General features: G+C 68.0%; 45 protein-coding genes, 1 pseudogene and 1 riboswitch (1 of these 47 cut by a window edge). Of the genes and pseudogenes, 16 read left to right on the top strand and 30 right to left on the bottom strand.

Annotated elements, in window-relative coordinates; translation table 11 throughout:
* The 6 genes and pseudogenes from AC1DKQ_RS16150 to fabF all read left to right on the top strand — a co-directional run.
* Nucleotides 1–292, top strand: a pseudogene (locus AC1DKQ_RS16150) (pyruvate dehydrogenase (acetyl-transferring), homodimeric type); the annotation flags it as partial.
* Between the two features lie 219 nt (nucleotides 293–511).
* A complete protein-coding gene (locus AC1DKQ_RS16145) occupies nucleotides 512–1756 on the top strand; it encodes a PucR family transcriptional regulator (protein WP_090578659.1) in 1245 nt (414 codons plus the stop codon).
* 87 nt (nucleotides 1757–1843) lie between these two features.
* Entirely contained in the window at nucleotides 1844–2773 is a 930-nt protein-coding gene (locus AC1DKQ_RS16140) for an ACP S-malonyltransferase (protein WP_476884821.1), read from the top strand.
* Nucleotides 2770–3831 carry a beta-ketoacyl-ACP synthase III gene (locus AC1DKQ_RS16135; RefSeq protein WP_476884820.1) on the top strand — a complete coding sequence of 354 codons (1062 nt, stop codon included), beginning with the start codon at nucleotides 2770–2772 and terminating at the stop codon, nucleotides 3829–3831. The genes AC1DKQ_RS16140 and AC1DKQ_RS16135 overlap by 4 nt, the downstream gene beginning before the upstream one ends.
* Before the next feature lie 200 nt (nucleotides 3832–4031).
* The gene (locus AC1DKQ_RS16130; RefSeq protein ID WP_018773434.1) at nucleotides 4032–4277 is read left to right on the top strand and encodes an acyl carrier protein; all 246 of its coding nucleotides are present in this window, start codon (nucleotides 4032–4034) and stop codon (nucleotides 4275–4277) included.
* A 168-nt stretch (nucleotides 4278–4445) separates the two neighbouring features.
* On the top strand, nucleotides 4446–5681 hold the full coding sequence (gene fabF, locus AC1DKQ_RS16125) for a beta-ketoacyl-ACP synthase II (RefSeq protein ID WP_476884819.1): 1236 nt from the start codon (nucleotides 4446–4448) through the stop codon (nucleotides 5679–5681).
* A 121-nt stretch (nucleotides 5682–5802) separates the two neighbouring features.
* Here the strand turns inward: fabF and AC1DKQ_RS16120 are convergent, their stop codons facing one another.
* From AC1DKQ_RS16120 to AC1DKQ_RS16100, 5 genes are all read right to left on the bottom strand, one after another.
* Nucleotides 5803–6306, bottom strand: a complete 504-nt coding sequence (locus AC1DKQ_RS16120) for a DUF3145 domain-containing protein (RefSeq protein WP_026266435.1) — start codon at nucleotides 6304–6306, stop codon at nucleotides 5803–5805.
* Between the two features lie 304 nt (nucleotides 6307–6610).
* Nucleotides 6611–7510, bottom strand: a complete 900-nt coding sequence (locus AC1DKQ_RS16115; protein ID WP_476884828.1) for a tyrosine recombinase XerC — start codon at nucleotides 7508–7510, stop codon at nucleotides 6611–6613.
* Nucleotides 7511–7627: 117 nt separating this feature from the next.
* A complete protein-coding gene (dprA, locus tag AC1DKQ_RS16110; RefSeq protein WP_476884818.1) occupies nucleotides 7628–8815 on the bottom strand; it encodes a DNA-processing protein DprA in 1188 nt (395 codons plus the stop codon).
* A gap of 48 nt (nucleotides 8816–8863) precedes the next feature.
* Nucleotides 8864–10411, bottom strand: coding sequence for a YifB family Mg chelatase-like AAA ATPase (locus AC1DKQ_RS16105; RefSeq protein WP_476884817.1), 1548 nt, complete (start codon nucleotides 10409–10411; stop codon nucleotides 8864–8866).
* Nucleotides 10412–10768, bottom strand: coding sequence for a YraN family protein (locus tag AC1DKQ_RS16100; RefSeq protein WP_476884816.1), 357 nt, complete (start codon nucleotides 10766–10768; stop codon nucleotides 10412–10414).
* A 267-nt stretch (nucleotides 10769–11035) separates the two neighbouring features.
* On the opposite strand from AC1DKQ_RS16100, the gene AC1DKQ_RS16095 reads away from it, so the two are divergent.
* Nucleotides 11036–11476, top strand: coding sequence for an HAD domain-containing protein (locus AC1DKQ_RS16095; protein WP_476884815.1), 441 nt, complete (start codon nucleotides 11036–11038; stop codon nucleotides 11474–11476).
* 14 nt (nucleotides 11477–11490) lie between these two features.
* Here AC1DKQ_RS16095 and AC1DKQ_RS16090 read toward each other — a convergent pair whose 3' ends face one another.
* Nucleotides 11491–13617, bottom strand: a complete 2127-nt coding sequence (locus tag AC1DKQ_RS16090; protein WP_476884814.1) for an acyltransferase family protein — start codon at nucleotides 13615–13617, stop codon at nucleotides 11491–11493.
* A 539-nt stretch (nucleotides 13618–14156) separates the two neighbouring features.
* On the opposite strand from AC1DKQ_RS16090, the gene AC1DKQ_RS16085 reads away from it, so the two are divergent.
* Nucleotides 14157–15017, top strand: a complete 861-nt coding sequence (locus AC1DKQ_RS16085; RefSeq protein WP_476884813.1) for a transglycosylase domain-containing protein — start codon at nucleotides 14157–14159, stop codon at nucleotides 15015–15017.
* Nucleotides 15018–15057: 40 nt separating this feature from the next.
* Here AC1DKQ_RS16085 and AC1DKQ_RS16080 read toward each other — a convergent pair whose 3' ends face one another.
* From AC1DKQ_RS16080 to AC1DKQ_RS16020, 13 genes are all read right to left on the bottom strand, one after another.
* Nucleotides 15058–15384, bottom strand: a complete 327-nt coding sequence (locus tag AC1DKQ_RS16080; RefSeq protein ID WP_018773443.1) for a DUF2469 domain-containing protein — start codon at nucleotides 15382–15384, stop codon at nucleotides 15058–15060.
* Nucleotides 15385–15474: 90 nt separating this feature from the next.
* Nucleotides 15475–16140 carry a ribonuclease HII gene (locus tag AC1DKQ_RS16075; protein ID WP_476884812.1) on the bottom strand — a complete coding sequence of 222 codons (666 nt, stop codon included), beginning with the start codon at nucleotides 16138–16140 and terminating at the stop codon, nucleotides 15475–15477.
* Between the two features lie 10 nt (nucleotides 16141–16150).
* Complete coding sequence (gene lepB, locus AC1DKQ_RS16070; protein WP_476919570.1) at nucleotides 16151–17035, bottom strand: signal peptidase I; 885 nt, start codon at nucleotides 17033–17035, stop codon at nucleotides 16151–16153.
* Between the two features lie 126 nt (nucleotides 17036–17161).
* Nucleotides 17162–17842 carry a signal peptidase I gene (gene lepB / locus AC1DKQ_RS16065; protein ID WP_476919569.1) on the bottom strand — a complete coding sequence of 227 codons (681 nt, stop codon included), beginning with the start codon at nucleotides 17840–17842 and terminating at the stop codon, nucleotides 17162–17164.
* Between the two features lie 131 nt (nucleotides 17843–17973).
* On the bottom strand, nucleotides 17974–18333 hold the full coding sequence (gene rplS / locus AC1DKQ_RS16060) for a 50S ribosomal protein L19 (protein WP_476884809.1): 360 nt from the start codon (nucleotides 18331–18333) through the stop codon (nucleotides 17974–17976).
* A gap of 235 nt (nucleotides 18334–18568) precedes the next feature.
* Nucleotides 18569–19408 (bottom strand): tRNA (guanosine(37)-N1)-methyltransferase TrmD, encoded by an 840-nt coding sequence (trmD, locus tag AC1DKQ_RS16055; RefSeq protein WP_476884808.1) that lies wholly within the window; start codon nucleotides 19406–19408, stop codon nucleotides 18569–18571.
* Nucleotides 19409–19981, bottom strand: coding sequence for a ribosome maturation factor RimM (rimM, locus tag AC1DKQ_RS16050; protein ID WP_476884807.1), 573 nt, complete (start codon nucleotides 19979–19981; stop codon nucleotides 19409–19411).
* A gap of 123 nt (nucleotides 19982–20104) precedes the next feature.
* On the bottom strand, nucleotides 20105–20347 hold the full coding sequence (locus tag AC1DKQ_RS16045) for an RNA-binding protein (RefSeq protein WP_018773450.1): 243 nt from the start codon (nucleotides 20345–20347) through the stop codon (nucleotides 20105–20107).
* Between the two features lies 1 nt (nucleotide 20348).
* Nucleotides 20349–20774 carry a 30S ribosomal protein S16 gene (gene rpsP, locus AC1DKQ_RS16040; RefSeq protein WP_026266438.1) on the bottom strand — a complete coding sequence of 142 codons (426 nt, stop codon included), beginning with the start codon at nucleotides 20772–20774 and terminating at the stop codon, nucleotides 20349–20351.
* Between the two features lie 230 nt (nucleotides 20775–21004).
* Nucleotides 21005–21442, bottom strand: coding sequence for a hypothetical protein (locus tag AC1DKQ_RS16035; protein WP_277523468.1), 438 nt, complete (start codon nucleotides 21440–21442; stop codon nucleotides 21005–21007).
* A 403-nt stretch (nucleotides 21443–21845) separates the two neighbouring features.
* Entirely contained in the window at nucleotides 21846–22721 is an 876-nt protein-coding gene (locus AC1DKQ_RS16030; RefSeq protein WP_476884806.1) for a VOC family protein, read from the bottom strand.
* Nucleotides 22722–22791: 70 nt separating this feature from the next.
* A complete protein-coding gene (locus AC1DKQ_RS16025; RefSeq protein WP_476919568.1) occupies nucleotides 22792–23904 on the bottom strand; it encodes an amidohydrolase family protein in 1113 nt (370 codons plus the stop codon).
* Between the two features lie 3 nt (nucleotides 23905–23907).
* On the bottom strand, nucleotides 23908–24408 hold the full coding sequence (locus AC1DKQ_RS16020) for a GNAT family N-acetyltransferase (protein WP_476919567.1): 501 nt from the start codon (nucleotides 24406–24408) through the stop codon (nucleotides 23908–23910).
* Between the two features lie 74 nt (nucleotides 24409–24482).
* Nucleotides 24483–24590, top strand: a riboswitch (TPP riboswitch).
* Between AC1DKQ_RS16020 and thiC the strand changes: the two genes are divergently transcribed.
* Nucleotides 24586–26406 carry a phosphomethylpyrimidine synthase ThiC gene (gene thiC, locus AC1DKQ_RS16015; protein WP_476884803.1) on the top strand — a complete coding sequence of 607 codons (1821 nt, stop codon included), beginning with the start codon at nucleotides 24586–24588 and terminating at the stop codon, nucleotides 26404–26406. It overlaps the preceding riboswitch by 5 nt.
* 9 nt (nucleotides 26407–26415) lie before the next feature.
* Here thiC and AC1DKQ_RS16010 read toward each other — a convergent pair whose 3' ends face one another.
* Both AC1DKQ_RS16010 and ffh read right to left on the bottom strand, forming a co-directional pair.
* Nucleotides 26416–27150, bottom strand: a complete 735-nt coding sequence (locus tag AC1DKQ_RS16010; protein WP_476919566.1) for an alpha/beta fold hydrolase — start codon at nucleotides 27148–27150, stop codon at nucleotides 26416–26418.
* 71 nt (nucleotides 27151–27221) lie between these two features.
* Nucleotides 27222–28811: a signal recognition particle protein gene (gene ffh, locus AC1DKQ_RS16005; RefSeq protein WP_277523459.1), complete on the bottom strand. Its 1590-nt coding sequence runs from the start codon at nucleotides 28809–28811 to the stop codon at nucleotides 27222–27224.
* Between the two features lie 152 nt (nucleotides 28812–28963).
* Between ffh and AC1DKQ_RS16000 the strand changes: the two genes are divergently transcribed.
* Nucleotides 28964–30352 (top strand): glucose-6-phosphate dehydrogenase, encoded by a 1389-nt coding sequence (locus AC1DKQ_RS16000; protein ID WP_476884801.1) that lies wholly within the window; start codon nucleotides 28964–28966, stop codon nucleotides 30350–30352.
* Between the two features lie 187 nt (nucleotides 30353–30539).
* Here the strand turns inward: AC1DKQ_RS16000 and AC1DKQ_RS15995 are convergent, their stop codons facing one another.
* Nucleotides 30540–30878: a P-II family nitrogen regulator gene (locus tag AC1DKQ_RS15995; protein WP_028276847.1), complete on the bottom strand. Its 339-nt coding sequence runs from the start codon at nucleotides 30876–30878 to the stop codon at nucleotides 30540–30542.
* Complete coding sequence (locus AC1DKQ_RS15990; RefSeq protein ID WP_476919565.1) at nucleotides 30875–32242, bottom strand: ammonium transporter; 1368 nt, start codon at nucleotides 32240–32242, stop codon at nucleotides 30875–30877. Before AC1DKQ_RS15990 ends, AC1DKQ_RS15995 begins: the two co-directional genes overlap by 4 nt.
* A 248-nt stretch (nucleotides 32243–32490) precedes the next feature.
* Here AC1DKQ_RS15990 and AC1DKQ_RS15985 point away from each other — a divergent pair, with 248 nt between their 5' ends.
* Nucleotides 32491–33741, top strand: a complete 1251-nt coding sequence (locus AC1DKQ_RS15985; RefSeq protein WP_476919564.1) for an MFS transporter — start codon at nucleotides 32491–32493, stop codon at nucleotides 33739–33741.
* 174 nt (nucleotides 33742–33915) lie between these two features.
* Nucleotides 33916–35667 (top strand): hypothetical protein, encoded by a 1752-nt coding sequence (locus AC1DKQ_RS15980; RefSeq protein WP_476919563.1) that lies wholly within the window; start codon nucleotides 33916–33918, stop codon nucleotides 35665–35667.
* Between the two features lie 96 nt (nucleotides 35668–35763).
* Here the strand turns inward: AC1DKQ_RS15980 and ftsY are convergent, their stop codons facing one another.
* Together ftsY and smc are read right to left on the bottom strand one after the other, a co-directional pair.
* Nucleotides 35764–36972, bottom strand: a complete 1209-nt coding sequence (gene ftsY, locus AC1DKQ_RS15975) for a signal recognition particle-docking protein FtsY (RefSeq protein ID WP_476919562.1) — start codon at nucleotides 36970–36972, stop codon at nucleotides 35764–35766.
* Nucleotides 36973–37075: 103 nt separating this feature from the next.
* Nucleotides 37076–40696 carry a chromosome segregation protein SMC gene (smc, locus tag AC1DKQ_RS15970; protein WP_476884827.1) on the bottom strand — a complete coding sequence of 1207 codons (3621 nt, stop codon included), beginning with the start codon at nucleotides 40694–40696 and terminating at the stop codon, nucleotides 37076–37078.
* Between the two features lie 268 nt (nucleotides 40697–40964).
* Here smc and AC1DKQ_RS15965 point away from each other — a divergent pair, with 268 nt between their 5' ends.
* The 3 genes from AC1DKQ_RS15965 to AC1DKQ_RS15955 are packed head-to-tail and all read left to right on the top strand — an operon-like array spanning nucleotide 40965 to nucleotide 45762.
* The gene (locus AC1DKQ_RS15965; protein ID WP_476884796.1) at nucleotides 40965–41987 is read left to right on the top strand and encodes a 3-oxoacyl-ACP synthase III; all 1023 of its coding nucleotides are present in this window, start codon (nucleotides 40965–40967) and stop codon (nucleotides 41985–41987) included.
* Nucleotides 41981–44728, top strand: a complete 2748-nt coding sequence (locus AC1DKQ_RS15960) for an alpha/beta fold hydrolase (RefSeq protein WP_476919561.1) — start codon at nucleotides 41981–41983, stop codon at nucleotides 44726–44728. The genes AC1DKQ_RS15965 and AC1DKQ_RS15960 overlap by 7 nt, the downstream gene beginning before the upstream one ends.
* Entirely contained in the window at nucleotides 44725–45762 is a 1038-nt protein-coding gene (locus AC1DKQ_RS15955) for an NAD-dependent epimerase/dehydratase family protein (protein WP_476919560.1), read from the top strand. Before AC1DKQ_RS15960 ends, AC1DKQ_RS15955 begins: the two co-directional genes overlap by 4 nt.
* On the opposite strand, the gene mutM is transcribed toward AC1DKQ_RS15955, so the two are convergent.
* The 5 genes from mutM to coaD form a co-directional block, all read right to left on the bottom strand.
* Nucleotides 45698–46705 (bottom strand): bifunctional DNA-formamidopyrimidine glycosylase/DNA-(apurinic or apyrimidinic site) lyase, encoded by a 1008-nt coding sequence (gene mutM, locus AC1DKQ_RS15950; protein ID WP_476919559.1) that lies wholly within the window; start codon nucleotides 46703–46705, stop codon nucleotides 45698–45700. The two genes, AC1DKQ_RS15955 and mutM, sit on opposite strands and share 65 nt — an antisense overlap.
* Before the next feature lie 9 nt (nucleotides 46706–46714).
* The gene (rnc, locus tag AC1DKQ_RS15945) at nucleotides 46715–47437 is read right to left on the bottom strand and encodes a ribonuclease III (protein WP_476919558.1); all 723 of its coding nucleotides are present in this window, start codon (nucleotides 47435–47437) and stop codon (nucleotides 46715–46717) included.
* 21 nt (nucleotides 47438–47458) lie between these two features.
* A complete protein-coding gene (rpmF, locus tag AC1DKQ_RS15940; protein ID WP_056738282.1) occupies nucleotides 47459–47662 on the bottom strand; it encodes a 50S ribosomal protein L32 in 204 nt (67 codons plus the stop codon).
* A 36-nt stretch (nucleotides 47663–47698) separates the two neighbouring features.
* The gene (locus AC1DKQ_RS15935) at nucleotides 47699–48223 is read right to left on the bottom strand and encodes a YceD family protein (RefSeq protein WP_476919557.1); all 525 of its coding nucleotides are present in this window, start codon (nucleotides 48221–48223) and stop codon (nucleotides 47699–47701) included.
* Between the two features lie 175 nt (nucleotides 48224–48398).
* Nucleotides 48399–48899: a pantetheine-phosphate adenylyltransferase gene (gene coaD / locus AC1DKQ_RS15930; protein WP_277523428.1), complete on the bottom strand. Its 501-nt coding sequence runs from the start codon at nucleotides 48897–48899 to the stop codon at nucleotides 48399–48401.
* A 48-nt stretch (nucleotides 48900–48947) separates the two neighbouring features.
* Between coaD and AC1DKQ_RS15925 the strand changes: the two genes are divergently transcribed.
* On the top strand, nucleotides 48948–49005 hold the 5' end (the start) of the coding sequence (locus AC1DKQ_RS15925; RefSeq protein WP_476919556.1) for an aminotransferase class I/II-fold pyridoxal phosphate-dependent enzyme. The gene runs 1154 nt beyond the window's last position; only the first 58 of its 1212 coding nucleotides appear in the window; the start codon lies at nucleotides 48948–48950; its stop codon lies off the right edge, out of view.

Raw genomic sequence — 49005 nt, 5'->3', positions numbered from 1 at the left:
CGGCCCGATCGTGGCAGTCACGGACTACATGAAGGCCGTGCCGGACCAGATCCGCCAGTTCCTGCCGAACGAGTTTGCCTCGCTCGGCGCCGACGGCTTCGGCTTCTCGGACACCCGCGCCGCGGCACGCCGCTTCTTCAAGAACGACATCCACTCGGTTGTGGTCCGTTCCCTGGAGATGCTGGCCCGCCGGGGCGAAGTGGATGCCCAGGCGCCTGCCCAGGCCATCGAGAAGTACCGCCTGCACAATGTCAATGCCGGCACCACCGGCAACGCGGGCGGCGACTCCTAACCGCGCTCCAGCGCAAAAGCGAACGTTCGACGGCGGTCCACACCTGTTGGTGGGGGCCGCCGTCGGGCGTTTAACGGCTCCGAGTCCCGGCGCGTTCCCGCCGCCTCCCTCCGCTGCCTCCCTCCGGGGGGCGGGCCGGCGGCGCTGTGACCCAAGGCAAAGCGAGTTGTAGCCTTCGCACAAATGGAGCTTGGACGGCGCGCCCCGTATGCTCAATGCATGGCAGAGCCGATCACCACTCCCGAAAAACGCAAGCCGGCCTCGAGGGCGATGACTCCGGAAAAAGCCGAGACCCTCAAGAAGCTCCGGGCCAGCGTGGGCCAGCTGTCGACGACGACGCTGCGCCAGCTGGAGAAGTCCCTGCCGTGGTACGGCCGGCTGAACTCGGATGAACGGTCCGCCCTGGGCATGGTGGCCCAGAACGGCATCGCAGCCTTCGTCACCTGGTACGAGCGGCCGAGCTCGCCGTCGTGGATCCTCTCCGACGTCTTCGGCACCGCGCCCACCGAGCTGACCCGCTCCATCAGCCTCCAGAAGGCGCTCCAGCTGATCCGGATCGTCGTGGAAGTCGTGGAGGACCAGGTCCCGGTGATCGCACCCGAGGCGGACCAAGGGGCCCTCCGGGAAGCCGTACTGCGCTACTCGCGGGAGGTCGCGTTCGCGGCCGCCGACGTCTACGCGCGCGCCGCGGAATCCCGCGGCTCCTGGGACACCCGCCTGGAGGCCCTGATTGTCGATGCTATCCTCCGTGGCGAAAACACCGACGCGCTGCGGTCCAGGATCGCGGCCCTGGGCTGGAAAGCACAGGAACGCTTCACCGTGATGGTGGGAAATTCCCCGTCGGAACCCAGCGCCAGCTACGTCAGCGAACTGCGGCGCACCGCGGGGCGCTTCGCCGAGGACGCCCTCGTGGGGATCCAGGGCGACCGTCTCATCCTGATCCTCGGCGGGGTCCATGACCGGGAGACCGCGTACCTGAAGCTCAGCGAACTCTTTGCCCCCGGCCCGGTGGTCTACGGCCCGGAGGCCGGTTCCCTCCTCGAAGCCAGCGGCTCCGCCCAGTCAGCCTTTGCCGGCCTCACCGCGGCCCGGGCGTGGCCTTCCGCGCCGCGGCCGGTGGCGGCCGATGACCTGCTCCCCGAGCGTGTGATCTCCGGCGACGACGCCGCCCGCCGCTCGCTGGTCAAGAACATCTACCGCCCGTTGCTGGCCGCCTCCAACGGCCTGGTGGAGACCCTGGGCACGTACCTCGAGCTGGGCCATTCACTCGAGGCGACGGCGCGCGAACTCTTCGTCCACGCCAACACGGTGCGCTACCGGCTCAAGCGCGTGTGCGACGTCACAGGCTGGGATCCGCTGCTGCCACGGGAGGCATTCGTGCTCCAGACCGCCCTTGTGGTGGGCCGGCTTTCGGCCCCGCCGAAGGCCCCCACGGAGCGGCAGCCTCCCCGCAACGGCTCCTGAACCGTTGTAGACTTCCTACAAACTGACCCAGTGAGCTTGGTGCATGAAAACACGAATGTTCACGCGGTAATTTGGAAAGCTGGTTACGTGCTTGCAATCGTTTGCCCTGGACAGGGCTCCCAGACCCCTGGTTTTCTGGCCCCCTGGCTGGAACTACCACCCGTCGCAGGCCTCCTGGCCTCCCTCAGCGAAATAGCAGGCATCGATCTCACCGCCCACGGCACCACCTCCGATGAGGAGACCATCAAGGACACTGCGGTAGCGCAGCCCCTGATCGTCGCCGCGGGCCTGGTGACCGCGAGCTCACTCTTCGACGTCGAACTCAGCACGCTGCCGGTCATCCTCGCCGGCCACTCCGTCGGCGAAATCACCGCGGCCTCGCTCGCCGGTGTGCTGACGGAAACCGAAGCCATGACGTTTGTCCGCGAACGCGCCAACAGCATGGCCGCCGCGGCTGCCGCCACCCCCACCGGCATGAGCGCCGTCGTGGGCGGCGACCCCGCGGACGTCCTGGCAGCCATTGGGGCGGCCGGAGCCACCGCCGCCAACGTCAACGGGGGCGGCCAGACCGTCGCCGCCGGCACCATGGAGCAGCTCAAGGCCCTGGCCGAGAACCCGCCGGCCAAGGCCCGGGTCATTCCGCTGAAGGTCGCGGGCGCGTTCCACACCGCGCACATGGCCCCCGCCGGCGCGGCCCTGCAGGCCCTGCGCCCGTCACTGCACCCCCAGAACCCGCTGGTTCCGCTGCTGTCCAACTTCGACGGCGCGGAAGTCACCGACGGTGCTGCCGCCGTCGACAGCCTGATCGCCCAGGTGTCCCGTCCGGTCCGCTGGGACCTCTGCATGGAGACGATGGTGCAGCGCGGGGTAACCGGCGTGATCGAACTGGCTCCCGCCGGAACACTGGCCGGCCTGGCCAAGCGCGGCATGCCCGGCGTCAAGACCGTCACCGTCAAGACCCCGGACGACCTCTCCGCGGCCCTGGCCCTATTTGCAGAACTGGAGGGAGGGGCATGAGCGTTCCCACTTTGAAGCAGGCGCCCGTCCAGGAAAACACCCGCATCATGGGTGTCGGCGCGTACCGGCCCAGCGTGATCGTGACTAACGATGACGTGTGCCAGTGGATCGATTCCTCGGATGAGTGGATCCGCCAGCGGACGGGCATCGTCACCCGGCACCGCGCGCCCGCCGATGTCAGCGTGATTGACATGGCCGAGGGCGCCGCACGTGAGGCACTGCAAAAGGCCGGCATCGAGGCCTCCCAGCTCGGCGCCGTGATCGTTTCCACGGTCACCCACCCGTACGCGACCCCCTCTGCTGCCGCGAGCCTCGCCGACCGCCTCGGCGCGACGCCGGCCCCGGCCTTCGACATCTCCGCGGCGTGCGCCGGTTACTGCTACGGCATCGCCCAGGGCGACGCCCTGGTGCGCTCCGGCGCGGCCGCCTACGTCCTGGTGGTCGGTGCCGAGAAGCTCTCCGACGTCATCGACAACACGGAACGGACCATCTCCTTCCTGCTCGGCGACGGCGCGGGCGCCGTCGTGATCGGCCCCTCCGACACGCCGGGCATCGGCCCGTCAGTGTGGGGATCGGACGGCAGCAAGTGGGATGCCATCGGCATGACCCACTCCATGCTGGACATCCGCGAGCTCGCCCTGACCGGCAAGCGCGGCGGCGCTGTCAGCGATGAGGAAGCGGCAGTGACCGACGCGTCCCTGTGGCCGACCCTGCGCCAGGACGGCCAGACCGTCTTCCGCTGGGCCGTCTGGGAGATGGCCAAGGTGGCCCAGCAGGCCCTCGACGCCGCCGGCATCCGGTCCGAGGACCTTGCCGCGTTCATCCCGCACCAGGCCAATATGCGCATCATTGACGAGATGGCCAAGAAGCTGCAGCTGCCGGAGACCGTCAAGATCGCCCGTGACATCGCCGACGCCGGCAACACCTCCGCGGCGTCCATCCCCCTGGCCACCCACCGCCTGCTTGAGGAAAACCCCGAGCTCAGCGGCGGGCTGGCGCTGCAGATCGGCTTCGGAGCCGGACTGGTCTTCGGCGCCCAGGTGGTCGTGCTTCCTTAGGCAGCCACCGCTTTTCCGAACTGAATACGTTCCGCCCGTTATACCTTTGCACCGCATGTCTTTCTTTCCGGGCTCGCCCCCATGCTGTGCTCAGCAAGCATTCCCGCACCAAGCCGAATCCTCGGTTTGAAATCATTCCCGCCCACGGCTGCCGGTATTTTTCCGGCGGCCGCGGGCAACAACCAGAAAAGGAGCCATCAATGGCTAGCAACGAAGAAATCCTGGCCGGCCTGGCTGAAATCGTCAACGAAGAGACCGGCCTGGCCACGGAGGCCGTCGAAATGGACAAGTCCTTCACCGAGGACCTGGACATCGACTCCATCTCGATGATGACCATCGTGGTCAACGCCGAAGAGAAGTTCGGCGTCCGCATCCCGGACGAAGAAGTCAAGAACCTCAAGACCGTCGGCGACGCCGTCAGCTTCATCGCCAACGCCCAGGCCTAGTCTGGCTTCCGCCGGCAACGGCGGACCCCGGTGCCCGGTCCGGGCGCTCCAGCAGTGCCCGGACCGGACCACCATCACATGCATGACCCCATAGTTTTCCCCTCGCAGGCCCCGGCCATCCCGTTCGCGGTTCCGGATACGGCAGGCGCACCGACAGAGAGTGATCCCATGGCACGCAAAGTAGTCATTACCGGTCTGGGTGCCACCACACCCATCGGCGGCGATGTCCCCACGATGTGGAAGAACGCGCTCAAGGGCGTCTCCGGCGCGCACACGCTTGAGGACGACTGGGTGGCAAAGTTCGAGCTGCCTGTCCACTTCGCCGCGCGCGCCACCACGCCCGCCCTCGATGTCCTGACCCGCGTCGAGGCCAAGCGCATGGACCCGTCCACGCAGTTCGCCGTCGTCGCCGCCCGCGAGGCGTGGGCCGACTCCGGCATCACCGAAATCGACCACGACCGTCTGGCGGTTGCCTTCGCGACCGGCATCGGTGGCGTCTGGACCCTCCTGGATGCCTGGGACACCCTGCGCGAAAAGGGACCCCGCCGCGTCCTGCCGATGACCGTCCCCATGCTGATGCCCAACGGCCCGGCCGCTGCGGTTAGCTTGGACCTGGGAGCCCGTGCCGGCGCCCACACCCCCGTTTCCGCCTGCGCGTCCGGCACCGAGGCCGTACACGTTGGCCTGGACCTGATCCGCGCTGGCAAGGCGGACGTCGTCGTCTGCGGCGGCGCGGAAGCCGCCATCCACCCGATGCCGATCGCAGCGTTCGCCTCCATGCAGGCGCTCTCGCGCCGCAACGACGATCCCGAGCACGCCTCACGCCCCTACGACCGTGACCGCGACGGCTTCGTGATGGGCGAGGGCGCCGGTGCCCTGGTGCTCGAAGCCGAGGAACACGCCCTGGCCCGCGGCGCCCGGATTTACGCCGAACTGGCCGGCACCTCGGTCACCGCCGACGCGTACCACATCACCGCCCCGGATCCCGAGGGCCTCGGCGCCACCCGCGCGCTGAAGGCCGCCATGTTCGACGGCCGCATACAGCCCGAGGACATCGTGCATGTCAACGCGCACGCCACCTCCACCCCGGTCGGCGACAAGCCCGAGTACGCCGCCCTCAAGGCCGCCCTGGGCCAGCACGTGGACAGCGTTGCAGTCTCGGCCACCAAGTCCCAGATGGGGCACCTGCTGGGCGCCTCCGGTGCCGTGGAAGCCGTGCTGACCGTCATGGCGATCTACGACCGCAAGGCCCCGGTGACCATCAACCTCGAGAACCAGGACCCGGAAATCCCGCTCGATATCGTCACGACGGCCCGGGACCTGCCCGCCGGCAGCATCGCCGCGCTGAGCAACTCGTTCGGTTTCGGCGGCCACAACGCCGTGATCGCGGTACGCAGCGTGTAGTTCCACCTCTCCGCAGCACGCCGAGAAGGCAGATGGCGGCAATGTTCTTCGTGAACATTGCCGCCATCTGCCTTTTGGCGCCTAGCTATGGAATTGCTGCGGTATAGCGCCCGGTTTGGCCCTAGCCGACCTGGTGGAGCCAGCGCACGGGGGCGCCTTCGGCGGCGTGCCGGAAGGGCTCGAGTTCCTCGTCCCAGGCCTCACCGAGGGCGAGCGAGAGTTCGTGGTAGACGGCCGAGGGGTCGCCGGCGCCGGATTCGTAGGCGTAGCGGATGCGGTCCTCGGACACCATGATGTTGCCGTGGACATCGGTGGTGGCGTGGAAGATCCCCAGCTCCGGGGTGTGCGACCAGCGGCCGCCGTCGACTCCCTGGCTGGGTTCTTCGGTGACTTCGTAGCGCAGATGCGCCCAGCCGCGCAGAGCGGACGCCAATTGAGCCCCCGTGCCCGGCGTACCGGTCCACGACAGCTCGGCCCGGAACATTCCGGGCGCGGCAGGCTGAGCGGTCCACTCCAAGTCCGTCCGCTTATCCACGACAGACCCTATGGCCCACTCAACGTGGGGGCACAAGGCAGTCGGGGCTGAGTGAACGAACAACACACCTCGGGTCAGTGCAACAGACATTCCATCCTCCATAGCTGTAGGTACGTCTTCCCCAACGACCTGTGCCTGGATGTCTGTCTGTTGCGCGGATCCGAAATTATGCCTGCGGTCCCTGCCAGACTACTAATATACAACCGGGTTCGAAGCTGGGACGTGGTTCATTCCAGCTTCAAGTTCAACTTGAAACTTCCCGGGCGTGAGTTTTATTCTGCCCTACCCCTCCTAATTACGCCAGTGCGATTCGGCGCGTCTTTCCCGGCGCGCCGCCACCGTCTCCGCGGACCGGTCTCCGGGCCGGCCCGGACACCGCCTTGCCGGGCAATCCTCAGGCCCGGGGGTGCGCCTGCTGATAGCTCTGCCGGAGCCTCTCCACGGACACGTGGGTGTAGATCTGGGTGGTGGCCAGGCTGCTGTGCCCGAGGATTTCCTGCACCGCACGCAGGTCCGCCCCGCCGTCAAGCAGGTGGGTCGCGGCCGAGTGCCGCAAGGCGTGCGGTCCGGTGGCGGCGGTGTCCCCCAGCCGCTCCAGCATCCCTTTGACCACGCTGCGGACCTGGCGCTGGTCCACCCGTCCGCCGCGGGCGCCCAGGAAGAGCGCTGGACCGCTGGTCCCGGTGGCGAGGGCCGGCCGGCCGCGGCGCAGCCAGTCATCGACGGCGAGCGCCGCCGGCAGCCCGTAGGGCACCGTGCGTTCTTTGTTGCCCTTGCCGAGCACCCGGAGGGTCCTGCGGTCCGGGTCGAGGTCGTCGATGTCCATGCCGGCCAGCTCGCCAACCCGGACACCGGTGGCGTAGAGCAGCTCCACCATGGCGCGGTTGCGCAGGGCCAGCGGTTCCCCCTCGGCCGAGGCGGATTCGGCGTCGTCCACGAGCCGCCGGACCTGTTGCTGGTGCAGGACCCCGGGCAGGGACTTCTCCCGCTTCGGGGCCTTGAGCCGCAGGGCCGGGTCGGCGTCGATCAGCTCCTCGCGGACAGCCCAGGCGGTGAAGGCCCTGGCGGTCGCGGCGCGGCGGGCCAGGGTGGCCCGGGACTTGCCGGACTCGCTCTGGGCGCCCAGCCAGCGCCGCAGGGTCCCGAGCTCCACCCCGGCAAGGTCCTGGACCCCCTCGGTTGCCGCGTGCGCCAGCAGGCTTTCGACGTCGGAGAGGTAGGCCCGCACGGTATGGGCGGACCGGCCCCGCTCGGCTTCCAGGTAGCGGCAGAAGCGTGCGGCGGCAAGCTGCATGGCGGAAGGCAGGGCGGCGGGGGGATCCTGTGTTGACACCCTCCTACTGTCGCAGTAATCCCGGGGCATTCAAGGAGCCGGTCGGCGAGCCGCGCCTTCCCGGCGGCGCTCGTCACGTCAGTCTGCTTTCCTGGAGCGTTTCCAGCCGCCGTGCCGGGATTCCGCCAGGCCCAGCAGCCCCAGCCGGCCAAGCCCGGCGCGGACCGAGTCCGGGCTCAGTCCGGCCACAGTGGCCAGCTTCTCGATAGAGCTGGTGGTGCGCAGCGGCAGGGCATCAAGCAGGATCAGGTCCTCCAGGGTCAGGCCGTCGTGGACCTCGGCCCGGCCGGCCTTGTCCGGGGGCATCGCCTCGCCGCTCGGGGAGGCGAGCTCGGCGATTTCCCCGGCATCCGTGACGCACACGGCCCCGCCTTCGCGCAGGAGCCGGTGGCAGCCGGCGGAGTTGGCGCTGTGGATGGAACCGGGCACGGCGCCCACGGCCCGGCCGAGGGTTTCGGCATGGTGGGCCGTGTTGAGGGCGCCGGAGCGCCACCGGGCCTCGACGACCACCGTGACGGAGGCCAGCGCCGCAATGAGCCGGTTGCGCTGCAGGAACCGGTAACGGGTGGGCGCGGATCCGGGCGGGACCTCGGCCAGGACCGCGCCGTGGTCCGCCACCGCCCGGAGCAGGTCCTCGTTGCCGGAGGGGTAGAAGCGGTCAACTCCCCCGGCCATGACGGCAATGGTGGGCACGCCGCCCGTGCCGCCGGCCAGGGCGGCCCTGTGGGCGTGGGCGTCAATCCCGTAGGCACCCCCGGAGACGATCGTGAAGCCACGCTGGGCCAGCGAGTACGCGAGGTCACCCGTGACCGAAGCCCCGTAGCTGGTGCTGTCCCGGGACCCCACCAGGGCTATGGACTTGGTGGCTGGCGGCAGTTCCTGCGCCACACCGCGCCACCACAGGCAGAAGGGCTCCTGCAGGCCGAGGTCCGCCAGCTGGCGCGGCCACAACTCATCCGTGGGAATGATGATCCGTCCGCCGAGCCGCTGCATGGTGGCCAGGTCCCGCTCCGGTGCGAGGTCGGGCACGCGGGGCGCCCAGCGCTTCAGTGCCTCAGTGAGTCCTGACCAGCTGCTGCCAGAGCCACTGTCCGCCAGGATTCCGGTGATCTCCTGCTCGAGCTCGGGACCGGCCTCGAGCCCGCCGCTGGCAATCCGCAGGGCGTCTTGCGCTCCCGCGGCCTGCACCAGTGCCAGCGCCGCCGCGTCCTGCGGTTCGAAAAGCCGGGACAGGGCGGCCCGGGCTGTTCGTTCGTCATCAATCATGGTTGTTCCTTTCGCGGAGGCTAGGGGCGGCGCCGTGCTGGGACAGGCTTAGGGGTAGGCCGTGGCGGCCTGGCGGAGGCCCAGCGCCTGCCCGACATCGTCACCGTCCGGCGCGTCGCGCCGGGAGAGGTCCGCAAGGGTCCAGGCGAGACGCAGGACGCGGTCGTAACCGCGGGCGGTCAGGACACCACGCTCCAGTGCGTAGTCCAGGATGCGGGTGGTGGGGGCATCGAGCCGGAGAGCTCCGCGCAGCAGCCGCCCCGGCACCTGCGCGTTGGTTTCCATCCCGAATGGCAGCAGCCGCTCGAGCTGGCGGCTCCGGGCGGCCCGGACCCGTTCCGCGATGCTGGCGGTGCCTTCCTCGGGCGCAGGCTGGCCGAAGCCGGCGAGCGACACCCGCTCGACTTCGAGCTGGATATCCACCCGGTCCAGCAGCGGCCCAGACATCCGGGCCTGGTACCGGCGGCGCATGGTGGGGGTGCAGATGCAGTCCACCCCTTTGCCAGTAGCCTTGCCGCAGGGACACGGGTTGGCCGCGAGGACCAGCTGAAACCGGGCGGGATAGGCTGCTGACCCGGCGGAGCGGTGGATGACCAGCTCACCGCTTTCCAGCGGCTGCCGCAGGGCGTCCAGGACGCCGCGATCGTACTCCGGCGCTTCGTCAAGGAAGAGCACTCCGCGGTGGGCACGGGACGCCGCCCCGGGCCGCGGCAGCCCGGACCCGCCACCGATAATGGCCACGGCGGTGGCGGTGTGGTGCGGGTTCTCGTAGGGTGGCCGGCGCAGGAGCTGCACGGAGCCCGACGGCAGCGAACACAGGGAGTGGATGGCGGTGACCTCCATGGCCTCGGTGTCGCCGAGGTCCGGCAGCAGGCCGGGCAGCCGCTCGGCCAGCATGGTCTTGCCGGCGCCCGGCGGTCCCGTCAGCAGCAGGTGGTGGGCGCCGGCAGCGGCCACCTCCAGGGCGTGCCGCGCCGCTGCCTGGCCGGAGACATCGCACATGTCAGGTGCCAGTGCGGGGCTTGTGTCTGTACCGGGGCCGTCCGCGTCGTCCGGCTCGGGTTCGAAATCGAGCGCCAGGTCCTGCGGGTCCGCGCCGCAGTCGAACGCGAGCCGGGCCAGTGTGCCGTAGCCCCGGACCTGTGCCCCCGGGACGAGCTCGGCCTCTGCCACGTTGGCCCGCGCCACGATGACCTCGGGATAACCGGCCCGGACCGCGGCCATCACGGCCGGAAGGATGCCCCGGACGGGTCGCAGCCGCCCGTCCAGGCCAAGCTCGGCGATAAAGACCGTGCGGCCCGTGGGCCGGATGTCTTCCGCCGCCAGCAGTACCGCCATGGCGATGGCGAGGTCGAAGCCCGAGCCGCGTTTGGGCAGGGACGCCGGGATGAGGTTGGCCGTGATCTTCCGGCGGCTCAGCGGGATCCCCGAGTTCTGGGCCGCGGAGCGGATCCGTTCCTTGGCCTCGTTAAGTGAGGCGTCCGGCAGGCCCAGGATCACGAACGCCGGCAGGGTCTGGCCGATGTCGGCCTCGACCTCCACGATGTAGCCGTTGAGGCCCACGAGGGCGACGGAATAGGTCCGGCCCAGGGCCACCTACCCCACCCCCTTGAGGTGCTCGACGGCGGGCTCCCCGACGCCGTCGTCCAGCACGGCGATCACGTCCACGCGTCGCAGAGGCATCCGCACCTCATGGTCCCGGCACCACGCCGACGCGAGCCGGTGGAGGCGGGCCAGCTTGTCCGCGCCGACCGCCTCGAAGGGATGCCCGTACGCCAGGGACTTCCGGGTTTTCACCTCGGCGATGACCAGCGCGTCGCCATCGAGCGCGACAATGTCGATCTCACCCTCGGCACAGCGCCAGTTCCGGTCCACCACCCGCATACCGAGCGATTCAAGATACCCGGCGGCGAGTTCCTCCCCGCGCCGGCCCAGCACATCCTTGGCTCTCATGACACCAGCGTGGGGTACCGCTACCTACGAACACAGGGAACACTTTGGCTATGTGGAAACTTCCCCGAAGCGCGGGCCGGGGGCCCCTGGTCCGGGCTGTTCGAGGGCTGGCCTAACTTGGACAGCCATGTTAGGAACGACAGCAAGGCCAGCCATCTACGAATGTTCTGTAAGCGGAAGACAGACAACGGAGGTGAGGAGCGCCGGCTACCCGGTTTCAAGCTGGTTAACTGCATGCTCGCGGAACGAACCGCAGGAGGAACAGGAATGAAAGTACTTTTCCTCGATGTTGATGGAGTCGTCAACCGCGTGGGTACGAGAGAGCGCTATCGCGGCTTCATGGGCATCGACCCCGTCCTGGCATCAAAGGTCGGCAAGATCATCCTCGACACTGATGCGGCCGTTGTCCTTACGTCCACATGGCGTCACTTCCAAGGCGGCCGTGAAGAAGTCGACCGACACGTCTACAAGACCTTTGACGTTACTCCGACAGCCGACACTGGTTTTCGTGGCGAGGAAGTGAAGATGTGGCTGGACCAGCATCCGAACGTCACCCGCTTTGCCATTCTCGATGATGACACCGACTTCTATGATGATCAGCCGTTATTCAAGACCAACTGGCAAACGGGAATCACCGACGAAGTTGCGCAGCAGGTAACCGAGTATCTCAACAGCAAGGAGAAACCCCCCGGTGGCAGACAAGGGTGAAAGGTGAACCGCTGCTAGCCGAGGGAACCTGTTGGCGGTACGAACTTTCCGAGAATGGGTCCCAGCAAGGCGCTGAATTCCTCATTCAGGTGATTCGTATCGAAGTAGACGACCACTCCACCGATCACCGCGTAGCAGTCTCGACGGTCGCAGAAATGGTCCGTCAGGTCGATCAGGGAAACGCCGGGATTTCGAGCAGACCTGGCGGCCATGGTGAGCGGATCCTGCGGCTGCGCCACTGCCAGCGGAACAGCGCACTGGGCCGGATTCGCCTCATTCAAGGACACGCAGTCCGCGGACCTCACCCCGGCATTCAACGGAGGGTCCGCCAGCACGTAAACTTTGGCGCCCGCATCCGTCCACTTCTTCCATGTCCGCTCGAACCCCTCGCCAAACTGCTGCCCTTCCGGGGCCCCAGAGCCGTCGTCGACCTTCATATCCCGGGCGAATGCGGAGGAAAAGACGGCGGCCGGCCGGTCCGTGGCGACGGCGCCGGCAACAGCCGCGGACCAGTCCATGCACCGTCTCGCTTCGGCCGGGTTGGTCTTGCCCTCATACCCAATGAAATGAACGTCAGACACGGGGCAGCCGCCGAGCATGGCCGTCTTGACCAGCCAATGCCGTTCCCGGGCCAGGGCAAAGATGGCACCCTGCCACTGCTGGGCGTGGGAATCCCCCACCAGCCAGACAACCTTGGGATTTGGCCTGCCGGCGGAGAAATCACACGAAACGTGCGTCTTGGTTCCGCCTGCCATCAGGGCCGTGAGTGCAGCCCCGCATTCCGGCGCCACGTTCCAGTACCGGTTGGCCTCTGTCATGACGGGAACGGTGGCCGGCCCGAAGCGGCCAGGGCAGTGCGCGCCTGGTTCCATGGCCCGGGGTCCACGGCAGGGCGAACGCTCTGCCGTGGCGATGGCCTCCTCCGCGGCAGCGTTCTGCACCCCCCAGGCCCAGGTTTGGCCTGCCGCGATGCAGCCGATGACCGCAATGCCTGCCGCCATCGCCAGGAAGCTGCGGCGGTTACTGCGGGCCAGGATTCGGGCTTTCTGTCCGCGGTCTTCGACAAAGGCCTTGGTGACGGCGGCCAGGGCAACCGCTACCAGTACGATTGCCAGCTTGTCTATCGAACCCAGTTGCCTGTCCAGCACGAACGGGGCCAGAACAATAAGCGGCCAGTGCCAGAGATAGACCGAATACGAAATATTGCCAAGATACTGGACAGGGCCCACGGCAGTCACCTTGTCATGCACCAAGGGTCCGCGACCGCCGCTGGCGATGACCAGTGCCGTCCCCAGCACCGGCAGGAGCGCGGCGACGCCGGGGAAGTCGGTCTGCTCGGTAAAGAACAGACCGGAGAGCAGTATCAGGGCCAGCCCGGATAAGGATGCCGCATTGGCCGCTGCCCGTCCGAGGGCAAGCCGGGGCCCCGCGACGGCGATCAACGCCCCGGCACCGAACTCCCATGCACGGACCGGGGTCGCAAAGTACGCCTGGTTGTGGGCGAACTCAGTCATCAGCACAGACACGATCAGGCTTAGGATGCAGAGACCACCGATGCCCAGGCCAAGCACCCGCTCCGGGCTCCGCTTCAACCGGCGCGCGAGCACGAAAAGTCCGGCCAGAAGCAGCGGCCACAGCAGATAGAACTGTTCCTCTACTGACAGAGACCAGTAGTGCTGGGCCACCGTTGCGGACTGCGTCGACGCCGAGTAGTCGACAGATTTGGCGGCCAGCACCCAGTTTTCGCCGTAGATGGCGGTGGCCAAGACTTCCTGGGCCGTGGCCGGCCAGCGGGAGAACGGAAGCCAGATCATGACCGCGGCGCTGGCTGCTACCAGCACCAGGAAAGCGGCCGGCAGCAGGCGCCTGACCCGCCGGGCATAGAACGATGTGAGGCGCAGACGGCCCGTTGCGGACAGCTCCTTGTTCAGGTGCGAAGTGATCAGGTAACCGGAGATGACAAAGAACACATCCACGCCCACGTAACCGCCGGTCAGCCGGGCGGGCCACAAATGGTTCAGCACCACTAGGCCGACGGCCACAGCCCGGAGCGCCTGAATGTCCGTGCGAAAAGCTGCCCGCCCTGTCCGTGCTGGTGGGGACTCCGCACGTGCGGACTCGGACAAAAGTGCTGTGGGCATGGAGGAAACGATAGTGCATTCTCAGCAACGGCCCGGCCACCGTCAGAGCCTCCGGCTGAACCGAGCCCCAGGCGCGTTACCGCAGGTCATCTGCCGGATCGCGTGTCCGCGAGCAGACGTCCGAAAATTCCCGCAGGGCAGGCGGCGCCAGGATTCAAAACCGTGGCGGCATTGACGGGACCTGTTGAGGCGATTGTCAGGCCACGAAACGTAGCCAGCGCCCGCATGGCCCGCCTAGGCTTTTCCCAACCCCCTGGCACTCCGCTGGGGCGCCTGCATTCTTTCCAAAGGAGCGGCGTATGGATGATCGCGCGGCTCCGACGCTGGCGGAGACCCAACCGTTGGGAACGTACCAGCCCACGGAACCGGTTCCCCGCGAGCCGGGTGGGCAGGCTGCGCCCACTTGGTTCCCGCCAACGCCCGGGCGCCAGCCGGTGCCGGCGTCAGAGTCCACGCCGGCGCCCGCGCCAACCCGGCCTGAGCCTGGGCCTGAGCCTGAGCCTGGACCTGCGGCTCCGGCGGTAAAACGCAAGCACCGGATGCGGCGGCTCCTCGCCAGGGTCTTCAAACTCGGCCTCGCCATGGTGGTCCTCACAGAGCTGGCCGCCGTCTCTTTCATCTGGTTCGCTCCACCACGTACCGCCTTCATGCTGCAGACCGGCGGCCCGATCGCCTACCAGTACGTATCCCTGAACCACATCAGCCGCTACGTCATTGCCGCGGCCGTTGCCCACGAAGACCAACGGCTGGGAACGCGCGTTGGCGCGTTCGACTTTGATGATTTCCGGGACAGAGCGGTCGCCTACCTGCAGGGGAAGGAAGACCCGAGCGGCTCCACGGTCCCGCAACAGCTCGTGAAGAACATCTTCCTGTGGCCTGAACCGAATCCGCTGAGGAAGGGCCTGGAGGCAGGGCTTGCGACCGAGTTCAGCCTCACCCTGAGCCCGCAACGGATCATGGAGCTGTATCTGAACTACGCGCAATTCGGTCCGAAGCTGTACGGCATCTGTGCAGCGAGCTGGTACTACTTCGACGAACCCCCGTGGAAGATGTCCGAGTATCAGGCCGCGCAATTGATGGGGGTCCTGCCACTGCCCACACTCGTCACCCGGTCCGCCGAAGGTGGAATCTATCTGGGCCCGGGGGTCCATCCCAAAGTGTGGGACTACGTCAACGGTGCGGCCAACGTGTGGGTCCCCAAACAGATCGAGGGTCTCGGCGGATGGAAGGCGGCCGTGGCAACCATCGGCATCTCCGACACAGCGACCGACCACGCGGCCGAGCGAGGAACCGCAAACCCGGATGGCTGCAGTTCGTACCCGAAGAGTGTGCTGGACCTGCTGCGGCAGCACGGCATTGCACTGGACCGCAACGGGCACCCAGCGCCACTGAGAGGCTAGGAAAACTGGGGCTAAGAAGACCAGGGCTGGGAAGCCAGGGTCAGTTGCCCAGGTCCTCGACCTTGGGAAGGGCGAGTTCCTCGCTGCGCGGCAGTTCCTCGACGTTGACGTCCTTGAACGTGATGACGCGGACGCTCTTGACGAACCGGGCGGAGCGGTAGACGTCCCACACCCAGGCGTCCTGCAGGGTCAGGTCGAAGTAGACCTCGCCGTCGGCGCTGCGGGCCTGCAGGTCAACGTGGTTGGCAAGGTAGAAACGCCGTTCGGTCTCGACCACATAGCTGAACAGCCCGACGACGTCGCGGTATTCGCGGTAGAGCTGTAGCTCCATGTCGGTTTCATAGTTTTCAAGGTCCTCGGCACTCATGGTTCCATCTTGCACCATCCGGCGCCGGCCGCGCGCCACCGAGCCGGAGCCGTGCGCCACTGGCCGCCACCGGCGGGGAGCGCCTGCCCGCTAGAGCAGCTGCCAGCTGACCCGGTGGTAAGGCGTGGGTCCGGCGGTCCGCAGCGCCTCCTTGTGCACCCCGGTACCGTAGCCCTTGTTCTCGTCCCAGCCGTAGGCAGGGTATTGGAGGTGCAGCTCGCACATCATCGCATCACGCTCCACCTTCGCGAGGATGCTGGCCGCGGCGACGCTAAGGCACTGCATGTCGGCTTTCACCAGCGTGTGCACCGGCGCGTCGCAGCCGGGTTCGGCGGGGCCTTCGTCAAACAATGAGGGCTGGAGATCGGGCGAGAGCCAGTTGTGGCTGCCGTCCAGCAGGACCACCTCGGGCCGGAAACCGGCGGCGAGGACGGCGAACCAGGCCCGGTTGCCGGCAAGGCGGAGGGCGGCAATGATCCCGAACTCGTCAATCTCGTTCGCGGACGCATGTCCGACGGCGGAGGCGACGCACCACTCCCGCACCAGCGGCACCAGCCGCTCCCGGTCCGCGACCTTGAGCAGCTTGCTGTCCCGGACATCGGCCAGGAGCTTTTGCTGCTGCAGGTCCACGACGGCGATCCCCACGCTGACGGGGCCGGCGAGGGCACCGCGGCCCACCTCGTCGATGCCTGCGAGAAGCCGGGCGCCGGAGCTGCGGAAGCGGCGTTCGTAGTCGAGGGTAGGGGCGACTGACATGGCGGGCGGCTTACTTTCCGGACGGTGCGGGCACGGCCCGGAAGACGTCCGGGTAGTTATCCAGGGCCGATATCCTGTTCAGCGGCCACGCGATGACGGCAGCCTTGCCTTCGATGTCGGACTCGTTGACGAAGCCGCCATTGGTGTCCATGTGGGCGCGGGAATCGGCGGAGTGGTTGCGGTTGTCGCCCATGACCCAGACCTTGCCCGCGGGCACCACGACGTCGAAGTCGCGAACCTGGGGAATCTCTGCGGAATTGATGTACTTCTCGTTCAGCGGCGTGCCGTTGACGGTGAGCTGGCCGCCGGCGTCGCAGCAGACCACGTGGTCGCCCGGGAGCCCGATGACGCGCTTGACCAGGTGCTGTTCCGAGTTATCCGGAAGCAACCCGACGAACGTCAGCCCGTCCTGCACCCAGGTAAACGGGCCCTTCGTCTTCGCGGCTGCGGGGGCAAGCCAGCCCTGGCTGTCCCTGAACACCACGACGTCCCCGTGTTGGAGCGCCATGGGCTCCGGCACGAGGAGGTTCACGAAGATGCGGTCGTTCACATCGAGGGTATTGACCATGGATTCGGACGGGATGTAGAAGGCCCGGAACAGGAAGGTCTTGATCAGGAAGGACAGCACGATTGCCACGATGACCACCGTGGCAACCTCCTTCAGCCACAGGAAAAGCGGACTGTGCCCTTCACGGGCCTTGGCCTTCCTGGCCCGGCGCGAGGACGCATCCGCGTGGGCGGGACCGGCGGCCCGGTCCCTGTCGGCCCGGTCTCTGTCGGTCGGTTCCCTGTCGGCTTGGTCGCCGTCGCCCTGGTCGCCGTCGATCCGATCAGCTCGCTGCGCTCCGGTGCCTTCGTCCTGCGACGCCGACGTCGGGGCACCAGCACGCGCCACAGGCCCCGCCGCGTCTGGCGCACCAGCCGGTGGATCCGCCGGCTCGTCCCCGGGGATCGCCGAGGCGGTAACCCGGGGTCGGTCCTGACCCTGCGGATCAGGAGTGCGCGGTTCGGTCTCGGGCATCTACTGTCCGTTCGTCGTCGTCGTTGTCGCAGCCGGTTCGGGCCGCGCTACTGCTGCAAATCTATCAAGCGGCCAGATGATCTGTACCGGTCTGCCAATGACGCGTTCCAGCGGCACCATGCCGCCGCCCGGGGCGCCGAGGAGGCTCCGGGAATCGGCCGACAGGGAGCGGTGGTCCCCCATGAGCCAGAGCCGTCCCGCCGGCACCGCAACAGCGAACTTCACCTCACTGGGGGTGTCACCCGAATATATGTACGGTTCCGCAACTTGCTGGCCGTTGACTGTGAGCTTGCCGCCGGCATCGCAACAGACCACGCGGTCGCCCGGCAGTCCGATAACGCGCTTAACATACGTGGTGTCGCTGCCCGCGAGGCCCAGCCAGCGTCCGGCCTCGGCGAGGGTGTCCACCACGGGGCCGTTGCCGCTGCCCAGGGGGGCGAAGGAGCCGCGGCCGTCGAAGACCACTACCTCCCCCCGGCGCAGGGGTTCAGCCTGGAAGCCGGTCCGCGCCACCAGGATCCGGTCCCCGGTGTGGAGGAGCGGTTCCATGGAGGCGGACGGGATGAAGAAGATGTCCACCCACAGTGAGCGGACCACGGCGCTGATGACCACGGCGAGCACCAGCGCCAGCAACGCAAAACGCCAGCCCGGTTTCCTGGGCTGGCGTTTTGGCTGTTCCATGTTCCGTATCCCTTGGCGCTGTCGTGAACTAAATTGCGCTGTTGCGGATAACTCCGGCGCCGCATTAGCTGACGCACCGGGTACGGTCCGTGGAGCCGCGGTGGAAGCCTGCGGTGTAAGTCTGGAAGGACTTACTTAGCGGGCTGGAAGTCGCGCTTTTCCTTGATCTTCGCGGCCTTACCACGCAGGTTACGCATGTAGTAAAGCTTGGCGCGGCGCACGTCACCCTTGGAGACGAGCTCGATCTTGTCGATGATCGGGGAGTGCACCGGGAAGGTACGCTCTACGCCGACACCGAAGGAGACCTTGCGGACGGTGAAGGTTTCGCGGACGCCATCGCCGTGGCGGCCCAGGACGAAGCCCTGGAAGACCTGGACGCGGGAGTTCTTGCCTTCGATGATGTTCACGTGAACCTTGATGGTGTCACCCGCGCGGAACGCGGGAACATCGGTGCGCAGCGAGGCTGCATCTACGGAATCGAGGATATGCATTGATCCACTCCTGGTGAACGCCACAGGTCACTCACGTTGGGTTACGGCGGCCAAACCCGGGGGCATATGCCGCCCGGAAATTTCCGCCGAAAGTTTGTCAATCCGGCCCTGTCAGGAATAGACGGGACCGGGGTGCCGGGCTGTTGGTAGCGCTCCCCCTGTGGCAGGTTCGCAACCCAGCAGGCACAAGGACTAATTTTGCCACATTTTATGCGGGTTAGCCCAATCCCGGCGGTTAGGCGTCGGGACGGCGCACCAGGTGCCCGTCGACGACGTCGTACCCCAGGTCAGCGAACGCCGTGCGGTCCGCGCGCGGCAGCTTGCCGGCGTCGAACTCCGCGAGCAGGTCGGGGCGGCGTTCGGCGGTGCGCCGGTATTGCTCGTGCCGGCGCCACTGGGCGATCTTGCCGTGGTTGCCGCTCAGCAGCACCGCCGGGACGTCCCGGTCCCGCCAGCTGGAGGGCTTGGTGTAGACGGGGTACTCGAGCAGCCCGTCCGAGTGGGACTCCTCCACGAGGGACTCGGGGTTGCCGACGACACCGGGCAGCAGCCGCCCGATGGCCTCAACCATGGCGAGCACGGCCACTTCGCCGCCGTTGAGGACGTAGTCCCCCAGGCTCATCGGGCGCACCGTGAAGTGGTCCGCGGCCCATTCCAGGACCCGTTCGTCGATGCCTTCATAGCGTCCGCAGGCGAACACCAGCTGGTCTTCCTCCGCCAGTTCGTGCGCGGTGGCCTGGGTGAAGCGCTCCCCCGCCGGCGACGGGACGATCAGGACCGGTTTGCCGGCAGATCCGGCAGCACCGGCAGCGTCGGGGGCGCCGGCGTCCTCGGAACGCTCCATCTGCCCGGCGGCCACGGCGGTGAGGGCCTGCGCCCATGGCTCGGGCTTCATGACCATGCCGGCGCCGCCGCCGTAGGGGGTGTCATCCACGGTCCTGTGCCGGTCGGTGGTGAACTCCCGCAGGTCATGGACCCTCAGGTCCAGCAGGCCGTCCTGGCGGGCCTTGCCGATCAGCGACAGCTCCAGCGGGGCCAGGTAGTCCGGAAAGATGCTGACGACGTCGATTCTCATCTACGCGATGCCCTGGGCTTCGGGGTCCTGGTCTTCGGGGTTCTGGGCTTCGGGGTTCTCGTCGGTGTTGACCTCGAACAGTCCGGGGGGCGGGGTGACCAGGACGTATTTTTCACCCACATTGACCTCGGGCACAATCTGCTCCACGAACGGGATCAGGACTTCCTTGCCGTCGTTCGCGGTGACAACCAGCAGGTCCTGGACGGGCAGCGTGTGCAGTCCGGAGACCTTGCCCACCACATTGGCGCCCACCCGGACGTCCAGGCCCACGAGCTCGTGCTCGTACCAGCCTTCATCGTCGTCGTCGGCGCCGATTTCTTCGGTTTCGATGAACAGCTTCGCGCCGCGCAGGGTCTCGGCCTCGTTGCGGGTCTCGATCTCATCGAAGGCCAGCAGCAGGATGTCTTTGTTCCAGCGGGCGCTGATCACCGTCAGCGGCCCGGCAGAGGCGGGTTCCACGATGAACTGCGTGCCGGGGACAAAGCGGTCGCCGGGCGCGTCGGTGAGCACCTGAACGGTCACTTCGCCGCGGATGCCGTGGGGCTTGCCGATTCGTGCCACCTGGAGCTGCATCTGTTCCTCTGTTCGGGGTTGGTGATTCTGTAGGTCTGGTGCGTCATTACGGGAAAACAGTCCGGCCCCTCCACCATTATCTGGTGAAGGGGCCGGACTCAAGACAAGTAGTGCTGAAAAGCGTTACCGGCGGCGGTCGGTGTCGACGACGTCGACCCTGACCGGCTCGCCGTCCGCCAGTGCCGCAACCACAGTGCGCAATGCGCGTGCGGTGCGGCCCTGCCGGCCGATCACCCGTCCGAGGTCGTCCTGATGAACGCGCACCTCGAGGGTTTCCCCGCGGCGGTTGTTCTTCGCACTGACCTTGACGTCCTCGGGGCTGTCAACAATCCCGCGGACCAGGTGTTCGAGCGCTTCTGCCAGCAATTTACTCTGCCTCGGTGGTCTCTGCTTCGGCGGCGTCGGCGGGAGCCTCGGCAGCTTCGTCCTTCTTGGCCTTCTTGGTGATGGCTTCCGGGATGATCACGGAACCCTTTTCCGGGGTAACGAAGGCAGCCTTGGGAGCCTTGGTCTTCAAGGTTCCCTCCTGGCCCGGGAGACCCTTGAACTTCTGCCAGTCACCGGTGATCTTCAGGATCGCGGCAACCTGCTCGGACGGCTGTGCGCCGACGCCGAGCCAGTACTGGGCACGGTCCGTGTCGACCTCGATGTACGAGGGCTCTTCGGTCGGGTGGTACTTGCCGATCTCTTCGATAGCACGGCCATCACGCTTGGAGCGTGAGTCCATGACGACGATGCGGTAGTACGGTGCGCGCATCTTACCGAAGCGCTTAAGGCGAATCTTTACGGCCACTTTTGTGGTCACTCCTGTTTCTGAAACGGGGTCGAGCCCGGCGTTCTGCACCCGTGGGGCGGGCCGTACTTGGGGGTTCTAAAGGACAAGATCCAGACGCGGAGAGAGGGGCCACGCAGATCGAGTACCTGTTCATTGTGCCAGATCACCGGCAGGATTTCGACTTGACACGAGCCCCGCGTACCGGCGGGCGGCCTGGACAGGGCGAAAGACGCGGCGATCCGCGCCGGTCAGGAGGTCCAGACGTAGAGGCCAGACCTGGTTGCGGGGTCCACTCCGGCGGCGAGCTCGGCGATCCGGCGGACATAGCCGCGCGCCTCGTCCGGGCCGAAGGGCATGTCCTCCTCGGCGGCCCAGTTGGCCGCGACATCCTCAAGGACGTCGCCCTCCCCTTCGGTTTCATAGCTGAGCAGTTCCGCAAGCGTGCGGACCATCGCGGCGGGGACGCCGAGCAGCGAGTCGCTGGCCACGTCAACCATGGCCAGCTCATAGTCCGCGCCCGGGGCGTGCACGGCCACTCCGGCGAGGTCTCCGAGCCGCTCCACCTCGAAGTCACTGATGTCCGGGATCCGGACGGCCCCCGGCGCGGCCGGGCCGCCGCCTTGGAGTGCGCCGGCGCGCTTGAGGGCTTCTTCGTGGGTGGACACAAAGAGTTCGGTGAATCCCATGCAGCTGGTCCTTAAGGTTCGGCGGTACGCGGACCGCTGTTTTCGCACGTCATCCCAGCCTAGCGCTTCGGCCCGGCTGCGCCTGGAGTGGACATGTCCCGCGGCCCTGCCAGCCACACGGGGACATGTCCACCGCTGGCCCGGCCATCCCCGTCACTTCCCGCGGGCATGCCCTCCGCCGGCCGCGACCAGTGGACATAAAGACGCTATGTCCACTCCCGGGCGCGGCAAATGGACATGTCCCGCGGCCCTGCCAGCCACATACGGACATGCCCACCTCTGACCCGGCAATCCCGTGCTACCTCCCGCGGGCATGCCCTCCGCTGGCCGCGACCAATGGACATATAGGAGCCATGTCCACTGCTGACCCACTGCGCTGGGCATGCCCCTCAAGGCTCGGGCTTTAGCGAACCGCGACGCGGATCCGGTTGCGCCACGGGTCCTCGAAGCGCAGCTCGGCGCCAGTGTGGTGCGAGTCGATGCCGGCGACCTTGAGCCGGTCGGCCAGGGCGGCGACGTCGTCACCGGACGGCACTTCGATGAGGACCTCACCAAGGCCCAGCGTGTCGCGCCGGGGGCCCGCGCCGCGGCTGTTCCAGACGTTCATGGCCATGTGGTGGTGGTAGCCGCCGGCCGAGACGAACAGCGCCTGGCCGTGCCAGCCCGCGGTCTTCTCGAAGCCCAGCGTGCCGACGTAGAACTCATGCGCCGACTGGACGTCGCCCACCTGGAGGTGGACGTGCCCGACGCCGGCGGCGGCCTGGCGCTGGCCGGTCACGGACTCCTCGGTCAGGTACTGCTGCAGGTAGCGCTGCGGCGGCAGGGCGAGGCTGTCCATGACGACGTTCTTGCCCTCCCAGGACCAGGCCTCCCGCGGCCGGTCCCAGTACAGCTCGATGCCGTTGCCTTCGGGGTCGTTGAAGTAGAAGGCCTCGCTGACGAGGTGGTCCGCACTGCCTGTGAAGGACTGCGGCTCGTACTGAGCCGCGCTGGCAATGGTGGCCGCCAGCGAGTGCTGGTCCTCGAAGAGGAGTGCGGTATGGAAGAGACCGGCCTCGCCGCGAGACGGAAGATTCAGGCCAGGTGCGGGTGCCAGATGGACCAGCGGCTTCTGCTGGCGCCCGAGGTAGAGCCCGCCGTCCTGTTCGGCCACAGTCTCCAGGCCGAGGGCGCGCTGGTAGTAGTCGGTCATGAGCTTCATGTCGCCGACCTTGAGCATCACAGTGCCCATGGTGAGTTCGGCAGGAAGGAGGTCCTGCGTGCTGGCTTCTGCGGTCATTGAAACGCTCCGTGGGTTCTGTAGCCACCGGATTTCGGTGACCCTGCATAGAAGTAAATTACTTGAAGCTTCAATTTATTCCTAATGGCCGGGCTGGTTCCCGGTTCACCGGGAGCCCGCGCAACACGATGTGCCTGAGCCGGCGGAGCGTGGCCGGCTGGCTCCGCGGATCCTCGGCAGTGACCAGGACGTCCGCACTCGCCCCTTCACCGATGGAATCCGCGCCGAGCCATGTCCGCGCGGACCAGCATGCGGCGTCGAGTGCGGCTGAGGCGGGAAGGCCTGCGGCGTGCAGGGCCTGGACTTCGTCCACGATCCGGCCGTGGCTGATCACGCTGCCGGCGTCGGTGCCGGCAAAGATGGCCACCCCCGCCTCGTAGGCTTCGAGCACCCGATCCGCCCGCCGCTCCCACAGCGAGCGCATGTCGGCGGCGTAACGGGGGAACTTGGCCTCGGCCCGGGCGGCAATGTCCGGGAACGTGGCGATGTTGATCAGGGTGGGCACAATCGGGACACCCTGATCGAGGAAGCGCGGCAGGTGCCGGGGCAGCAAACCGGTGGCGTGCTCGATGCAGTCGATCCCGGCGTCGAGCATGTCATCCAGGGTGTCTTCGGCGAAGCAGTGGGCGGTGACGCGGGCCCCTTCGTCGTGGGCGGCCTGGACGGCGTCCTTGACCGTTCGGGCGGGAAAGCTGGCGGCGAGGTCGCCGGCGTCGCGGTCGATCCAGTCCCCCACGAGCTTGACCCAGCCGTCGCCGGCGCGGGCCTGCTTGCGCACGGCCTCGACGAGATCATCGGGTTCGACCTCGATGGCCAGGCCCGGCAGGTAGCGCCTGGTCCTGGCGAGGTGCCGGCCGGCGCGGATGATCCGGGGAAGGTCAGCGCGCTGTTGGAGCCAGCGGGTGTCGTGGACCGCGCCGGCGTCGCGGACCAGCAGCGTCCCGGCGCCGCGGTCCGCCAGGGCCTGGGATTCCGCGGTGGCCTCGGAAACGTCACCGCCCGGGCCCAGTCCGATATGGCAGTGCGCGTCCACGAGGCCGGGAATGACCCAGCCGTCCAGCACGAGGTCCGGCGCGGCGGCCGGACGGCGGAAGGTCAGCAGGCCGTCCACCGACCAGAGACCGCGGCGTTCCCGGTCCGCCGCCGTGAGGATGGGGCCGCTGAACTCGATGATTGCGGTCATGGGCTAAAGCCTATTCCGCATGACGATCCGCCGTCCCAGATCATCCAGCCCCAACTGCGCTTCGCGGATCCGCAGGGCAGCCAACGCCTGCCCGGGTTGGGGGTACTCCTCGAAACCGCAGCTCGCATAAAACGGCGCATTGAACGGAACGTCCGCGAAGGCGCAAAGCGTCATCGACATATAGCCACGGCCCCGGGCCGCACCGAGGGCCGCCTCCACCAAGGACCGTCCGATGCCCCGACCGCCAAAGTCGGGGTGCACCGAGAGTTGCTCCAGATGGGCGTGGCCGCCGACATCGTCAACGCGGGCAAACCCCACGGGCGGGGCTCCGGTGACGAGTATGAAGAGCGGCTCAACCGGCGTCGTTAACTCCGGGACCGGGAGCGACTGGTTCCCCAGCTCCGCTTCGAGGACGCGGTCTGCTGCGGCCTCGAGAACCGGCAGGGCCGGCATGTCTTCCGGCGTCGCCGTTCTGATGCGGGGCACGGCCCAAGGCAGAGTCACAATGCCACGCTAACACCGCGGCCCGTCGCACGCGTCACACTCGACAGCCATCCGGAAGCGCGTGGTAGCTTCGTCTACGACCACACGGGTGCCCTTGCAGGGGCTGAGATCGGGCTGACGCAGCCTGCGACCGTTGAACCTGTCCGGGTAATGCCGGCGAAGGAAGTGAGTATTTTCGTGAATACCCAATTGACACAGCACAGCCCTGTCCAAAATGAGTCAGTCCACAACGAATCTGCAGCCGCCACGCAGTCGATGAAGTCCCACTCGCTGGCCTTCACCACGGACCTGGACCATGGCATCCGCGTTCCAGTGACCGAGATCGCCCTGGAACCCTCGCCGGGCGGCGTCAGAAACGCACCGTTCCGGGTCTACCGCACGGCCGGCCCGGGCAGCGATCCGGTCCGCGGGCTGGAGCCGTTCCGTGCGCCCTGGATCGAGGCCAGGGCTGACACCGAAACCTACGCCGGCCGGGAACGGGAGCTGCTCGACGACGGCAAGTCGGCGCTACGCCGGGGCGCGGCATCGGCCGAGTGGCGGGGCGGACGCCCGGTGCCGCGCCGCGGGGTTGAGGGCCGGACCGTCACGCAGATGCGCTACGCCCGGGACGGCGTCATCACCCAGGAAATGCGGTTCGTCGCGCTGCGTGAGAACTGCGACGTGGAGTTGGTGCGCAGCGAGGTGGCCGCGGGCCGGGCGATCATTCCCAACAACGTCAACCACCCCGAATCCGAGCCGATGATCATCGGCAAGGCGTTCCTGGTGAAAATCAACGCCAATATCGGCAACTCCGCCGTGACCAGCTCCATCGCCGAGGAAGTCGACAAACTCCAGTGGGCCACGCAATGGGGCGCGGACACCGTGATGGACCTCTCCACCGGGGACGATATCCACACGACGCGCGAGTGGCTCATCCGCAACTCCCCCGTCCCCATTGGCACGGTCCCCATCTACCAGGCGCTGGAGAAAGTCAACGGCGAGGCGAACGCCCTGACCTGGGAGATCTTCCGGGACACAGTGATCGAGCAGTGCGAGCAGGGCGTGGACTACATGACCATCCACGCGGGGGTGCTGCTGCGCTATGTGCCCCTGACGGCCAACCGGGTCACCGGCATCGTGTCCCGCGGCGGAGCGATCATGGCCGGCTGGTGCCTGGCGCACCACCAGGAGAACTTCCTCTACACCCACTTCGACGAGCTGTGCGAGATTTTCGCGAAGTACGACGTCGCGTTTTCCCTGGGTGACGGGCTGCGGCCCGGCGCGACGGCGGATGCCAACGACGCGGCGCAGTTCGCCGAGCTGGACACCCTGGCCGAGCTCACGCAGCGTGCCTGGGAGTTCGATGTGCAGGTCATGGTGGAGGGTCCCGGGCACGTGCCTTTCCACCTGGTCCGGGAAAACGTGGAGCGCCAGCAGGAACTCTGCAAGGGCGCTCCGTTCTACACGCTCGGGCCGCTGGTCACCGACATCGCACCCGGGTATGACCACATCACCTCGGCGATCGGCGCGACGGAGATTGCCCGCTACGGCACTGCCATGCTCTGCTACGTCACGCCCAAGGAGCACCTCGGGCTGCCGAACAAGGACGACGTGAAAACGGGCGTGATCACCTACAAGATCGCGGCCCACGCCGCCGACCTCGCCAAGGGCCACCCCGGCGCCCACGAACGCGACGATGCCCTGTCCAAGGCGCGGTTTGAGTTCCGCTGGCGGGACCAGTTCGCGCTGTCCCTGGACCCGGTGACGGCCGAGGCCTTCCACGATGAGACGCTGCCCGCGGAGCCGGCCAAGACGGCCCACTTCTGCTCGATGTGCGGGCCTAAGTTCTGCTCCATGCGGATCAGCCAGGACATCCGGGACGAATACGGTTCAGCTGACTCGCAGGCGGCCCTCGCGCAGATGGCGGCCGGAATGCAGGCGAAGAGCAAGGAGTTCATTGCCTCGGGCGGCAAGGTCTATCTGCCGGAGCCTGCTATGGGAGGACCCGCAGCTTCCTAGGACAGCGTCCTAGGATGCCCGGGCGTGCTGGCGCCGGCTGACCTCGGCGATGTACGAGCGGATGGCCCGGTCCCCCTCGGTTGAATCCTGGGGCCGGTGCCCTCCCGGCGCCGTGCGGTGCAGTGCACCGGTCTCGCGCAGGTAGCCGGCGATTTCCTCATACAGCGGCTCCCATCCGCCGGTCAGGACCAGCGTCGGCACGCCAGGCACGATCTGCAGCGGGGCTTCCCAAGGCGGCGCCTGGAGGCGGAGCCGGCGCGCCGCCCGGAGGGCCTCCGGCGTCGTGGCCCCCGGCGCATCCGCCGCAAACGCGCGGCGGATGAACTCCCGCTGGAAGTCGTCGTCGCTGAGGTTGCGCCGGACGTCGAAGAGCGGCTGCATGAGCGCCCGGTGCGCGGCGGTGGCCGGGAGCTCCGCGGTCAAGGACAGGCAGGCAGGTTCCACCAGGGTCAGCGACTGGACGAGGTCGGGCCGTTCGACGGCGGCCATCATCGCGGCGATCGCGCCCTGCGAATGGGCCACCACGTGACCGCCGGCCTCGCCGCGGCCGTCGTCTGCCAGCGACGCGAGCACTATTGCGGCGTCGGCGGCGAAGTTGGATTCGAGCGGTTCCGCGACGGCGTCGAACCCGTGCCGCCGCAGGAACAGGGCGTCGTAGTCCAGCGCCATGCCGTGCTGCTTTGGCCACGCGGCGGCACCGAAACTGCCATCCCCGTGGACGAAGACTACGCGCTGCTTGAACATTGTCTAACCCTATGGCACGTCAGTGCTGATGCCGCCGGCGACACAGTCCCGGCGGCTCCCAGCAGGTGCGGCTATTTGCTGCCGCCGAGGAACTTGTCGAAGCCCTTGGGCAGGTTCAGCTGGGACGGATCGAAGTCGCCGCCCTGCTGGCCGAACGATGCTCCGGTGGGCAGGGCCTTGGGGCCGGCGGCGCGCCGGGCCTCGGCGTCGCGCAGTTCCTGCGCAGCCTTGGCCGGGTTGCCGGAGCGGGCCTTCTTCTTGGGCGCGGATTTGGCGCCCTTCCGGGCACCGCCCCCGCCGCCCATGCCGGGCATCCCCGGCATGCCGGGCATCCCGCCGCCGGCGGCCATCTTCTTCATCATCTTCTGGGCCTGGGCAAAGCGCTCCAGGAGCCCGTTGACCTCGGAGACGTGGACGCCAGAACCGCGGGCAATACGGGCCCGGCGGGAGCCGTTGATGATCTTCGGGGCCACGCGCTCGTGCGGGGTCATCGACCGGACAATGGCCTCGACCCGGTCGATCTCGCGCTCGTCGAACTGCTCCAGCTGCTGGCGGATGTTCTGCGCGCCCGGCATCATCATGAGCATTTTCTTCATGGAGCCCATGTTGCGGATCTGCTGCATCTGGGCGAGGAAGTCATCCAGGGTGAAGTCTTCCTGGTCGGCGAACTTCTTCGCCATCCGGGCGGCTTCATCCTTGTCCCAAGACTTCTCGGCCTGCTCGATCAGGGTGAGGACGTCACCCATGTCCAGGATGCGCGAGGCCATGCGGTCCGGGTGGAAGAGCTCGAAGTCGTCCAGGCCTTCGCCGGTGGACGCGAACATGACAGGCTTGCCGGTTACCGACGTGACGGACAGCGCCGCACCGCCGCGGGCGTCGCCGTCGAGCTTGGAGAGCACAATGCCGGTGAAGTTGACGCCCTCATCGAACGCCATGGCCGTGTTGACGGCGTCCTGGCCGATCATGGAGTCGATCACGTACAGGACTTCGTTCGGGACAATCGCGCGGCGGATCTGACGCGCCTGCTCCATCATCTCGGCGTCGATGCCAAGGCGGCCGGCGGTGTCCACGATCACGACGTCGTGAAGGGTGCGCTTGGCTTCCTCGACGCCGGCACGGGCGACGGCGACCGGGTCGCCGGCAGGGTGGTCCAGCTCGGTGGACGTGGCGCCCGGGTGCGGGGCGAACACGGGCACGCCGGCGCGCTGGCCGACCACCTGCAGCTGGGTGACGGCGTTGGGGCGCTGGAGGTCACACGCCACCAGCATGGGGCTGTGGCCCTGGGCCTTGAGCCACTTGGAGAGCTTGCCGGCCAGGGTGGTCTTACCGGCGCCCTGCAGGCCGGCCAGCATGATGATGGTGGGTCCGGTCTTGGCGAGGCGGATCCGGCGGGTCTCGCCACCGAGGATCTCAACAAGCTCCTCGTTGACGATCTTCACGATCTGCTGGCTTGGGTTCAGCGCGCCGGAGACTTCGGCGCCGAGGGCACGCTCGCGCACGCGGCCGGTGAACTCCCGGACCACGGGCACTGCGACATCGGCGTCCAGGAGGGCACGCCGGATCTCGCGGACTGTGGCGTCAACGTCCGCCTCGGTCAGGCGGCCTTTGCCACGCAGATTCTTGAAGGTTGCTGTCAACCGGTCAGAGAGTGAATTGAACACGCGCCGTGCACTTCTTTCAGTGGATCTACAGGTGGCGGCCGGAGCGGCACGCCAGCGTCGCGACTGGTGTTCGCCTGAACGAACCGCCTCGACAACGGGACTCGACTATCTAGGGTACCAATATGCGCCTTCAAGATGGCATGCTGGCTTAGGTGACCAGCCAAACAACTGTAAAAACCCTGCTCATCCTTGGTGCCTCCGGCGATCTTACGGGCAGGCTCCTGTTGCCAGGGCTGGCCCGCCTGGTGGCCCGGGGCCGCGCCGACGGCCTCACCCTGGCAGGAGCGGGATCGGACCCCTGGACGCCGGAGCAGTGGCTGGGCCGGATCGAGGAGTCCTTCGCGGACGAGAACTCGAAGGCCGATGCGCACGGCAAGGGGGAACTCAAGCGGATCCGCCAGGAGAGCACCTACCACCAGCTCGATGTCACGGCCAAGGGCCAGCTCGCCGGCTTGCTCGCGCAGCTGGAAGGCCCCGTAGCCGTCTACTTCGCCCTGCCGCCGCACGTCAGCCAGCTCGCCTGCGAGGCCCTGGCCCCGGAGGACGTCCCCGCGGGCACCCGCCTGGTCATGGAGAAGCCGTTCGGCTCGGACGAGCAATCCGCACAGCACCTGAACAAGACACTGGCCGCGCTGGTCCCGGAGGACCACATCCACCGGGTGGACCACTTCCTCGGCAAGGCGACCGTCCTGAACATCCTTGGCCTGCGCTTCGCTAACACGTTCCTGGAGCCCGTGTGGAACCGGCAGCACATCGAAAAGGTCGAGATCATTTTCGACGAGGACCTCGCCCTCGAAGGCCGTGCCCGCTACTACGACGGTGCCGGCGCCCTCCGCGACATGATCCAGAGCCATCTGCTGCAGATCATGGCCCTCATGGCCATCGAGCCGCCGGCCTCCGTGGACGAACGGGACCTCCGCGATGCCGTGGCCACGGTGCTGCGGGCCAGCAGCATCAAGGCCCCGTACCGCCAGAACACCCGCCGGGCACGGTACACCGCCGGTTCCATCAACAGCCGCAAGGTTCCGGACTATGCCAAGGAGGACGGCGTGGACGCCTCCAGGGGCACCGAGACCCTCGCCGAGGTGCAGGTGGAGATCGACAACTGGCGCTGGCAGGGCGTGCCGTTCATCCTGCGCTCGGGCAAGGCGCTGGACACCAAACGCAAGGAGGCCGTGGTGACTTTCCGGCCGGTGCCGCACCTGCCGAAGGGGTTCACCGGCGTGGACGCCCCCAACCAGCTGCGGATCGGTTTTGGCCCGGACACGCTGCAGTTCGACGTCGACGTGAACAGCCCGGGCGATGTCCTGAGCCTGGACCGGGCCACGTTGCAGGCCGAGCTGAGTGCTTCCGAGCTCCTCCCCTACGGCGAAGTGCTGGAGGGCGTCCTGACCGGCGATCCGCTGCTCTCGGTGCGGGCAGACACCGCCGAGGACTGCTGGCGCATCCTGGCGCCGGTGCTGAAGTCCTGGACCGCCGGGCATGTCCCGCTGGAGGAGTATCCGGCCGGGACCCCGGGGCCGGAGGGCTGGCCGGCGTAGCACCGGCGCAGCACCGGCGCAGCACCGGCGCGGCACCGACCAGCAGGGCTGGCAACCGGCGCAGCAGCAGGGCTGGCACCAGACGACAAAGCGGGCCGGATGCCTTTGGGGCATCCGGCCCGCAGTGTCAGCGCCGCTATATGTGTTCATGTGTCATTCTCCCGTTCCGGGAGTGGAGCGGGAGCAGCTAGATCGCTGCCGAACCGCGCTCTCCGGTGCGGACCCTGACAGCCTCGAACACATCCATCGTCCAGACCTTGCCGTCCCCGGCGCGGCCGGTGTTTGAACTGGCGATGATGACATCCAGGATGTCGTCCGCCTGTTCGTCGGTGGCCAGGACTTCTACCCGGATCTTGGGCAGGAGGTCCACGTTGTACTCGGCCCCGCGGTACACCTCGGTGTAGCCGCGCTGCCGGCCGTAGCCGCTGGCTGCGCTGACCGTGAGGCCCTGCACGCCGTAGGCTTCCAGGCCTTCGCGAATAGCCTCAAGCTTTTCCGGTCGGACGATTGCCGTGATTAGTTTCATGCCCCCACACTTTCCTTACCCGTTGCGTTCTGCTTGCCGTTGGACGCGGCGCCCACCGGGACCTCGGAGAGTTCCTCTTCGCCCATCGGCTTGCCGGTGATCAGTTCGTGCAGCGGCTGGAAGCTGCCGCCGTGCCCGCCGACGCCGAACTCGTAGGCGGTCTCTGCGTGCAGGCTCAGGTCCACACCGACGACTTCCTGTTCCTGGGAGACCCGGAAGCCCATGAGCTTGTGGATCGGGAAGGCGATGATGAACGTCATCACGGCGGTGAAGACGATGGCCATCAGCGCCGCGAGGCTCTGGGCCACCAGCTGCGTGGTGCCGCCGCCGTAGAACAGGCCCGCGGTGCCCTGGGTCGGGGTGGCCAGGAAGCCGATTGCCACGGTGCCGACAACACCGGAGACGAGGTGGACGCCGACGACGTCGAGCGAGTCGTCGTAGCCGAACTTGAACTTCAGGCCGACGGCGAGCGCGGAGGCCACGCCGGCAGCGACACCGAGGGCGATCGCACCCAGCGGGGAGACGTTGGCGCAGGCCGGGGTGATGGCGACCAGGCCGGCCACCACGCCGGAGGCGGCACCGAGGGAGGTCGGGTGGCCGTCGCGGAAGCGTTCCACGGCGAGCCAGCCGAGCATGGCGGCAGCCGGGGCGGCCAGGGTGTTGATCCAGATCAGGCCGGCCTGCTCCACAGTGGCGGCGGCACCGGCGTTGAAGCCGAACCAGCCGAACCACAGGATTGCGGCGCCGAGCATGACGAACGGAATGTTGTGCGGGCGGTGGTTCGGGTCCTTGCCGAAGCCCTTGCGGTTACCGATGATCAGGACCAGGATCAGGCCGGCGACGCCGGCGTTGATGTGGACCACGGTGCCGCCGGCGAAGTCGATGACCGGCGCGAACGTCTGGCCGAACCAGCCACTGGCGGAGAAGAGTCCGCCGCCCCAGACCATGAAGGCCATCGGCGCGTAGACGAGGGTTGCCCAGACGGGGGTGAAGACCACCCAGGCGGAGAACTTGGCGCGGTCCGCGACTGCGCCGGAGATCAGGGCCACCGTGATGATGGCGAAGGTGGCCGCGTAGCCGACCTTGAGCAGATCAGCCGGTTCGGTGAAGCCGTGGAGGCCGAAGTGGCTGAACGGGTTGGCGAAGATCTGGAAGAAGTTGTCTTCGTTGCTCGTCGCCATCGAGGCGCCCCAAAGGACCCACATGATGCTCACGGTTCCAATGGCGACGAAGCTCATCATCATCATGTTCAAAGCCGACTTGGCGCGGGTCATGCCGCCGTAGAAGAATGCCAGGCCCGGGGTCATGAACAGCACGAGTGCCGCGGCGACCAGGAGCCAAACGAGACCTGCGGTGAGTTCCATGGTCTACGTCCTCTCTTGCAATAGGTGCGGAGTAGTCCGCCGGTCCCAACGCATTATTTGCGTTCTACATCGAGTTTCGCGGGGCCGTGTTTCGCTGGCGGAGGATTTACATTGCCGGGTTGTTACAAGAACCTCCCGGACGTAAATGGTGCGTCTCACACTTGTTACGGTTATGTTTCATCGGATTAATTCCGCGCTTGACGAGCCGCCGCCAGCCTGCCCCGCATCTGCCCAAGGACGAACGCATCATGACCAACACTTCCCGCCCCACCGGCGACGCCGCTGCCCAGGTTCCCTTCCGGGCCCCGGGGCGTTCCCGGCTGCCCCGGGACATCAAGGTGATGCTGGTGGCGGCCTTCCTGATCGCGATCGGCTTTGGCCTGGTGGCCCCGGTGCTTCCCCAGTTCGCCACCACGTTCGACGTCGGCGCCACGGCGGCGGCCGTGATCGTGAGCATCTTCGCGTTCATGCGCCTTGTCTTCGCCCCGGCCGGCGGCGCCCTGATCGTGAAACTGGGCGAACGGCCTGTCTACGTGGCCGGGCTGCTGATCGTGGCCGCGTCGACGGCGGCGTGCGCATTCGCCCAGAACTACTGGCAGTTGCTGGTGTTCCGCGGCCTGGGCGGGGCGGGTTCGGTGATGTTCACGGTGGCGTCCATGGCGCTGGTGGTCCGGCTCGCGCCGCCGGAAAGCCGCGGCCGGGTCTCCGGGGCCTATGCCTCCGCCTTCCTGATCGGCAACGTCTGCGGCCCGATCGTCGGCGGGCTGCTCGCCAACTTCGGCCTGCGGGTGCCGTTCCTTGCCTACGCGGCCGCCCTGGTGCTGGCCGCCCTCGTGGTGCAGACCCAGCTCAGCCATGTCCCGGCCGCCTCCCGGCACCCCGGCGCCACAGCCCCGGCGATGGAACTGAAGGACGCGCTGCGGGACAGCGCCTACCGGGCCGGGCTGTTTTCGAGCTTTGCCAACGGCTGGGCCACCTTCGGCGTGCGGATGGCCACCGTGCCGCTCTTCGCCGTCGTGGCGCTCGGTGCGGGACCGGAATCCGCCGGCTGGGCCCTGGCGGTCTTCGCGGGCGGAAACGCGGTGGCTCTAACATTCTCCGGCCGGCTCGCCGACACCCTGGGCCGCAAGCCGCTCCTGCTGGCCGGGCTACTGGTCACCGGCACGGCCACGGCGGCCATCGGGTTCACCCACCAGCTGCCCTGGTTCCTGCTCGCCTCCGCTTGCGCCGGGATCGGCTCCGGCCTGCTCGGACCGGCCCAGCAGGCCGCGATCGCCGACGTGATCGGCAACGAGCGCTCCGGCGGCCGCGTCCTGGCCGTCTTCCAGATGGCCTCGGACAGCGGGGCGATCGTCGGACCCGTGGTGGCCGGGCTCCTGGCGGACCGCCTGGGCTACGGCTGGGCCTTCGGCGTCACGGGCGGCATGCTGCTGGCCGCCGCCGCCGTCTGGTTGCCGGCCCGCGAAACGTTCGTCCGGCCCGCTGCGAAGAGCGCCTGACCTGCGGCGGTGCCGCCACCCGGGCCGCCGGGCGCGCGGTCCTATCCTGTGCCGCGTCCGCGACCATGTTCAGATCCTTGTCGGGGTCCAAGTCCTGGACCTTCGGGTCAGCGGAAGCAGCCCTCCTTGGCTAAGCTGGGGGCACGTGTAACAAACTTCCGGAGGTAATTCCCCATGGCCAGATTCGACTCTTCCCCCGGGAAAGCCGATAGCCCAGACCCCGCCGACCCCGCGGACGCCGGACAGAGCGCGGAAAAGAGCGCGGAAAAGAGCGCCGGACAGGGCGCCGGAACGAGCGCGGGGAAAAGGAAGCGCACACGGATCCTCGCCGGCGCCGGATTCGTCGCCGTGGCCGCGGCAGCTGCAGTGGTGCTTCCCCTTGCCCTCGGAAGCCCGACGCCCGCCCCGCCTGCTCCTTCCGAGACGGCCCAGTCGTCATCGCCTACGGCGCTCGCCCCGGCCGAGGTGGGACCGACGGTCACCTATTACAAACAGCCGGGTCCGCCGGCCGGGTCGCCGCTGGAAAAAGTTGAGCCCCTCAAGGTCGGTGTCTCCAACGATCTCGTGGGCACTTCGCTGAACAAGGGCGCAATGGGGATCTCGCTGGAGGCCACGGACCTGGCCGATCCCGACCTCAGCAGCGATAACGCGTCGATGGTGAAGCTTCTCAAGGAGCTAGACCAGCCGGTCCTGCGCTTCGGCGGCAACGCCGTGGACCGACGCTTTTTCTGGACGTCCACAGGCGAGGCAATACCAGCCGATTACAAGGGCGACAAGACCCACCCGGTCAAGGCCGTGGGACCGGCAGACCTGACCCGGCTGAAGACTCTCCTGGAGGCCGGTGATGCCAAGGTCACCCTCACGGTGGATCTGGGCCACTTCAACCCGGCCCGGGCTGCGGATATGGTCAAGAATGCCTCGCAGATCCTCGGTGACCGGCTGCTCAGCATCACCGTGGGCAACGAGCCAAACGGATTCGTCTTCAACGACGTCAAGACCGACGGCTACAGCCTGGAGCAGTACATACGGGAACTGAAGGAGTACGCGACCGCAATCTATGCAGTGGCGCCCAACGTGCCCATCTCCGGACCTGGCGCCTTTGACTCGAAGTGGTGGAAGCCCTTCGTCGATGCGGACCTTCCGCAGAAGAAGATCCTGACGTTCCACCACTACCCGCTTTCCAACTGTGACGGCAGCTTGCCCCAGGACTCGCCCACGCTGGCTAACGCAATGAGCCAGCAGATGCACGACCGTGCCATCGAGTACCAGAAAGCGGCCCTCGCGGTGGGTCAGGCCGCGGGCCTGGAAACCTGGATTCCGGAAACCGGGATCTCGGCGTGCCCCGGTTCCAACGAAACCTCCCGTACCCACGCATCAGCGCTGTGGGCGGCAGACTACGCCCTCACCGCCGCCCAGCTGGGCATCACCCGAATCAGCTACCACAGCTCGTTGCTGACGTGCAAGGGCGGCCCGCCCCTGTCCGCCATCTGCAGTGCTGGCGCCTACCCGTTCGGCAACGGCCAGATGTCCGGCCGGGCCAACTTCTTCGGCCTCTCCATGGTGGCCGAGCTCGAGGCCGGCAAGTTCATGAAACTGAACAGCTCCGGCGGCGGCCTGGCGTTTAGCTACGCGCTGCAGAACGCGGACGGCAGCACCAGCGTGGTGATCATCAATGAAAATGACCCCGAAAAGGCCGCGCAGACCGACGTCACCCTGAACCTCCCGGGAAAGCCCGTCACCGGGACCATGACCCAGCTCAGCGGCCCCAGCTACTCGGCCGAGAACCAGACTGTCATCGACGGCGCAAAGACCGAGCCCCAGCCCGTCGCCAAGCGCGCCACGGTGCCCGGCTTCGCATACAAGACCCAGACCCAGCAGTTCAAGCTGACCGCCGGAACAGTGACGGTCCTGAACTTCAAGTACTAGATCGCCCAATCCCCCTAATACCCAACTGGCTCGCAGCAGGGGCCGTTTTGAACGCTCAAAACGGCCCCTGCTGCGAGCTACTTGGGTTTGGGAGTATCAGTTCAGCAGCGCATCCACGAAGGCTTCGGCGTCGAACGGCGCGAGGTCATCGGCGCCTTCGCCCAGGCCGATCAGTTTGACCGGGACGCCGAGGGACTTCTGGATGGCGACGACGATCCCGCCCTTGGCGGTGCCGTCCAGCTTGGTCAGGACAATCCCGGTGATGTTGACGACCTCGGAGAACACCCGGGCCTGGTTGAGTCCGTTCTGCCCGGTGGTGGCGTCCAGGACCAGCAGCACCTCGTCCACCTCGGCAAGCTTTTCGATGACCCGCTTGACCTTGCTGAGCTCGTCCATGAGGCCCACCTTGTTCTGCAGGCGCCCCGCGGTGTCGATCATGACGACGTCGACTTCCTGGTCGATGCCGGCCTTGACGGCCTCGTACGCCACGGAGGCCGGGTCCGCGCCGTCGATGTCCGACTTCACGGTGGGCACGCCGACGCGCTGGCCCCACGTGGCCAGCTGCTCGGCGGCGGCGGCTCGGAAGGTGTCGGCGGCGCCAAGCAGCACGTCCTTGTCCTCGGCCACGAGCACGCGGGCGAGCTTGCCCACGGTGGTGGTTTTGCCGACGCCGTTGACGCCGACCACCATCATGACAGCGGGCTTGTCGGCATGGCGCTCGACGTTCAGGCTCCGGTCCATGGTGGGGTCCACGAGCTTGATGAGTTCTTCCCGGAGCAGTGCCTTGACGTGCTCGGGGTCCCGCGTGCCGATCACCTTGACGCGTTCGCGGAGCGCGTCCACGAGCTGCATGGTCGGTTCGGTGCCGAGATCGGCCAGGAGGAGGGTCTCCTCGACCTCGTCCCAGACGTTTTCATCGATCTTGTCCGCCGAAAGCAGGGCCAGGAGCCCCTTGCCCAGGACGTTGTTGGACTTGACCAGCCGCTCCCGCAGCCGGGTCAGGCGTCCGGCCACCGGCAGCGGGGTTTCCACCGGCACGGTTTCCAGGCCGGCGGCGTCATCCGGCACCTCCACCCTTGGTTCTTCGAGCTCGACGGCGTCCGGCGGCGTCCCTGCCGGCGCCGCCGCCGGGGGACGGTCCTCCACAAGGGTCCCGGCTCCCGGGCCCTGCACGGGGTCGTTTGCGTCACGCGTGCCGGAATAGGTCTTGGTGCTCTTCCGGGTCTTCACGAGCACCGGGATCAGCACACCGATGACCACCAGGACAGCGAGAATGGGCAGAATAATGGGGAGGATGTCGTTCACTCCCCTAGCTTCTCACAAACCCCAAATGGGCCGTGGCCAGCGTTTTCGTTCCGTCTAGGCGTCCGCGCCGGCTAGGTCTCCGCTGCCGGGACGTCCGCGCTGGCTAGATCTCCACACTTAGCCGCTGGCTGATCACCGTGGAGACGCCGTCGCCGCGCATGGTGACGCCGTAGAGGGCGTCGGCGACTTCCATCGTGCGCTTCTGGTGCGTGATGACGATCAGCTGGCTGGACTCGCGGAGCTCTTCGAAGATGGTGATGAGCCGGCCCAGGTTGGTGTCATCGAGCGCCGCCTCGACCTCGTCCATGACGTAGAAGGGCGAGGGGCGTGCCTTGAAGATGGCCACCAGCAGCGCCACCGCCGTCAGGGAACGTTCGCCGCCGGAGAGCAGCGAGAGCCGTTTGATTTTCTTGCCGGCCGGGCGGGCTTCCACCTCGATCCCGGTGGTGAGCATGTCGGACGGGTCGGTCAGGACCAGCCGGCCTTCGCCCCCGGGGAACAACCGGGCGAAGACGCGGACAAACTGCCGGGAGGTGTCATCGAAGGCCTCGGCGAAGACCTTCTGGACGCGGTCGTCGACTTCCTTGATGATGTCCAGCAGATCCTTGCGGCTGGACTTCAGGTCTTCGAGCTGGGTGGCGAGGAACTGGTGGCGCTCCTCGAGCGCGGCGAACTCCTCGAGCGCCAGCGGGTTGACCTTGCCGAGGGCCGCGAGGTCGCGTTCGGCGCGTTTGAGCCGTTTTTCCTGCTCGGCCCGGACGAAGGGCTTGCCCGCGGAAATCTCGCGGCCGTCCTCGTCCACCGGGGCGCGCAGGGCGGCCCATTTGTCCGCCGAGTCGTCGGCCGGGACCGGGACGGGACGGTCCGGCCCGAAGTCGGCCACGAGCTGCTCGGCGGTCAGCCCGAGCTCCTCCACGCTTTTGAGTTCCAAGGCCTCGATCCGCAGCCGCTGTTGCGTGCGGGCGAGCTCGTCGCGGTGCACGGAGTCGGTGAGCTCGGCCAGTTCGCGGGCCAGGGCGTCGTTGCCGCTGCGGACCGCGGCAAGCTCCCGGTCCATCGACTCCTTGCGTTCCTCGGCGCTGTCCCGCGCCCGGCTGGCGAGCTCCACGGACACGTCGATGAACCCGATGATCTGCTGTACGGCGACGGCGACGGCGGCGGCCCGCCCGGCCTGGAGCCGGCGGCGGCGGGCCCGTTCGGCGGCTTCCTCGCGGGCGCGGCGTTCGGTGGCGGCGGCCCGTTCCAGCGAGGCCGCCCGGTTGCGGGTGGCCGTGAGCTGTTCCTCGGCGCTGCGCAGGGCGAGCCTGGCCTCCATTTCGGCCGTGCGGGCCAGTGAGGCGGCCAGTGCCAGGGCGTCGCGGTGCTCCGGCGAGGGTTCCTGTTCCTCGGGGGCCTCGGTGGCCGCGGCGAGCCGTGCCGTCACGGCTTCCAGGGCGTCCTGTTCGCTGACAATCTGGGCCTCGGCCCTGGCGAGGGAGGCGGCCAGGCGCTCACTCTCCCCCACGGCGCTGCGCAGCACCGCGTTCAGGTGGCCCAGCCGTTCGGCGACGGCGGCAAGTTTCGCGTCGGAATCGTGGAGTTTCGCGAGGGCCGCGTCCGCCCGGTCCTGGGCCTCGGCGCGCCGGGCCCGGGCGGTTGCAAGGGCGAAGCGATTGCGTTCGAGCCCGGCGGTGACGGCGGCCAGTTTCGCGGCGGCGTCGTCGACGGCGGCCTGGACTTCCAGCAGCGACGGCGCCGACGCGGATCCGCCGGTCACGGTCAGCGCGGTAAAGATGTCCCCGGCCCGGGTCACGGCCGTGAGGTCGGGGCGGCCCGCGATTAGCTGCGCCGCGGCGTCCAGGTCCTCGACGACGGCGACGCCCGCCAGCAGGGCGGCCAGCGGCAAGCGGGCGGCGTCCGGGTCCGCAGCCGAAACCAGCTCCGCCGCCCAGCGAGCGCCCGCTGGAAGTGTGCTCGCGCCGGTTAGCGCATTCGCCAACAGCTGCGAAGCTCCGGCCGGAACGTCGGCGAGCAGCAGCGCGGCGCGGCCGGCGTCGTCCTCGCGTAGCAGCCGCACGGCGGCGGCAGCCGTCTCCGGGTCCCGGACCACCACGGCGTCGGACGCAGTGCCGAGTGCGGCGGCGATGGCTGCCTCGAATCCGGCCTCCACGGTGATCATGGACGCGAGGGAGCCCAAGACCCCAGCCGCCAGGTTCCCCGCGGCCGCGCCGAGCACGTGCCCGGAGCCGTCCTTGCGGTTCAGTCCGAGCTGGAGGGCATCGCGGCGGGCCACGAGGGCGCCGCGTTCCCGCTCACCCTCACGCTCGGCCGCCTTCAGTGCGTCAATTTCGGCGATGACCGTGTCCAGGTCAACGCTTGCGGCCTCGTAATCGGCGTCGAGCGATTCCTCGCCGTCCTCGACGCCTGCAACCTGCGTCTCCAGGGCCGTGAACTCACTGTGCGCGTGCCGGCGGCGTTCCTCGCCGGCCTTCTGCGATTCGCGGAGGCGTCCCAGCTCAGATTGGGCCGACTCGACGCGGGATCGGGCCGCGCCGACCTGCCCGGCGAGCTTTGCCAGGCCTTCGCGCCGGTCCGCGGCGGCCCGGAGCAGGGCCGCGAGCCGCTTGTCCTCGGCGGCGGCGGCCTGTTCGGCATCTTGTTTGGCTGCTGTCGCTGCGCCCAGGGCCTCCGTCCGGTCCAGGATCTGCCCTTCCAGCCCGGCCTGCTCGTCGCGGACGCGGGCGGCCTGGACTTCCAGCTGGTCCGGATCCCGGCCGGTGTCGGGAGTCGCGTCCGCGGCGCCAAGCAGCCGGCGGCGCTCCTCGGCGAGCGAGCCGAGCGAACGGAGCCGTTCGCGCCCGGTGGAGAGTGAGTACCAGTTCTCCCGCGCGGCGTTCAGCGCGGGCGTGGCCTCGGCGGCTAGCCGTTCGAGGACCGCCTGGCGCTGCCGTCCGGCGTCGAGGTCGCGTTCGACGACGCCGCGGCGGGCCTTGAGCGCCGATTCATCCGCGACGTCCTGCGCCAACGCGGACTGCAGCTGGACGAGGTCGTCGGCCAGGAGGCGTGAGCGGGCGTCGCGGACCTCGAACTGGACGCTCTGGGCACGCCGGGCCACTTCCGCCTGCTTGCCCAGCGGGGTCAGTTGCCGCCGGATTTCGCCGGTGAGATCGCTGAGCCTGGACAGGTTGGCCTGCATGGCCTCGAGTTTGCGGACCGTCTTTTCCTTGCGGCGGCGGTGTTTGAGGATGCCGGCGGCCTCTTCGATGAAGCCGCGCCTGTCCTCGGGGGTGGCGTGCAGAACCTTGTCCAGTTGGCCCTGGCCCACAATCACGTGCATCTCGCGGCCAAGGCCGGAGTCGGAGAGCAGCTCCTGGATATCGAGCAGCCGGCAGCCGGCGCCGTTGATGGCGTATTCCGAGCCGCCGGTCCGGAACAGGGTCCGCGAGATCGTTACTTCGCTGTATTCGATCGGCAGGGCGCCGTCGCTGTTGTCGATTGTCAGCGAGACGTGGGCCCGCCCCAGCGGCGGCCGGCCCGAGGTGCCCGCGAAGATCACGTCCTCCATCTTGCCGCCGCGGAGGGTCTTGGCTCCCTGTTCGCCCATGACCCAGGCCAGCGCGTCCACGACGTTGGATTTACCCGAACCGTTGGGGCCCACCACGGCGGTGACGCCCGGCTCGAATTCAAAGGTCGTCGCTGAGGCGAACGACTTGAATCCCCGGACGGTCAGACTCTTGAGGTGCAAGGTGCTTCGGTTCTCCTGGTCGGCGGGCTGGGCCCACTGTTCGACGAATACTTGATTCGGACGGACGCGGGTGTTCGGGACGGCCCCGGATACTTCCAATCTACTGCGGCGTAGCGACAAGTCCGCGCAGAACCCGTGCAATGCCGCGGCTTTTGCCGCAGAATATGCAGGAACTGACCTCCACCGGGCATAGTTAAGCTCTTGGGCTTGCGCTCGAGGGTGCGGTAAACCGCCGAAGCGCAGGACGGACGTGAACAGGGGCTTGATTTTGGTAGGCAACGCAACATTCCGGCACAGCAACACCGCCTTACTCTCGGTGAGCAGCGTCGAAGCTCCGACGATCGTGAGTTCCATGGATTTCGACCGCAGGTTGGCTTCGACCCTGCGGCGGCTGAGGGTCCCCCCAAAGCTGCTGGAACGGGTGGCAGGCATCACGCACCGGCGCTGGTGGGCGCCCGGGACATCGTTCGACGACGCCGCCATCGAGGCGGGCGCAAAGGCCCTGGCCGAGTCCGGCGTCGAAGCGTCCGAGATTGGCCTGCTCATCAACACCTCCGTTACCCGGCGAAACCTCGAACCGTCCGTCGCGGTGAAGATCCACCACGGGCTCAGCCTGCCGTCGTCGGCCATGAACTTTGATCTGGCCAACGCCTGCCTCGGATTCGTCAACGGCATGACGCTGGCGGCCAACATGATCGATTCCGGACAGATCAAGTACGCGATGATCGTCAACGGTGAGGATGCCCAGGCAACGCAGGAGGCCACCCTGGCCCGGCTGCAGCGGCCCGAGACGACGCGCGAGGACTTCAACCGCGAGTTCGCCACACTGACCCTCGGCTCCGGAGCCGCTGCGGCCGTCCTGGGCCCGGCGGACCAGCACTCGGGGGCCCACCGCATCCTCGGCGGCGTGATGCGTGCCGGCACCGAACACCATGAACTGTGCGTGGGCGGCATCGACGGCATGGCCACCGACACCAAGGGCCTGCTCGAGGGCGGCCTGCAGCTTGTGGTGGACGCCTGGCACGAGGCCCAGCCGGAGTGGGACTGGGGTTCGATGGACCGCTACGTCACGCACCAGGTGAGCAATGCGTATACCCAGGCCATCATCGACGCCATTGACCTGGACCCGGACAAGGTGCCGATCACGTTCCCGCACTGGGGCAATGTGGGCCCGGCCTCCCTCCCAATGACCCTCGCTGCCGAAGCGCAGACTCTCGCAGCCGGGGACCGCGTGCTGTGCATGGGCGTCGGTTCCGGTCTGAACACCGCCATGGTGGAAATCGTTTGGTAGCCGCCGACTGGCCCGGCGTCGACCCCGAGTGGTCGCGCGAAATCGATGTGGCGTCCACCTCCGCCGTGGACGGGCCCGGAACCGTGCGCCGCTGGCACCTGCTCGACAACGGTGCCCAGCTCGCGCGCCGCGGCCTGACTCCTGCCGGCACCCTGCTGTGCGTGCACGGCAACCCGACGTGGTCCTACCTGTGGCGGACCCTGCTGGGCGCCGGATCCGACCCCGCACATCCGTGGCGCGTGGTGGCGGTGGACCAGCTGGATATGGGCTTCTCCGAGCGCACCGGCACGTTCCGGCGCTTGGAGGACCGGATCAACGACCTGGGCGACCTCACCGCCGCGCTCGGACTGGACGGGCCGGTGGTCACCGTCGGCCACGACTGGGGCGGCGTGATCAGCCTCGGCTGGGCCGTGGCACATCCGCAGCAGCTCGCGGGAGTGGTGCTGACCAACACCGCCGTCCACCAGCCCTCCGCCTCCCAGATCCCGCCGGCGCTGCGGCTCGCCCTGCACCCCGCCGTGCACCGCTGGGGAACGACGACGTCGGACACCTTCCTGCGCGTGACGCATTCCCTGGCCCACCCGCCGCTCGCCGCGGATGTCCGCAGCGCCTTCATGGCCCCTTACCGCGGCGCCGGCCGCCGCGCCGGCGTGGGGAACTTTGTCGCTGACATTCCCGCCGACGCGTCCCATCCCAGCTTCCCGACGCTTAGCCGCGTCGCGGAAGGGGTGCGCGGGTTGGGGGTTCCGGCCCTGATGCTCTGGGGCCCGCGGGATCCGATCTTTTCCGACCGGTACCTCAAGGACCTCATCAGCCGGCTGCCGGACGCGAAAGTTCACCGCTTTGAGGGTGCCGGCCACCTGGTCGCGGAAGACCGGGACATCGCCGCCCCCGTCTTCGAGTGGCTTGCCGAGTGCGGCCGGGACAGCGACCACGGCCTTCTGCGCATCGACGCCCCGACCGACGGACCGACCGACGGGCCGCTGCCGGAATACTCGACGCCGGAAGACGGGGCCGAGCCCCTGGAGCCCGGCACCGATGGTCCCGGCACCGGGGTCCCGCCGCTTTGGGCGCCGCTCACCGCACTGGCCGCGGGACCCACAGCCGGGGACGCCGCCGTCGCGGAAATGGCAGCGGACGGCAGCGCCGCCCGCTCGCTCAGCTGGCGGGAGCTGGAACAGAATATCGCCGCCCTCGCCGCCGGCCTGCGGGAAGCCGGTGTGGGGCACGGCAGCCGGGTGAGCCTGATGGTCCCGCCGGGCGTGGACTTGACCGTGGTCCTCTATGCCTGCCTGCGGCTCGGCGCGGTGGTCGTCGTGGCCGACGCGGGCCTGGGCACCCGCGGCCTGAGCCGTGCCGTCAAGGGCGCCACCCCGGATTTCCTCATCGGAATCGACAAGGCGCTGGCGGCTGCCTCGGTACTCGGCTGGCCGGGACGGCGCATCAGTGTCCGGGACCTGCCGGCCGCCCGGCGCCGCCTCCTCGCCGTCGAAACCTCCCTCGCCGCCCTCCGCCGCCGCGGAACCAGCCCGGAACTCCCTTGCCCGGATCCGGCCCTGGCTCCGGACCCGGATGCCCCCGCCGCCGTGCTCTTCACCTCCGGCTCCACCGGTCCCGCCAAGGGCGTGCTCTACACGCACCGGCAACTGGCCGCGATGCGGGATACCGTCGCCACAACGCTGGGGATCCGCCCGGGCGCACGCCTGGTGGCGGGCTTCGCGCCGTTCGCCCTGCTGGGACCGGCGCTCGGAGCCGTCTCGGTGACGCCCGCCATGGATGTCACCATGCCCCGCACCCTGACGGCCGGGACGCTGGCGGCCGCCGCCGCGGCCATCGACGCCACGGTGATTTTCGCGTCCCCCGCGGCCTTGCGCAACGTCCTCGCGACCCAGGACGGCCTGAGCCCGGCCGGGCACCAGGCCCTGGGGCGGGTGGAGCTGCTGCTCTCCGCCGGCGCGCCCGTCCCCGAGCCCCTCCTCGCCGAGGTGCAGCGGCTGCTGCCCCAGGCCTCTCTGCACACCCCGTACGGGATGACCGAGGCGCTGCCCGTCACCGACATCAGCTTCGAACAGATCCGCGACGCCGGGGCCGACGCCGCCGCCGGAACCGTGGCGGGGGCCGGCAATGGCGTGTGCGTGGGCTGGCCGGTGTACGGCGCCTGTGTGGCCGTTATCCCGCTCGCCGCGGACGGCACCGCACCCGGGAACAGCCCCGTCACGGAGGCGGGCGTCACCGGTGAGATCCTTGTCAGCGCCCCGCATGTGAAGGAAGCCTACGACAGGCTCTGGCTGGCCCAGCGTGAGAGCGTCCGCACGGCCGGATGGCACCGCACCGGAGACGTCGGGCACTTCGACGCCGCCGGCCGGCTCTGGGTGGAAGGTCGCCTCGCGCACGTCGTGACGGCGCCGGGTGCTGTGGTGACGCCCGTGGGCGCCGAGCAGGCCATCGAACGCCTGGACGACGTCGGGATGGCCGCCGTCGTCGGGGTCGGCCCGTCCGGGACCCAGGCCGTCGTCGCCGTCGTCGAAACCGTCCCGCCTGCCCGCCGGGCCGGCCCCGCCGCGCCGCAGCTGGCAGGCCGGGTACGGGACGCCGCCCGGGCGGCAGGCGTCAGCGTCTCCGCGGTGCTCGACGTCCCGTCCCAGCCGACCGACATCCGCCACAACGCCAAAATCGACAGGACCCGTCTGTCCAGGTGGGCGTCAAAGGTGCTGGCCGGCGGCCGTCCGGGCACGCCGTGAAGGTCCTCGTCACGGGCGCGAGCGGCCTGCTCGGCCGCGAAGTGGCCCGGCTGCTGGTGCGGCAGGGCCACTCCGTCACCACGTTCCAGCGCCGCCCCTCCGGCGTCGACGGCGCCGCGGACCTCTGCGGCTCCGTCGCGGACCAGGACGCCGTCCGCCGGGCCGTTGACGGCGCCGAGGGCGTCATTCACCTGGCCGCGAAGGTCTCCTTCACGGGCCGCGCGGCGGAGTTCGATGAGGTGAACGTCGAAGGCACGCGCCGCCTGCTCCGGGCCGCACGCGAGGCCGGCGTGCGGGACCTGGTGTTCGTCTCCTCCCCCTCCGTGGCCAACTCCGGAACCGCCATCGCCGGGCTGGGCGCCGGGCCGGCGGACCCGGTCCGCGCGCATGGCGACTACTCCCGCACCAAGGCCGAGGCCGAACTGCTGGCGCTGGCCGCGGACGCGCCGGACTTCCGGGTCGCGGCGGTGCGTCCGCACATCGTCTGGGGCCCCGGCGACACCCAACTAGTGGAACGGGTGCTGGACCGTGCCGGCCGCGGCCGCCTGCCGCTGCTCGACGCCGGCGCAGCCCTGATCGACACCACCTACGTGGACAACGCCGCTGCGGCCATCGTCGCTGCGCTGCACCGCATGGAGCACATCCACGGCCGGGCGCTCGTGGTCAGCAACGGCGAACCCCGCCCGGTCGGCGAGCTGCTGGCAGGTATTTGCGCCGCGGGCGGCGTCCCTGCGCCGTCGTGGAGGGTGCCGGGCAGCCTCGCGCGTGCTGCAGGATCGGTGATAGAGAAGGCATGGTCCCGGTCGGGCCGGGCCGGGGAGCCGCCGATGACCAGGTTCCTCGCCGAACAGCTCTCCACCGCCCACTGGTTCGACCAGCGCGAGGCCCGGGAACTCCTCGACTGGACCCCTGCCGTTTCGCTTGACGAGGGCCTGGCGAGGCTGGCCGGGCACTACGCCCGGGCTCCCCTTACCAGCGGCCGTTCCGGGGCCTGGGCTGGCAGACGGGACAGGTGTACGAGGAACGGTTCATGAACTGTTCCCGCTTCATCAGGCTGACCCGGCCCGCGGCGGCGCAGCGCCTGCACTCCTGGCCCTCCCGGCCGTAGGCGTTCAGGGAGCGGTCGAAGTACCCGGAGGCTCCGTTGACGTTGACGTAGAGCGAATCGAAGCTGGTGCCGCCGGCGGCCAGCGCATCCGTCATGACCCCGCGGGCGGCGTCGAGGAGCCGCAGGGCGTCGGCGCGGCGCAGGGTATCGGTGGGCCGGGCATAGTGCAGCTGCGCCGTCCAGAGGGCCTCGTCCGCGTAGATGTTGCCGATCCCGGAGACCAGGCCCTGGTCCAGCAGTGCCCGCTTGAGCCCGGTTTTGCGCGCCCGCAGGCGCCGGTAGAAGGCGTCGAAGGAGAACCAGGGGTCCAGCGGGTCCCGGGCAATGTGCGAGGCTTCCTCGGCAATGAGCGGCAGCGGCGTTTCGGCCAGGCCGCCGGGGCCGCCGTCGTCAGTGGGGATCAGGGACGTGATGAACAGGCCACCGAAGATGCGCTGGTCCACGAACCGGAGCTGATCGGGCATGCCGTCGGCGGGGCTGAGCCGCAGCCTGACCTTGAGGTGTTTTTCGTCCGGAACTCCGGGGTCCTGCATCAGCAGCTGACCGGACATGCCAAGGTGGGCCATGAGTGCGACGGCGGGGGCCGGCCCTGAGTCCGGGCGGGGCTCTCCGGACAGGTCACCATTCCCGGACGTGTCACCACTCCCGGGCGCGGCGGGCGTGTCCGCCAGCGGCATCCAGAGGAATTTGCCGCGCCGGACCACGTCCAGCACCCGGGCGCCCTCAAGGTTGCCGGCAAAGTCTTCCGGGCCCAGGGCGTGCCGGCGCAGGGAACGCGGGTCCAGCACATCCACGGAAGTGATGGTCCGGCCCCGCACCCAGCTCACCAGGCCGCGCCGGACCACCTCAACCTCGGGCAGTTCAGGCAACGCTGCCGCCTAGCTGCCGGTCTGCGTGTGCAGCTGCTGCGTGTCGGGCACGGACGGGGCGGTCAGCCGGCGCCAGGCGTCGGCGGCGGCTTCCTGCTCGGCTTCTTTCTTGGAGTTTCCGCTGCCGGTGCCGTAGTCGGTGCCACCGATCCGCAGCACGGCCTCGAACGTCCGGGCGTGGTCCGGTCCGGAGCCGTCAACCGCGTAGTTAATGGTTCCGAGCTGCCGGCTGGCCGCCAATTCCTGGATGGACGTCTTCCAGTCGGTGCCGGCGCCGAGGGCGGCGGCATCCTTCAACAGCGGGCCGACCAGCCGCATGACCAGCTGCCGTGCCGTCTCGATGTCATTGGAGAGGTAGGTGGCGCCGATCAGCGCCTCCATGGTGTCCGCCAGGATGGAGGCCTTGTTCTTGCCCTCGGTGAGCTTCTCGCCCTGTCCGAGGTAGATGTATTCCCCTAGCCCGATGCTGCGGCCTATGCCGGCCAGGGCCCGGGTGCTGACGACGGCGGAACGGCGCTTGGCCAGATCACCTTCGGGCAGCGTGGGGTTATCGCGGTACAGCGCGTCCGTCACGGAGAAACCCAGGATGGAATCGCCCAGGAACTCGAGTCGTTCGTTGGTGGGAATGCCGCCGTTTTCGTAGGCGTAGGAACGGTGTGTGAGCGCAAGACGAAGCGTCCCGGCGTCAATAGTGACACCGAGACGCTTCAGAAGCTCTTCAGTTGAAGACATCTTTTTCAGCCTGTTGGCGGATTAGACGTCTGCGACCTTGCGGCCCTTGTATTCAAGGAACAGCGCGGTGCCAGCCGAGTCGGTAACGACCTTTGCCTGGTGCGGCAGGCTGTAAACAACCTGGCCGTTCTCTACGGTCTTCACCAGGTGGGGGGCAGTTGCCTTCCACTGGGAGCGGCGGGCGCGGGTATTCGAGCGAGACATTTTCCGCTTCGGGACAGCCACGGCTAACTCATTTCTCTCTAGAAAAACACTTACAAATCAGTTTTGCCGGTCAGGCTTAGCCAAGTCAGCCAGGGCGGCCCAGCGAGGATCTACGACCTCGTGGTGATGCCCCGGCTCGTCTTCCAGGCGTGCTCCACATTCGGAACAAAGGCCCTGGCAGTCTTCCCGGCATACCGGCTGGAACGGCAGTATGGTGACAACTGCGTCCCGCAACACCGGCTCAAGATCGATCAGATCGTGCTCGACTCGACGTTGCTCTTCTTCGTCTTCTTCGTCGGAGAACACAGCGTCCTCGTAGAAGAAAAATTCTTGCACATCGACCTCTTGGTCATACGCAAGGGGATCCAGGCATCGGCCGCATTCGCCAGTTACTTCAACGTGCGCGGTTCCTGATACCAAAATTCCTTCGTGTACGGCCTCAAGTCGCAGGTCCAGCTCGACATCCGAGCCTTCCTGCACGCCAATGAGCGCCACGCCAAGATCACTTGGCGCGGGTACATGTTCCGTCAGCGTTCGCATGCTTCCCGGACTGCGTCCGAGGTCCTTGACGTCGAACGCCAAGGGCGAACTAGCATCTCGTTTAATGAGAACTCCTGTTGAACATATGACCGACGTACTATCTTAGCCTGAACTTCCAGACGGACTCAAACTGGGGGCACGCCGGCGGTTTACACCACAAAGCGGCCTTGGATTCGGGCCACGCAACCGGCAGCAGGCCGCCGAGTACCGGTCAAGCTTACACTTTGCGCGCCCGGTTCTGGACCGGCTCGCCCGGAGCCAGCCGTTTCAGCACCGACCGGGGTACAAAGTCCGAGACGTCCCCGCCCAGGGCGAAGACCTCTTTGATGAGGGTGGAGGACAGGTGCAGGTAGTGGCTTTCCGCCGGCAGGAACACCGTCTCGACGCCGGTCAGCTGCCGGTTCATCGTGGCCATCGGCAGCTCGTAGTCGAAGTCCGAGGACGAGCGCAGGCCCTTGACGATCGCGGACACACCGCGCTGCCTGCAGTACTCGGCCAGGAGCCCCTCCCCCACGGGTTCCACCACGATTCCGCGCAAGGACGCGAACGTTTCCTTGGCCATGTCGATCCGCTCCTCAACGCTGAAGCGGTACTTCTTGGCGTAGTTCGTTGACACGGCCACGATCACCTCGTCGAAGAGGCCCGCGGCGCGCGCTATGACTTCAAGGTGTCCATTATGAATGGGGTCAAAGGAGCCAGGGCAAACAGCGCGTCTCATGCTCCGAACCTACCGTATCCGCGCCGCAGGCCGGGATAACATGGCTGAATGTCCCAGCTCCCTCCCCAGTTCCCGTGGCAGCGCGCCGCAACCGGTGCCAACTTGC

It is taken from the genome of Arthrobacter sp. 05L421 (assembly GCF_056397785.1).
Note: the sequence above shows the minus strand (reverse complement) of the source record. Positions and strands in the feature narration are given on the sequence as shown.

Excerpts from the sequence above, each read along its gene's own strand:
- AC1DKQ_RS16145 (WP_090578659.1), top strand. The coding sequence starts at position 512 with ATGGCAGAGCCGATCACCACTCCCGAAAAACGCAAGCCGGCCTCGAGG.
- AC1DKQ_RS16135 (WP_476884820.1), top strand. The coding sequence starts at position 2,770 with ATGAGCGTTCCCACTTTGAAGCAGGCGCCCGTCCAGGAAAACACCCGC.
- AC1DKQ_RS16130 (WP_018773434.1), top strand. The coding sequence starts at position 4,032 with ATGGCTAGCAACGAAGAAATCCTGGCCGGCCTGGCTGAAATCGTCAAC.
- fabF (WP_476884819.1), top strand. The coding sequence starts at position 4,446 with ATGGCACGCAAAGTAGTCATTACCGGTCTGGGTGCCACCACACCCATC.
- AC1DKQ_RS16120 (WP_026266435.1), bottom strand. The coding sequence starts at position 6,306 with ATGTCTGTTGCACTGACCCGAGGTGTGTTGTTCGTTCACTCAGCCCCG.
- AC1DKQ_RS16115 (WP_476884828.1), bottom strand. The coding sequence starts at position 7,510 with ATGCAGCTTGCCGCCGCACGCTTCTGCCGCTACCTGGAAGCCGAGCGG.
- dprA (WP_476884818.1), bottom strand. The coding sequence starts at position 8,815 with ATGATTGATGACGAACGAACAGCCCGGGCCGCCCTGTCCCGGCTTTTC.
- AC1DKQ_RS16100 (WP_476884816.1), bottom strand. The coding sequence starts at position 10,768 with ATGAGAGCCAAGGATGTGCTGGGCCGGCGCGGGGAGGAACTCGCCGCC.
- AC1DKQ_RS16095 (WP_476884815.1), top strand. The coding sequence starts at position 11,036 with ATGAAAGTACTTTTCCTCGATGTTGATGGAGTCGTCAACCGCGTGGGT.
- AC1DKQ_RS16090 (WP_476884814.1), bottom strand. The coding sequence starts at position 13,617 with ATGCCCACAGCACTTTTGTCCGAGTCCGCACGTGCGGAGTCCCCACCA.
- AC1DKQ_RS16085 (WP_476884813.1), top strand. The coding sequence starts at position 14,157 with ATGCGGCGGCTCCTCGCCAGGGTCTTCAAACTCGGCCTCGCCATGGTG.
- AC1DKQ_RS16080 (WP_018773443.1), bottom strand. The coding sequence starts at position 15,384 with ATGAGTGCCGAGGACCTTGAAAACTATGAAACCGACATGGAGCTACAG.
- AC1DKQ_RS16075 (WP_476884812.1), bottom strand. The coding sequence starts at position 16,140 with ATGTCAGTCGCCCCTACCCTCGACTACGAACGCCGCTTCCGCAGCTCC.
- lepB (WP_476919569.1), bottom strand. The coding sequence starts at position 17,842 with ATGGAACAGCCAAAACGCCAGCCCAGGAAACCGGGCTGGCGTTTTGCG.
- rplS (WP_476884809.1), bottom strand. The coding sequence starts at position 18,333 with ATGCATATCCTCGATTCCGTAGATGCAGCCTCGCTGCGCACCGATGTT.
- trmD (WP_476884808.1), bottom strand. The coding sequence starts at position 19,408 with ATGAGAATCGACGTCGTCAGCATCTTTCCGGACTACCTGGCCCCGCTG.
- rimM (WP_476884807.1), bottom strand. The coding sequence starts at position 19,981 with ATGCAGCTCCAGGTGGCACGAATCGGCAAGCCCCACGGCATCCGCGGC.
- AC1DKQ_RS16035 (WP_277523468.1), bottom strand. The coding sequence starts at position 21,442 with ATGGGATTCACCGAACTCTTTGTGTCCACCCACGAAGAAGCCCTCAAG.
- AC1DKQ_RS16030 (WP_476884806.1), bottom strand. The coding sequence starts at position 22,721 with ATGACCGCAGAAGCCAGCACGCAGGACCTCCTTCCTGCCGAACTCACC.
- AC1DKQ_RS16025 (WP_476919568.1), bottom strand. The coding sequence starts at position 23,904 with ATGACCGCAATCATCGAGTTCAGCGGCCCCATCCTCACGGCGGCGGAC.
- AC1DKQ_RS16010 (WP_476919566.1), bottom strand. The coding sequence starts at position 27,150 with ATGTTCAAGCAGCGCGTAGTCTTCGTCCACGGGGATGGCAGTTTCGGT.
- AC1DKQ_RS15995 (WP_028276847.1), bottom strand. The coding sequence starts at position 30,878 with ATGAAACTAATCACGGCAATCGTCCGACCGGAAAAGCTTGAGGCTATT.
- AC1DKQ_RS15990 (WP_476919565.1), bottom strand. The coding sequence starts at position 32,242 with ATGGAACTCACCGCAGGTCTCGTTTGGCTCCTGGTCGCCGCGGCACTC.
- AC1DKQ_RS15985 (WP_476919564.1), top strand. The coding sequence starts at position 32,491 with ATGACCAACACTTCCCGCCCCACCGGCGACGCCGCTGCCCAGGTTCCC.
- AC1DKQ_RS15980 (WP_476919563.1), top strand. The coding sequence starts at position 33,916 with ATGGCCAGATTCGACTCTTCCCCCGGGAAAGCCGATAGCCCAGACCCC.
- rnc (WP_476919558.1), bottom strand. The coding sequence starts at position 47,437 with ATGTCTTCAACTGAAGAGCTTCTGAAGCGTCTCGGTGTCACTATTGAC.
- coaD (WP_277523428.1), bottom strand. The coding sequence starts at position 48,899 with ATGAGACGCGCTGTTTGCCCTGGCTCCTTTGACCCCATTCATAATGGA.